Below are 55455 nucleotides of genomic sequence, written 5' to 3'. Positions count from 1 at the left end.
GACCCGCCTGCACTCACCGATCGGCCTCGACCTCGGCGCCCGCACGCCCGAGGAGACCGCCCTGTCCATCGCTGCCGAGATCGTCGCCACCCGCCACGGCGGCACAGGTCTTCCGCTGAGCGGCTCACACACACCGATCCACCGCGACACCGTAGGGCCTCGGCCGGGGCGATCGGCGCGAGTGGCCGCGTGACGCGACCGCGAGCCGGCCGTCCGTACGACCGGGACAGGCGCTGTCACGCGGGCTGAGTGGGGTGGGATGCTCTCCGGGGTGATCATGGTGGAGAGTGATCGTCCGCTTCCCCCTCAGCTTGCGCGAGGCCGCGCTTGAGCGCGGCGTGACCGTCTCCTATGAGACCAGCCGGCGCTGGCGTGCGACGTTCGGGCAGCGGTACGCCGATTCGCTGCGGCAGTATCTGCGGCGGGCCGTCGACCCGGACGGGACGGTGCTCGGCATCTCGTGCGGAAGTGATGGCCCAAGGCCGCGGTCAGGCAGTTCTTCGCCGTCTTCTCGCCCTTACGCCTTTACGCCGAGCTCGCGAGCAGGCTGTCGCGGGCCCGGCCGGCCTGCGGAAGCGGAAGGACGGGCGGGGGAAGCCGAGGAGCGGCACGGAATGGTGGCTGGCGGCATGTGAAACGGCGAAGGCAGTGCTGCCACGCCGCTCCGCCACAAAGCCCCGATGGCCGTCTCCGGTTCTGGTCCGAAACCGGCCGGGAGCTCAGTCCGTCCCGCCGCCAGACACTTGCTCACACCTCCACCCTGAAGGGGGGGAGGTGTAAGCATCCTCACCCAAGCGGCCCGGAGGGGCGCAGCGCCACTGCTAAAGTCGCCTTGCCCGCAACGTGGTTGGCGGATTTAGCGCAGGACTGGCGGGACGCCAAGCCCGTGGAGACCTCGTCAGACCATCCTTGTTGGGTGGCAGGGGCCGATGAAGCAGGAACCCAAGAGGGCACCGCGTAACGGTGCTGACTGCGAGGCCTCATGCTGCGGCCAGGCCCTGCTTGACGTGCTGTGTGATCTCGTCGGCGAGGATTTCAGGCAAGCCCTTCTCGATGCCCGCCAGGGCCTGGGCCGCGACGTCGGCGGGGTCGGCCTTCTGCTCGCCTGTGATGACGGCGGCCATGTCGGTGTCCATGTAGCCGACGTGCAGCGCCGACACGGTGATACCGCGAGGCGCCAGCTCCTCCCGGGTCGCATTGGTCAGCGCCCATGCGGCTGACTTGGCCGCCGAGTACGACCCGTGATCGGCGACGTGCAGCCAGGAGAGCACGGACAGCACGTTCAGTATCGCGCCACCGCCGTTGTCCCCGATGACCGGGGCGAATGCCCGAGTCACGGCGAGCGGGCCGAAGAAGTTCGTCTCCATCTCCAGTCGCACCGCGTCCGGTCCGCCGGCGATCAGAGGTGTCCCGGTGGAGATGCCGGCATTGTTCACCAGCAGTGTCGCGTCGGATGCGGTACGGGCTGCGGCCCGGATCGACTCCTCGTCCGTCACGTCCAGACGGAGCGGGGTCACGCCGGCCAGGTCGACCGTCTCCGGGCGGCGCGCCGCCGCGTACACCTTCGCGCCGCGCTCCAGGAGTTGGGCGGCCAGATGGCGTCCGAGCCCGCGGTTGGCGCCGGTGACCACTGCGACAGCGTCCTTGAGTTCCATGTCTGCTCCCGGTTGTGGGGGGTCGTACGATCGGACCCCGACTTTAGATTATGATCATAATCTAAAGTCGAGCATAAGCTGGATTCCAACTGACATCAAACTGCCGAGAGTTGATGGGGCGTGTGTCACAGACGCAGGCTCAGGAGAAGACGAGCAGCGAGCTGGTCCACGCGACGCCGCCCGACAGGCATTGACCGACACCTGCCTCGGCGTCGAGTACCGCGACATACATGCCGACGGGGTGAACGACTTCGCCGACTGGCTTGCCGCGGAGAACCAGGACGGGATCACCCGGCTCTGCGCGGTACTTGGCGCATCGTCCCGGCCGCCGCCACGCCGGATCGCGCGGCCACGGTCATCGGACCAAAAGCGCACTGACCACCGCCCCCGGCAGCGACGTCCTCTGTCGGCGTGGCTGATCGCACAGCACGGGATGTCGCTGCCGGCGAGACATCTATCAGGGCGTCTGGTTGAGCAGGCCGATGTACTCGCCGAGGCGGTACTCGACGTCGAGCCCCTTGTCGGCGGCGACCGCGCCGATTCCGGCCGCGCGCGAGAGGAACCCGGGCTGTGTCAGGGTGTTCCCGAACGCGACGAAGGAGGCGGCGAGATCGGCGTCCGGCGGCAGTGTCGCCCGGTTGACCTGGGACTTCGCGGTCGCCAGCGCCTGCCGGTCGAAGGAGGCGAGGCGGGCGGCCGTCGCGTCGACGAAGGCGTCGAGTTCGGCGTCGGGCAGGGTCCGGGTGACCCATCCCCAGCGCTCGGCCTGGTCGGCGTCGTAGTCGGCGCTGCCGAGAATGGCCTCGAGTGCCCGGTCGCGGCCGATCAGACGGGGGAGCCGCTCGGCTCCGCCTCCGCCGGGGACAAGGCCGATGCCTACCTCGGGCTGTGAGAAGAACGCCTTCTCGCGGCTGGCATAGCGCAGGTCGCAGGCGAGGGCCAGTTCGTTGCCGGCGCCGCGGGTGCGGCCGCGGATGGAGGCGATGCTGACGTACGGGGCCTTGCTCAACCGCAGAACCATGTCGGTCCAGACCGGGTTGTCGCCCTCGTGTTCGGGGGCGGGGATTCCGGCGGCCTGGGAGGCGTCGAAGTGGTTGAGGAAGAAGTCGGGGACCTCGCTGGTGAAGACGACGACCTGGAGGTCGGGGTCCTTCTCGAACCCCGTGACGATCTCGTGCAGCCTGACGAGGGTCTCGGGAACCACCAGGTTCACCGGCGGGTTCGCGAACGTGATCTTGGCGATCTGCGGGATCGTTCGCTCGAGGCGGACGGTGCTGGGCTGGCTCATGGGATGTTGCCGTTCTCTTGGTAGTTGTCCATGGGTGCAGGCGGGCGAGCATGCCCGTACGGCAGCCAAGGCTCGGGTGAGGAGTGCTGGGCGGGCCGCCGGGTTCAGCGGTGGATACCGAAGGCGCTTCAAGCGCACGTGTTGCGTGTCGCCCGGTTCAACGCCGGGCGGCGTCGCCGGTCAGCTCCCGCTTGAGGATCTTGCCCGTGGCGGTCATGGGCAGGGTGTCCGCGAACTCGATGATGCGCGGGTACTTGTGTGCGGCCATGGTCTGGCGGCACCAGGCGATGAGTTCGTCCTCCGTCAACTCGGCGCCGGGCTTGAGAATGACGAACGCCTTGACCTCCTCTCCGTGACGGGGGTGGGGGACGCCGACCACGGCGGAGAGACTGACCGCTGGGTGGGTGAGCAGGACCTCTTCCAGCTCTCGCGGGTAGACGTTGAAGCCGCCGCGGATGATCATGTCCTTCTTGCGGTCGACGATGTAGAGGTAGCCGTCGGCGTCCCTGGTGCCGATGTCGCCGGTGCGCAACCAGCCCTGGGCGTCCAGCACTTCGGCGGTCGCTTCCGGGCGGCCGAGGTAGCCCTTCATGACGTTGTGTCCGCGTACCCACAGCTCGCCGGGCTCGTCGACCGGGGCCTCGGCGCCGTCCTCGCGCACCACGCGCACCTGGACACCCCAGACCGGGAGACCGATCGAGCCGGGCTTGCGAGGCCGGTCCAGCTGGTTGAAGGTGGCCACCGGACTGGTCTCCGACAAGCCGAACCCCTCCAGGACCGGGACGCCGAAACGCTCCTCGAACGCGGTCAGCACCTCGACGGGCAGCGCTGACCCACCGGACACCGCCAGCCGCAGAGTGTTCGCGATCTTCACGAGGTCGTGGTGGTCCGCGTCCGGGTGGTTGAGCAGAGCCCAGTACATGGTGGGCACGCCTGCGAAGACGGTGATGTTCTCCCGTTCCATCAGGGCCAGGGCGTCCGCGGGGGCGAACCGGGGCAGCAGAACGAGCGTCGCGCCCGCGGCCATACCGGCGTTCATCAGGACGGTCTGGCCGAAGCTGTGGAACAGCGGCAGGGTCACCAGGTACACGTCGTGCGGCCCGGCGTCGAAGAGCCGGACGCTCAATAGGGCGTTGTGCACCAGGTTGCTGTGGGTCAGTTCGGCGCCCTTGGGCTGCCCGGTGGTTCCGCTGGTGTACAGCACGACCGCGGTGTCCGTCTCCGTCGCAGGCTGGGTGGCCCACTTGCCGGGGTGGCCGTGAGTGAACTGGGCCAGCGTCTCTCCGGCCGTCGATCCGCTCGTCGCCCCGGGATCCTCGGTGAGCAGGACGAAGGTTTCGCAGTCCGGTGCGGCCTCGAAGGCGGCCCGTCCGCGTTCGCCCATCGGCAGCTCGGCGCCGCCTTCGAAGCAGAAGTACGCCTTTGCCTGGGAGTCACGCAGGTGGTAGGCCACTTCCCGCTCGGTCAGGAGAGTGTTGAGCGGAACGACGCAGGCGCCCGCCTTGAGGATCCCGTAGTAGACCACCGGGAAGTACGGCAGGTTGGGACAGCTCAGGGCGACCCGGTCCCCGTCCCCGATGCCACGGGCGGCCAAGGCGGCGGCCACGCGGTTCGCCGCCGCGTCGAGCTCCCCGTACGTCCACCGTTCCTTGCCCAGTACCAGCGCGGTCTGGTCGGGGCGTGCCCGCGCGGTGTCCTCCAGCAGGACAGCCAGGTTGAGCATGTGAGTACCTCCACGAGGTCAGGTCTTCGGGACACGCCCACTGGCGGGGGCGCGTGGTGGTGCTGTGCATGGAGCGGGGCCGGCGCCGCCGCGGATGGGCGGGGCCTTGGCCGATCCGGTGGGCCTTGGCCGATCCGGTGTGCCGCTGGCGCGCAGCCCTCCATTGCTCGGGCGGCGTCGACGCCCGCTGCGGCGTCTTCAGGCGGCGAGGAAGTCGGTCACCTGGGTGGTGAAGGCTTTGGCGTGCTGGAAGAGGAACGCGTGGCCCGCGTCGCTGTAGAGGACCAGGGTGGCGTTCTGGAGATGCTGGACGGCGGCGAAGGAGGCGAAGGCCGGAAGCATGACGTCGTGGACGCCGTTGGCGTACAGAACGGGTTGCTTGACGGTCTCCAGTTCCGCTGCCACCTCCTCGAAGGGGGTCTCGAGGATCTTGCTGACCGCGGTGAACTGCCCGACTGCCGCCGCGTCGGAGATGCCGGGGCCGCCGGCGGCGAGCCGGGTCGAGACGTGGTCGAGGTGGCTGAGTCCCGAGGCGCGGGCCGCGTCGGTCTCCGGGTAGAACAGGTAGAGCATGTCTTCCACGTCGCCGCCGTCGGGCTTGGACATGATGCCCACGACCCGCTCGCTCATGGGTGGTGCACCGGGCGCCCAGGCGGTCGGGCTGCTGCCCGCCACGATGAACTTGCGCACCAGCTCGGGGCGGTGAAGAGCCACGCGCTGTGCCACGAACCCGCCCAGTGACCAGCCGAGCAGGTCGGCCTGGGGAAGTCCGAGGGCCTCGATGAACTCGATGACGCCCGCGGCGAAGCCGTCGAGGGAGTCGCGCGGATCGCCGGTGGTGTAGCCGACGCCGACGTTGTCGAAGACGATCACGTCGTGGTCGGCGGCCAGGTGGTCCAGGAACTCCGGGTCCCACCAGTCGATGGTCGCCCGGAAACGGTGCAGCAGGACCAGGGGGACTCCCCCCTGCGGGCCCATGCGCCGGTAGGTGAAGGTTGCGGAGGGCCCCTCCACGGTGAGGTTCTCGGCCTTGTCTGCCAGATATGTGCTCATGACGTTCTTCTCTTGCTGGTGCGGGTCTGTGGTCGCGCTGGCTTGCGGGTTTGGCAATGTCGCGCTGGAGCGCTGACAACCGCTGACGCGGCGGATGCCTCGTTGCTGGGCGCAGGGTCGGCCGGTGTCAGCCGGCCAACTTGTTGATCTTGCGGATCTGCTGGTCGAAGGCCCGTGCGGGCAGGAGTCGGCGTGCCGTGCTGATGCGCCGGGCGTTCGGGCCGGCGGCGTACCGCAGCTTCGCCCTGGAGTCGGTGGCCGCCGCGACGATCGCCTTGGCGACGACATCGGGCGAGTCGCCGTCGTCGTTGAACGACACCGCCACCTGGTCGGCGACGCGCCGCCGCTCCGCGTAGACATCCATCGGCATGTCGGGCGCCACGGCGTTCGCCTCGAAGGCGGTGTTGGTGCCGGCGGGCTCGACGAGCAGCACCCGTACGCCGTACTCGCGGACCTCGTGGTCCAGCGACTCGGAGTACCCCTCCACCGCGTGCTTGGAGGCCGCGTAGGCGGCCATGAAGGGCTGAGGGATGAAGCCGAGGATGGAGGAGATGTTGATGATCCGTCCGAAACCCTGGGCGCGCATGTGCGGCAGGACGGCCTTGGTCATGCGCATCACACCGAAGACGTTGATGTCGAAGACGCGCTGAGCCTGGGCGACGGAGTTCTCCTCGTCGGCGCCCGAGGAGCCGATCCCGGCGTTGTTGACCAGGACGTCGATCCGCCCGTACCGCTCGATCACCTCCGCGACCGCGGCGTCGACCGAATCGTCACTGGCCACGTCGAGTCCGAGGAAGGTCACGCCGTCGCGGCGGACGGCCCCGGACGCCTTCCGGCTCGTGCCGATCACCTCGAACCCCGCCTCGACGAGGGCTAGGGCGGCTGTTTTCCCAATGCCGGAGGACGCGCCCGTCACGAGGGCTACCGGCCGTGCTGTCGCCATGATGTGCTCCCTGAATTATTGAAGTATGTTCGTAATTCTAAGGGTGAGCGTAACAGCGTTTTCGGCAAACTGCATCAGTCAAGTTCCATTTTTTGATGATCTTGCGAGGCCGGCGGCGCAGTTAGCCGTAGAACTGTGGCTCAGGACGTGGCGCCGGATTCTGACCGGCCTGCTGGCCTCCGCGGGGTGAAGGGGGCGGGCATGACCTCCTTCGTCGGCTGGTGCATCCCCATCGCCCTCGGTGCGTGGGGTGCATGACGGTGGCCATGGCTGCCGGACAGTGGCCGATAACAGGCGTTCTTCGTTCCGGGCGTCGGTGGCTTGACGGCTGCCCGTTCCGCGTCCGTCTGCCGACGAAGTCGCGGTCGACGTCACTGAGATCGACCGGGAGCGACGCAGGCGGATTCTCTCTCGACGCCCGGTTTCATCCGACAACCAGTGGCGGAGGTGGGTATGGAGGACGCGCGCGGTGCGCGGCGCCGGGCGTTCTGCCAGGGCACCGTGGCAGCCCCGCACCCGCGTTCGCCATGCCGCCGAGCGGGGCTTCACGCTTTGCCGCCTCGCCCTCATGTCGATCACGCGACCGTCAGGTCGGCCAAGTGTGGGGCGGCCCCGGAATGCGCTTCGAGCCAGTGCTCTGGCCGCATAGGCCAGCTGACGGACCAGGAAGGGCGGCGGACCAGCAGATCGCGCGCCGGGGTAGCACGAGTCCAGTGCACCACCGGCGGGCGATGATGCTGGCCTCAACCGGCGGGAATCGGGTGCCGGTGATCGCTCAGCTGGTACCGGCCGATGAGGACATCGTCCGCGATGCGACCATCAGCCTGGCCCAGCTCCCCCGGGCGGTCGTCGGCCTCATGGGGATGGGCCGCCGGCAGACCGGCGACCGCGACATCCTCATCGCCTTCGACCACCGCTGATCATCGATGTGTGAAGGCAAACGATCATGCGGTGGCCGCAGGCCCCGATCTAGACATTGACCACGGGCAGGAAGCATTCGAGGGTCTGATGGACCGCACCGCAGGCAGGTTCGCCCGGATCGAACCTTGTCGCTGGATACGACGCACCCTGTGACCGGCCAAGTGGACGCCGCCCCTGCAGGTGTTACTCGTCGAGGAACTGGAGGGCGTGCTTGAGGAACCGCTCGGGGTACTGGAAGTGCGCTCCGTGTCCGGCGTCGGGGTAGATCAGCAGTTGGGCGTCGGGGATGTTCTGGGCGAGGTGCCAGGAGTTGATCGAGGCGATCATTATGTCGTTCTCGCCGTTGAGGACCAGCGTCGGCTGGGTGATCGCGTTCAGGTAGGCGTAGGGATTCTCGCCCGGCAGTGGTTCCGCGTAGGCCATGGATGCTTCGAACTGCGCCTGTGCGACTGCGGGCGAGCTCGGCGGGTCCTGGTCGGCCCGCTGGTGGCGTCGCTCCCAGAAGGCCCGGCCCGCTTCGATCGCGGCCTCGGAGCGGCCGAAGAACAGGAAGAGGAAGTCCTCCACGGTGGGGACCGGGTTCAGTGCGTAGTCAGGCACCCTGGGGTCACTCGTCGGGTCCCCGCCCCGGAGGCCGGTGCCGAGCAGGAGGAGCTTGCGCACCAGTTGAGGGTGGCGCAGCGTGACTTCCTGTGCCTGGTAGCCGCCGAGGGAGAAGCCGAGCAGGTCGACCTGCTCCAGCCCCAGTGCCCGGATGACCGCGGCGATGTCGTCGGCCATGTCCTCGACCCGGTTGCGCGGCGTGCCGGATGACGAGGCGACGCCGCGCCCGTTGAACAGGATGACCTCGCGGCTTTCGGCCAGGCCGTCGGTGAGCAGGGGGTCCCAGTTGTCCATTCCCCCGCGGAAGTGCTGGACGAGGAGGATCGGGACACCGGAGGGCTTGCCGAAGCGGCGGTAGGCGAACCGGTCGCCGTCGACCTCGACGTATTGGGTGGATGCGGTCACATGCGTATCGCTCATGGTCTGCGGCTTTCTGGAGGGGACGAGCTATACGATGACGTTCGTAATATAAAAAGTCAACCCCTTAGATGTCGATCGTCATCTATGTATGCTGGCGTCGGGCGTCGACCGGAGAAGGGCTGGCTGGACATGCGGGTGACCAAGGCGCAGGCGGAGCAGAACCGTGCGCACATCGTCGCGACAGCCGCCAGGCTCTTCCGCGAGCGCGGCTATGACGGTGTCGGCGTGGCGGAACTGATGGCGGCCGCCGGGTTCACCCATGGCGGGTTCTACAAGCACTTCCGCTCCAAGGCCGACCTGATGGCCGAAGCGTCTACGAACGGGCTCTCGCAGACCGCGGCACGGGCAGAAGGGCTGGGCCCCGCCGAGTTCGTCGAGAGCTATGTCTCTCGGGACCATCGCGACGGGCGCGGCGAGGGATGCACCATCGCGGCCCTCAGTGGCGACGCGGCACGTCAGCCGGCGGACCTCAAAGGAGAGTTCGCAGCGGGGATCGAGAACCTGCTGACCGCCCTTCGGACGCAAGCCGACACACCGGGGGACGCGGACCAACGCGCGGCCCGCACCATGATGATCGACATGCTCGCCCATGCGGTCGGCGCGATCATGTTGTCGCGGGCATGCCCGGACGGTTCTCCGCTGGCGGACGAGATCCTCGATGTCTGTCGCAAGGAAATTCTCACGTCACTGGCGCACGGCCTCAGCGACCGGCCGGCGGCACGGAGCCCAGAAGTCTGACCGCAGCCGACCGGCGCAAGCCCACCTCCCCCCACGGGCAGATAGTGAAGCAAACCGCTGCGGGCCCCCGAGCCGGTGGCGCGACGTGAGTTTGCGGACACGTAAGAGGTGCTCAGGCACCGGGTGATCGGTCGGGCGGTATCTGTGGGCGCTGGACGAGGCGGACGCGCTCACCGTGGCGGTCGGCGGGGTGTCGCAAGTTAAGCGCGCGGGCCGCGTCCGACGGTGCCTCATCGGCAGAACGCGGCGTTGACGGCCACTTGATTCCGTTGTCGATCATCTGCCGGTAGCAGTAGCCCTCCGGCAGCCCGCCAGTCATCACGGCGCTGGCCGCAGATCCCGCAGTCGTTCCCGCTTGGCATCGTTCACGTCCGAGCCGCACCGAGGCCCCGCCCTGGCTGGTCGGTCGCGTCCCCGAAACCTGTGCGTGGCAGTCACAGGCGGGAGCGACCGGTGCCCTTCGCTCATGCCTCCGCACTGGCCAACTCGCCCCGGTCGGCGCCCCATCACATCGAGTTGACCACGCGAACGAACAGAAGCAGCCAGCGAACTTTTGCCGACCTCGGTCAGCTGACGCCTCGCCCGCCTGGCGCCATCCTGCACCGGATGGGCCCGTGCCCCGCTGGTCGGCAAACGCCAACTCGATGGCCGTGAGGCCCCATTCCTGCGGAGCCGCTCAAGTTCAGTCAGGACTCGAGGAATGCAAGCGCCCGGGGCACGAAGTCCTCGTGGTGCTGGAAGACACCCCCGTGCCCGGCGTCCGGGTAGAGCGGGATGAGTTCGCCGTGGGGGAGGCGGGCGGCCAGGTCGAGTGTGTTGTGGCTGGGCACCATCCGGTCGTTCTCGCCGTTCGCCACCAGGACCGGTTGGCGAACGGCGGACAGGTCCGACGGCGCTTGGCGGCCCCAGCGCTTGACGGCCTTCAACTGGGCGCGGAGCGACGGCAGCGCGATGTCCTTGTCGCGGTCGTGCGTGCGCTCCTTCAACCGTTCCAGGAAGTCACGTCCGGCCTGCCGGCCGCCTGCGGTGTCGGTGAAGAAGAGGGAGAGCTTGGGGTCCTGCCGGGTCAGGGCGCCCTTGAGTGTGGCCTGGATGGTGAGGGCCGGGACCTTGTCGATGCCGGGGCCCCCGGCGGGGCCGGTGCCGGCGAGGATGACCTTGCGGACGAGGTGCGGCTCTTCGGCCGCGATGACCTGCGCGACGAAGCCGCCCATCGACAGGCCGAACAGGTCGACCTGGTCGAACCCGAGAGCCCGGATGAACAGTACGGCGTCGCGGGCCATCGCCTCGATCGTGTCGGGTGTGGAGCCGCTCGATGCGCCCACACCGCGGTTGTCGAAGGTGATGACCCGACGTCGTGCGGCGAGTCCGTCGACGACGCGCGGGTCCCAGTTGTCCAGCACGCCGGCCAGGTGAACCAGGCAGATGAGCGGTACGCCGTCCTCGGGGCCGAGTTCCCGGTAGGCGAAGTCCTCGCCGCGAACGGATACGGAGCGGGTCACCGCGCTCTTGTACGAGGCCGTCGAGGGGGAGGGGGAGTTCTGCGGTGTGCTCATGTCCGGGTCCTTCTGTAACGGGTTTCAGGGTGCTTGTCTCGCCGCGGACGGTGGCGGTGTGGTCGATCCGGTGTGCGGGAGGGCCCTGACGCTCTGGCGGGCTTGTGCCCTCACGTCATCTTGACGACGACCTTGCCCGCCTTCGCGTGGCCCGCTTCGAGGTACTCCAGTGCTTCTCGGGCCGACTCGAACGGGAAGACGGTGTCGACGACGGGGTGGATCTTGCCGGCCTCGACGAGAGAAGTGAGTTCGCGCAGCTGGTCGCCGCTGGCCTTCATGAACAGGAACGAGTACGTCACGTTGCGGCGCCGGGCGGCGCGTCGGATGCGGAAGCTCAGTGCGGACATCGCCAGCCGGATGACGGGATTGGCTCCCAGTTCCCTGCCGAGTGCGGCGTCGGGCGGACCCGCGACACTGATGACCTGTCCACCGGGCTTGAGCACCTCCAGGGACTTCTGAAGCGTCTGGCCGCCGAGCGAGTCCAGCACGACGTCGTAGTCGTGCAGCACTGTCTCGAACGCCTGCTTCTTGTAGTCGACGACGACGTCCGCGCCCAGGTGCTTCACGAGGTCGATGTTGGCGGTGCTCGCGGTGGTCGCCACATGCGCGCCCAGCTGCTTCGCCAGCTGGATGGCGATGGTGCCCAGTCCGCCGGAACCGGCGTGGATGAGAACCCTCTGACCCGGCTGGATGTGTGCTCGCTCGACCAGCGCCTGCCACGAGGTCAGGCCGACCAGGGGAAGGGACGCGGCCTCCTCCATGGTCAGCGAGGCCGGCTTGAGCGCCACGTCGTCCTGGTGCACCGCGATGAGTTCGGCGAACGTCCCGATCCGGTCCTTGTCGGGCCGCGCGAAGACCTCGTCGCCCACCGCGAACCGCGTGACGGCCGACCCCACCTCGATCACCACTCCGGCCAGGTCGTTGCCCAGGACGAACGGGACCTTGTACGGCAGGATCGTCTTCATCTCCCCGTCCCGGATCATGCGGTCGAGCGGGTTGATGCTCGCGGCGTGCACGCGTACCAGGACGTCGTCCGCACCCACCTGTGGGTCCGGCACTTCGCCGATCCGCACGCCGGCCTTGTCCCCGTAGCGTTCCACGGTGAGGGCCCTCATCGTCGTCTCCGTATCTCGTCCGCGAGCGGACGGGGGTGCTGTGCATCCTGGCAACGAATAGAATTACGTTCATAATCCTAACGTGGTGAGTCGGAGGGCGGCAAGCGGGACCTTCGCCATCGGGGCTGGGTCGGCCGGCGTGCGAGCTCACATGCGAATGCCGCGCTCTGTGAGCGCGAATCAGGTCACAGTCGTGGCGTGCTCGTGCTCGATGCCCAGCAGGGTGAAGGCGTTGCGGATGCCCTGTTCGAGCAGTTCGTCGGCGAGCCGCCTGTCGGCGAGGGCTCGGGAGAGCTGGAGGGTCCCGGCCATCATGGCGTAGGCGCTGAGTGCTGTGGTGCGGGCCGAGCGGGGATCGTCGGGTGCCAGGCGGGCGGCGATGCCGTCGATGACCAGCAGTACGCCGTCCGTGTAGGCCTGCTTGGCCGGATCGGCGCAGCGCCGGATCTCGTCGAGCAGGGCGGCAGAGGGGCAACCGTCGTCGGTGCTGTCGCGATGCCGGGCGGACAGGTACCACCGGACGATCTGCTCAAGCCCGGGGCGGCCGGGTGCCGCCTGTGTGACGATGGTCGCGTTCTGCGCCTGCAACTGGTCGGCGACCGCGAGGGCTACGAGGTCGTCCTTCGACGTGAAGTGTGTGTAGAAGGCGCCGTTGGTCAGCCCCGCGTCCTTCATGAGGGCCGAGATGCCCGAGCCGTCGATGCCGTCCCGTTTGAATCGGCGTCCGGCCGCCTCGATGATCCGCTGCTTGGTCGCCTGCTTGTGCTCTTTCCTGTAGCGCACCGTGCGCTCCTTCGTTCGTCGTGGTCGCCTGCTTTGGGGGGCTCCCTTCATTGTATTGCGAACGTAATTCAATGGCGGTGAGATGTCGGCAACTGCTCGGTCGGCGGTGAGCTGTCGCGCCGGTTGGCCGTCACGCCGGGCCGCGGCACTGTCGGCAGAGTGTGTTCGCGGTGCGCCGCAGCGGGGTCGGCCGAAGGGCCGCTCAGGTCACCGTCTCCCGGGCGCAGCATGCCGAGCAGTGAGTTGGTGGTCTATCCCGCCGCCGGCAACGGCGGCATCTTCCGGTTCCACGATCAATTCGTGCAGACGGCGCTCGAGTTCCTCGCACGATGGGCGGGCGCGGAGTGCGGTCGACGCCCTGGCCGAGCAAGCTGCCTCAGAGTCGCGATGCCTTTTGGACAAGCGCCTGGGGCGGCCCGTCGGAGTTGCCGACCTGCTTGCTGCCCGCAGGTTGGGTGCTGGCCAGGCCGGTGTCCGGGGCCGCCATGCGCGAGATGTGTTTCTGGCTCGCGATGCCCTGGCCGCGGATCTCAGCGCATGAGGGCGAGGCCGTTCTCGATGCCCTGCTCGAGGACCTCGTCGGCGAACTTCCGGTCGGAGAGGGCGCGGGACAGCTGCAGCGTTCCCACCATCATGGTGTAGAGCCCGATGGCCTTACCTCGCGCGGACTGCGGGTTCTCGGGCGACAGTCGGGCGGCGATCTCGTCGAGGATGTTCCGCGCGCCGTCGGTGTAGGCCTGCTTGGTTTCGTCACCGCAGCGGCCGATCTCGTCGAGCAGGGCGGCGGAAGGGCATCCGGTACCCGGGTGGTCCCGGTGCTCAGGCGAAAGGTATGAGCGGACGAGGTCCTCCAGTCCAGTGCGGCCGGGCCGCAGAGTGTCGTAGCTCGCGACCTGTGTGCGCAGTTGGTCGGCCATGACGTGGGCGACGAGGTCGTCCTTGGATGCGAAGTGCGCGTAGAAGGCCCCATTGGTGAGCCCGGCGTCCGACATCAGTGTGGAGATGCCCGAGCCGTCTATGCCGTCCTGCTTGAACCGCTGGCCGGACTTCTCGATGATCCGTTGCCGGGTCACCTGCTTGTGCTCCTTGGTGTAGCGCACCACGAGCTTCCTCCATTCGCTCCGCGAGGACATTGCCCCATCCCAAGCCTAAGGCATGACCTGACGCACGTAATATCATGACCGTAGGCCATTTCACCGGTCGGCGAGTCCTGGCTGATGGTTCAGGACCGGCGGCGGGCACTGGGTCCCAGCCGGGCGGTACCTCCCCGGGGGGGGCGAGGGTGGAGTGGTCCGCGGAGCACTCGAACGACGACGCGGAGCGGAGCGCCGCAGTCGGTGTGGTGCACGTCCTGTACCGGGCCCCCGAGGCCGAGGGCGTACCTCTCGCCCCCCTGGCTCAGCGCCGTCAGCAAGCCGCAGGTCCCAGCCCTTGCGGGTGAGCCGGTACTCGTTGCGGGAGCGGCTGCCTCGATGCCACCCCCTTACTGTTTGACTTGCGCAGGGTGATCTCTGTGCGGCGATGCCGGACTCCCTCGACCCCGGGCAGAACGCCGGAGTGCGAGGTGAAACGGCTGTGGCGCGCGTCGGAGGCGGACCATAGCTCCTTGGGTCGCCGGGACCCGTGCGCCCAGCCGGCATCGGATAGTTCGGCCAGGTCCATCCTTCGTCGGTGGCTTCCTGGAGCCGAGGGGTGAGCTCGACGGTGATGCCTTTGGCCCTCAGGCGCTGCGCCGCGTCGTCGGCCCAGTGGGGCTCTTCGTGGTCGATGCGGGCCAGGACGAGGACGTTGGTCGCGGCGACGCTCCAGTCGGCAGCCTCCAGAGCGACGAGGGCGATGTGGGCTTGGGTGCCGGTCAGGGCGGCCTGCACGGCACTGGGGTGAGTCGGGTGGGTGTCGAGGCGGACATGGGCGTCGACGGTGGGGGTCTCGTCTGTCCTGCTGGTGGCTTGCCCCTACGGGTCCGGCCACCGGCGTGTGCGGGGCTATCGGGTTGCTCGTGTGGACCGGGCGGTGTGTGCGGCCGTGGTGGTCGGCGGGCCGACGCGGGTGGTGATGGCCGACCGCTGCTGTTGTGGCGGGGTGGTTGTGGCGTGCTGCCAGCGGGTGCGCACGGCGTACAGGTCGGCGAGGGCGCGACGGCTGCCGAGGATGAGTTGGTACGGCGTGGTCGCCGGGTTGTCGGTGAATGCCTGGATGCGCAGGCCCACCTGATGCGCGGTTGCCAGGAGCGAGCGCTGGAGGATCCGTTCGCCCCAGTACTCAGCGGAACCGGCTGCCGCTTTGAGGAGCCCGAGAAGCTCGGTCGGTTCGGCACCGGATGCCAGAAGGCCGCGCTGCTGGGCCTCCCACACTACGGTGACCGGGTCGACGGGGGCACGGCGCCTGGCCAGAGCAGTCAGGCACTGCCACAGACCAGCGTGCAGGGGGTGCGTGAAATCGTCCGAGCTCAGCCACCGCAGCTGCTCTACGTCATCGGGGTGCGCCGTCGCGGCCGCGAGCAGCAGCCGCTCCTCATCGGCTGCCTCCTCGGCGTTGCCTAGGACAGCCGTCGGGGCGGGGGCGCGGGGCAGGGAACCGGAATGCGACGGGAACCTGGCGGCGATGTCGTCCACGGCTCGGGCCAGGGCGTCGGCTTTGGAAAGGGCGTCGGGGACCGGGTGTGGGAGCGTGACGTCCGACGCGGTCAGCGCGAGGCGCTCGGCGTGGGCGCGCAGAGTCCGGCGGGCATGTTCGGCATCGACCATCCGTGCGTACGCCTGCGCGTGCCGGGGCTGCGGGCAGACCTGGATCAGGGTGTGCAGGTAGGAGGCGGTCAGAGCGCGGGCGTCCTCGCGGGCGGCGGCGAGGACCGCGTTGAGCCAGTTGGTGTCCTGCGTGTGCTGGTCCGGGTCGGGGGCGGGCAGGGCGCGGATGGCGCCGAACAGGGCGCCGTGCGCGTAGTTGGAGAACGAGTCCGGCGTGATCCCGTCGACGGTGTGGAGGCGGTGGGGTTCGAGGAGGAGAGCGCCCAGGAGGGCCTGCTCGGCGTAGTACACGGGGTGCGGCGGATACATGTCGAGCAGATCGTCGAGGTCGCCCGCGGCGTGGTCACGGGTGGGGGGCATCAGGCTGCCAGGGTGAAGTCGTCGGGGTTGAGAAGGACGCGCAGGTGGTCGGCGAGGAGGTGGCCGGCGAGCAGCGGGGGGACGGCGTTGCCGATCTGCGAGAACTGCTGGCCCTTGTTGCCGGCCCAGGGGTAGTCGGCGGGGAAGGTTTGCAGGAGGCCGGCCTCGCGTGCGGTGATCCGGATCGGCTCTGGGGGTACGGGTGTTGCGGCCCCCGTTTCGTCCACTCGCGTAGTACCGACGGGTTCGGCGATCCATGCGCATTCGTTGGCGCGCCGTCCGAAGAACAGGGTTCCGGCCGGTTCCTCGATCGGGCGGACGGTGGCGTTGGCCTGGTTGTTGTTGCGAAGGGACCAGGACCAACGGTGCGCTTCGACCAGCCGGTTGTCCCCGGCTCCGTACGGTGAGGGCCAGCCTGCTTGTTCCCGGTGGGACGTCAGGGCGCCCTTGTCGGTGCGGGGTGTCCAGGTGCCGCGGTCGCGGGCATTGACGAGGGTCTTGCGGGAGCCGGAGGGGAAGGGTTCGGGGCCGCCTCCGGGTCCGCCGCCGGCGCATACGGTGGGGACGGGGCGGTCGGTGGCGCCCCAGCCGAGGGCCTCGGCCATGGACACCCATCTCGCGCGGCCCGGCCCGAACAGCGACTCCGGCTCGGCGACCTGGGCGTGGGTAGGCACGGGTGGTTGGGCGGTGCGGGTCCGGGAGGCGATCAGGATCGCCCGCCGCCTCGTTTGGGGGACGCCGTAGTCGGCGGCGTTGAGAATCCCGGTCCACACCGAGAACCCCCAGGTGCGCAGGATCGCCGCATACTGTCGCCATAGCGGCAGCACGTCGGGAACCTCCTCCATGACCACCCACTCGGGCTCCCCCGCGTTGTTGAGGGCGTGCAGGTAGCGCATCGGCTCGGCGGCGAGGAGGGAGCGTTCGTCCGCGCACGCGCCGAGGAGGTGTTCGCGGGTGTCGCGTCCGGCCGCGAGATCGGCGACGGCCTGATGGACCAGTGGCTGGTCGACCAGCCCGAGGCGCTTGCCCGCCATGCTCCATGCCTGGCACGGAGGAGAGGCGATCAGTCCGAGGACACGGCCGGAGAAGATCCACGCCGGATAGGCGGCGACATCCGTCCGGACCGTCGACTGCCCAGCAGCAGCCCGGGTCCTGCACGCCCACTCGTCCCACTCCAGGCCCACATCGCGGGCGCCGAGTACGGCAAGGGCATGGCTCCAGCCGCCGGGCCCGGCGAACAGGTCGAGGATGATCCGTCTCAAGTAGCCAGCCCGAAGTCGTCCTGCGCGACCTCGGCTTCACCACGGCACGCCCAGGGGGAACACCCGTCGACGACGCCCTGCTCCAACACCGCAAGGTCCGCTGCGGTGTCGATAAGTTCGGGCTGCAGCGCCGCCCGTTCGGCGGCAGTGACGTGGTCGATCGGGGCCTGGCCGAGCGGGACACGGGAGCGGTGGAGAAACGCCTCACCAAGCAGCGGGTTGCCGGTGGCGTTCGCGCGGGCGTTGCCCTGACGGATGGCCGCGTCGAATGCGACCACGTCCGCCCATTCCTCGGGGGAGCCGTCACGGATAGTCCGCCATTGCGCATTTCCGTGAAACGGGCAGCCCAGGCAACTCGATTTCGGCGTATTCTCCAGCCCGATGGACGCGAGGTAGCTGACGCATTCCGTGCGCGACCAGCCTAGTTCGATGAGCGGATGCCGGTTGCGCATGTACTTCACATCGGCGTCCTTGGCCCGGTGGAACTCGTCCGTAGAGATACCCACCCATTGCTCGACGAATGTGCTCTTCGGGATGCGCTGCGGGTAGGGGTGGCCGAGGAGTTCCCGGACCTTCTTCTTGATCGGCTTGATCTTGTATTCCCCGGTGCACTGGCGCCTGGTCATGCCAGCTTTGCCGTCCTTGTTGAGGACGTGGAGCGGCATGGAAGCGAAACGGTGGTCCGGGTTGAGGGCGTCCTCGCGGATGTTGCCTGAGGAGACGCGTAGAACGGGAATTCCCGCGGGTTCGGCTATCTCGTGTTCCAGGCGGTCCAGGTGAGCGTAGACGGCCGCCGGTTCCCAGCCGGTGTCGGCGAAGATCGCGTATTCGACCTTCGGGAGAGTGCCTTCGGCTGACAGGGCGAGCATGGCGCTGGACTGCACTCCAGCGCCTAGTGAAATGGCTCGGAAAGCGGGACGTTCGGAAATGACGGGTCCTTCGGGAAGCGGACATCGGGGTGCGGCCCGGTAGCGAGGCGGGCGATGCGGGCGCTGATGAGTGCGTGGTGGCGGACGGGCAGGGTGTGGGTGGTGCGGGGCAGGATCTCCAGGCGGGCGCCGGGCAGACGGTCGGCCAGCTGCGCGGTTCGGGCGGCGGGGATGTGCCGGTCTTCCGCGCCTGCCATCAGCAGCAGCCGCCTATCGAGCTGCTCCAGGACGGGCAGGCGGCGGGCCCGGTAGCGGCGCAGGGCCTGCCAGAGTGCGGCGAGATCGGCGGTGAGTGTGTGGCGTACGCCGTCGCGGCACGGCGGCGGACCGCCACCCGCCCCTGTCTCGGGGCGTGGGGTGAGGGCGTACGGGTGGGTGTCAGGCAACAGGCGCCGCACGCGATCCACTGCCCAGGGCGCGTGTGCGCAGGTCAGGGAGGTCAGGCTGCGTCCGGTGGCGAGCAGCATGGCGCGCGGGCTCCGGCCGGGCAGCACGCTCGCCCCGTGCGCGGTGGACGACAGCAGCACCATGCCCCGGATCCGGGATAGGAGCGACGGGTGCCGGGCGGCGAGTTCCTGCAGGACGAGGGCGCCCAGGGAATGGCCGGCGAGCACCAGCGGGCCCGTGGGAGCGAGAGCGCCAAGGATGTGGTGGAGGTCGTCGGCGAGCTGCTCGACGGTCAGCGGGGCACGGCCGCGCGCGGTGCGTCCGTGTGCGCGTTGGTCGTAGCGCAGCACGGTGAAGCCCAGCCCGGTCAGGTGCCGGGTGTGCAGGCGCCACAGGTCCGCGGTGACCGACGCGCCGTGCACCAACACGAGCGTCGCGCCATCGGACTGCGGGTGGGCAGCGCCGTCGCGGTAGACGGCCAATGGGGTGCCGTCATCGGCGGAGACCGACAACACCTGTGTGGCAGAAGGCGGATCGAGCACGGGGACTCCGGGACGGGGGGATTGGGGCCAGCCGTGTGTCGTCGGCTCGGCGTCGGCGGGGGACGACGTGTGGCCCGAAGGCTGGCTGGCCTGGTGAAATGGGCAGGCTTGAGGAGCGAGCCGCGCGAGCAGGCTGGTCAGCGGCGGCGGGCGCGGGGCGGGCTCGGGGTCTGATCGGTCGGGTGCGCGGTGATGTGCCGCGGTGGCGCGGGTGGCCAGAGGCGGGTCGCGGAGGGCGGGAAGGTGCGACCGGTGACGTGGTTGAGGACGCTCAGCCCGAGCGGGGTGAGTGCAAGCCGCTGACCGAGGGCCGAGGCGGGGTGGGCGGCATGGTCGCGGTGGGCCAGGCCCTTGCGTTCCAGGGCACGCCGCGTGGTGATGGCGATGTGGGTGGAGGTCTGGGTGTCTGCGTGGAGCGAGCCGCTGCCGCGTTGTCTGATCCAGCTGGGCGTACGGGCGAGAACGCGCAGAGCGGCACGCTGATGCCAGGTCAGGGAACGGGCGAGGGCGGACAGTCCGGAGGCGGGCAACGACCGTTCGTCAGGAGCGGAGGGCCGAGGATCGCTGTAGCCCGGGGAACGAGACGGCGGGTCGGGCGGGCTTGGGGTGGTCATCGCGTGCGTCCGGTGGTTCGCTCTGTCGCGGGAGGCGTCACGGCCGTCATTCGGCCGGGGGCCGTTGTGGGCGGCTTGTACGTGGCGAGGGCACGGGTGCCTTGGGCGGTGACAAGGAGGCGCTGGCCCGCATACAGGGACGTCGTGGTGTCCACCGCGACGAGCCTGCGCTTGATCAGGGAGCTGAGGGTGGCCATGTTCACGGTGGCCCGGTCCCTGTCGACGGCCTTGGTCACGCCCGATCGGCTGGTCTCGTGGAGTGTGCCGCTCCCGGCGGCCAGCCGGATGAGGACGGCGTACTGGCTGTCAGAGATCTTCGTGGGCGGGCCGGGTTGGTCGTGGGGCTGCTCGGTGTGCCGCTTCAGACCCCGGGCGATGCCGGCGGCGGCGTAGAGGCAACTGGTGTGGCCCAGTTCGAGCTGCTTTGCGGCGTCCACCAGGTGCTTGGCCATCCGTGGGGCCGCCTCTTTGTGTCGTGCAGCCTGCTGGGTGGCTTCGTCGGCAGGCGGGCCCGGGAACGGGGCGGTCTGCAGAGGGCTGGCCACCAGTGCGCAGGCCAGGTCGGAGGCGGCGGTGGTGGCGGCGCAGACGACGGCGGCGAGCAGTTCCAGGGCCGGAGGGCTGCCGGGGACCTTCGCGTACGGGCTGCCGTCGAGAGCGGCGAGACGGTCGAGGGCGCGGTGTGCCAGCTACTTGGCGGAGACGAGGTGCGCCGTGATCCGCTCACGCGTGGCGGTGCCGGGAGCAAGAGCGGGGGAGCGGACCTGATACCGCAGATCCTTGAACTCGTGCCCGAGCCTGCGTAGTTCGGCGATCTCAGCTTTCAGGTCGATCTGATCCATCGTGCTCCTGGAAATGAAGAGGAAGAAAGATGGGCCCGGTCAGCGGTGGCGGCGGTGGCGGGCCTGGTCCGGTGGAAGCGGCGCAGGCGTCGCCGCAGGGCGCGAGGGCGCGGGAGGGATGTCCTGCAGGGTCGGGATCCCGAGGCCGACGCGCACGGGGATGCCGTAGGAGTAGAGGTGAGTCTCGGCACGGACGACCGCGTTCACGGCATCCCGCTCGCTCAGTCCGGCAGGCAGTGCGTACTCCCGCGACGCCTTCGTGGGGGCGAAGCAGTTCTGGGCGAGGACCTCGCTGGCGCGGTCCGTGAGGGCGGTGGCGGTGACCGTCCCGTCGTGGAATCGGAAAGTCGCGTCGGGCTCGGCACCGCCGGTGCTGGGATAGCGCGTTGTCCAGGCGAGGTCGACGAGGTCCATGGTGTGGGCCATGAGTCCGTAGGCGGCGATGCCGGCGCGTTCGTGGGCGTCCTCGACGGTCTCGGGCGGCAGGAGGTAGAGCGTGCGGCCCTGATGGGTACGGGCGGTGAAACCCGCGCTGGTCAGGATGCGGGCGGCGTTGCGGATCGGCCGGTTGATGATGACGAAGGTCCAGCCGTCGTCGGTCGAGCCGATGAAGATGTCGTGGTGGTCGGTGAGAGCCATGGAGTTCCGTGTGGTCGGTGCGGTTCCGCGGGTTGTCACGCGTGCTGCGGTTGCGGCCGGGCCGGGGGGAGGGCGTGGTCGGCCGACGGTTGCGGCCAGGTGGCGGGATCCGTTGGGGGTGAGATAGGCCCGTTCGTCTCTGAGCCCCAGGAGGCATGAAGTTGTCGGTTTGTCTGCCGAGGGACGGGGCCGCCTCGCTCCAGCCGGAGACTCGACTCGCTGCGGAGGGGACGCTTCGTCCCGGGCCGGGTGCTGATGTCGGCCAGGACGGCTCGGGGGCGCTGTTAGGTGCGGCGCCGCGCTGCGGTGGGCGGCCGCTTCGTGCTGGCCTGGGGTTAGCTGTGGTGCAGGACCTCAGGGCGTGTCGTGTAGGAAGCCAGGCGGCGGGACAACTGCTGGGCTGCGGCACGGTAGGTGGTGGCGGCGGGTTGCACCTCGTCACCAGTGCGGCGAAGTTGATCGTCGCTGGTCGCTGGTCGCTGGTCGCTGGTCGCGGGTGCGGGGTCGGCGTCCTCGTACAGGTAGATCTCGGTGCGGTGGTGGATGGCGAGGTTGCACAGTGTGGCGGCGAGTGAGATCTGGGCGCAGGCGCCGGCGAGGCACGCCAGGGATTCGGCGCCGCCTTCCATCGCGGGATACTGGCTGACCGACAGGTCGTGGACCTGGCGCGTGCACTGCACGGCCAGCTCGTGCACCCGCAGACTGAGGGGCGCGATCTCGCGTACGGGCTTGGCGATCTCTCCCTCTCGGATACGACCGGCCTCGGCTGACAACTCCTTCAGGGCGGGGGAATCCTCGCCGAGCAGGCGGGTGTGTTCGGTCAAGTCGATTATGTGCAGGGCTACTCCGGTCAAGTCGGTCGTGCCGGGCGAACGGTGCGGGGTCTGTCAGTTGCTGTGCAGGTTGTCTGCAGACGTCTGATTGGGCGCCTGTCAACAGGAAGCGGGCGACGTGGTCGTTGGGTGCGGGCCCGCGCCGCGCAGGGAGGTACGGCTCTCGCCCTGCTGGGTGAAAGTGATCAGGCGCCGGTTTCCGAGGGCCTACGCCGCCCGCCACGATGTGCCGTAGAGCAGGGGTTGACGTTGCACGTAACGCGCCGGCGATCCGGGTGACTTCGAGGGTGGCACCATCGTCGAGAAGTGGGGCAACGGGCCGGTCGACGATTGTGAACCGCGCGCAGAATGCCGGTCCCGTCGGCGGCGCCGACCGCGAAGATCTGCCCTGCGGGCGGCGGGCGGTGGGCGGCGGGCGGCGGGCGGTGGCGGCGGGCGGTGGCGGTGCCGGGCCCGCACGAACACTTTCGCCTGGCGGGAGCGGCCGGGCACCAGGTGCAGCGGGGTGTCTCTCACCCGGCCGTCCCGAGGTCGGACCGCCTCGGCGTGTGCTTCGCGACGGCGCGGGCGGTGATCGCCTGCGAGGCGCGGGCGGACGCTGCGGACAGTTCCTGCGCGCCGGGCTCCGTGTACCAGGGGCGCAGGTCGAGCATGGCGGCGCGCAGGCCGGTGGCGAAGACGAGGGCGGTGCCCTTGGGCAGGGCGCGGATCGCGTCGGCCGGCAGGATCCGTTCCTGCCGCATCGACACCGACGTCGACTTGCCCGACTCGGAGGTGGAGGTGGAGCTGGTCTCCACGTCGTGGTCGCCGATGAGGCGGGAGAGTTTGTCGGCGAAGTCGGGGTCGTCGATGCCGGAGCCGATCACCTTGACCGTACTCGCGGACCACATCGCGTCCATGCCCGCGTCTCCCCACACTTTCTGGCCCTGGCGGTAGGACTGCAGGATCGTGATCGGGATGATCCCGCGCGAGCCCAAGTGGGAGTACAGGTCTGGGAGATCGGAGATCTTGCACACGTTGGCGGCCTCGTCGAGGATCGCCAGCATCGGGGGGTCCAGCCGACCGCCGCCGCGTTCGGCGCGGGCGGTCGCGGCCCGCATCACCGAGTCCGCGCACGCCGCGATCAGCGCGCTGGCTCCGCCTCCGCCGTCCTTCGACAACAGGTACAAGGTGTCGGTGGAGGAGACGAACGCAGACGGTACGAACTCCCGCACGCCCGGCTGGGGGGTGACCCAGGCGGCGATCTCGCTGTTCAGCAGCGCGGCGGCGTACTGGCGGGCGGTCTCGTAGATGCCGTCCCGGGTCTCGGGCGGGCCTTCAACGGTGCCCTTGAGCTGGGATGCGACCGCGCTGAAGCCGTGGTCGCGGAGGATGTCGAGCGGGGTGCGGTCGGCGGGGAACGCCAGCCACTGCATGACGTCGGTGATAGGCCGGTCGTCCAGGGCGGCGGCGAGGAACAGCTGGCTCAGGATGTTGGACCCGGCCTTGGACCAGAAGTCCCCCTGCTGGGAGGCGTCCACCGACGCCGCGAGGAAATGGCCGGCCAGCCGCCCGGCGCCGTCGAGGGTGGTGGCGTCCGCGAGCGGGTTCCACCACATGGTCCGTTCGGCGTGGGCGATCTGCTGAGGGTCCATCGCCCACACCCGTCCGACGCGGGCGCGGGCGTCGGCGGTGGCGGTGTAGGCGTCGCCGGCGGCCTTGTTACTGGTCAAGAGGACCGCTCCGGGCGCGTTCAGCATGGAGGGGATCGCCAGCGAGGTGGTCTTGCCCGAGCGCGGGGCCATGATGGCGACGGCCACGTCCTCATACCCCATGCGCACCTCGTGCCGGGTGCCCTGCAGGTTGCCGAGCAGGATGCCGGTGTCGGAAGGGTCGATGCGCTTGGTGTCATTCAGACTCGGGCGCAGGGAGCGGGCCTTGGCCGTGATCGCCTTGGCCAACAACGGCTCGATGTCCCGGGCCTTGGCCATGCCGGTGATCTTCTTCTTCCGGCCGCTGCCGCGGTTGTTGCGCCGCGCCCACAGCATGCCCGCTGCCGTGGCGAGGGCAAGGAGGAGGAGAACGGGAACAATGCGTGCACCGATCAGCAAGGATGTTTCCCCAGTGTCGGGCCACAGTTGCTGGGGGTGGAGCAGGGCGGTGGTCGGCTGGTAGGGGGCCCAGCCGGCTCCGGTGAGGGAGGCGGTGACGTTCCCGGACAGCCAGGCGAGGTGGGACAGGGGGACGACGAAGGCGAGCACGCCGAGCAGGAGGCGCAGGACGAGGTCGTACCCGTCGGTGCTGCTGGAGGAGGGCAAGGGCTACGGGCTTCCGGGCGGGGACGGAGTGATCAGCGACTGCGGTGGCACCTGGCCGACTGCATCCGTGTGGGGACCAGACTTGGCGGTGGGATGGTGTGCCGGGTGGGGCGGTGCGATGAAGCCGACCTCGACCGTCTCTGGGGCGGGGTGCGTGGTTACTTTCGGGCCGGGGTCCGAAGGGCGGCTGCAGAAGCCGTGGCCAGGACCGGCGCGGGTGCCAGGGGTGAGGGGGCTTTGCGTGCGGCGGTGTTGATCTCGCGGAGTGTGTTGCCGTGGGAGGCCCAGTCGTCGAGGTAGCTCCACGATTCGGCGTGGTACTCGTCGAGGGCGTCGTCGAAGGCCGGGGAGCCGGGCGTGGCGGTGACAGGGAGGGCGTCTCGGGTTTCCGCCCACTGCTCGTGGAGTTGTTCGAGCCTGTCGAGGGCGGCGTGCAGGACACTCAGCTGGTAGACCCAGCGGCTCTGCACGGCGCCTGTGGGCAGGCGGCCCAGTTGTGTCTCCGCGGTGGCCAGCAGGTGCCGGGCGCCGTGGCGGAGGGGCTCGAACGCTTCGGCGGCGTCGGCGTCGCGTCGGCTGGCGCGCAGGCCGTAGGCGTGGTCGTCGTAGGGCCATCCGTCGAGGTCGGTGTGCTCGTCGGAGTAGGCGTCCCACGCGTCGAGGATCTTCTTGCTGTCGCTCACGTACCGGTCGAGGTGACGCAGGAGGGTGCGGTGTGCGCGGTGTGCGCGGTGATCGGCGGAAATGGGGGAGAGGTCCTGTCGGTTCAGCGGCGGGCGGCTGGCGGGGAGGCGGGGGTGCGGGCCGTGGCCGGGGGCGGTGTGGGTTCGTCTGCTGTTGACGGGCGGAGCGTGCCCGCGTGCGGAGCGACTCGATCCGCGCGGTGTGCGCGTCGGCCACCTGTTGCGGGCTGAGAGGGCTCGGCTTCTTGACGGCGCTGTAGTGGGCGGTGCGGTCGAACATCCCGCGTTGGAGCGGGCTGTCGTCGGTCAGTGCGGTGAGGAACGATCCGACCAGGTGGGTGGGGGTGCGCACGTCGAAGAAGGCGTGCCAGATACGCGGACCGGGGTACCGTCCGTGACCGGGCTCGAAGGTTTCGACGTGCCAGGACGACGACTCGTGGAACTCGTGCAGTGGGCGCCGTTCGATGAGGCACATGGCATCCGGTGAGTACGCCGTGCCGTTGGAGTCGCGGTGCCAGCCCGCCGCAGTCACCGGCTGCCACGGGTCCTCGTGGCGAGGTGACGGCGGGGCGATGAGGGCGTCCGTGAAGCCGGAGAGGATTTCGGCGGGCACGAGTTCGCCGAACTCGGCGTACCAGCCCGGCTCGGTGTTGGTGGGCTCGGCCCGCAGCCGCCACCACGCGGAGGTGGCGGACTGCGGATCGAACTGGAGGTGGTGGCGAAGGTCTGGGCTGCGCAGGACGACCTCGGCGCTCAATGGGTCGGAGACGGCGCTCCATCCGGCGGCGGCCAGGCCGTGGGTGACGTGCCGGGCGTCGCCGGGGCCGGCGAGGTGGCGAGGACCGGTGTCGAAGGGGACCTGCCCGCCGTGCTTGTCGGCGAACGCGGCGAGCTGTCGCTCGCTTACCGGCATCGGCTGCCCTCCGGCATGTCCGGGGAGGTGTTCGCGAGCAGGGTGCGCAGGTCGTCCAGGGTGTAGTGGAGGGTGTGCTGGTCGGACTGTTCCCACGCGGCGGTGCGCAACTCGTCGACCAGGCGGCGCAGGGCGGGGGTGCACGGCGTGTCCGGGTGCGCCTGGACGGCTCGGGCCAGAGCCCGCAGGGTGTCGCCGAGCTGGACGGGGATGCCGGTGTACTCGTCCAGCAGCGGTTCGACCAGGGTGAGGGCCACGTTCGGGTCGGGGGCATCGCGCAGGTACTCGGTGAGCCGGGACAGGGTCTCGGTGGCGGTGTGGAGGTCGTCCGGGGTCAGGTCGGGCACAAGGCTCCTTGAAGGCACGAGGGGTTGGTCAACGGCGGGCTCGCGTACCGGGGTTGGCGTAGGGGCGGGCCGTGGTGCGGGGGCGGCCGGCAGCCCCAGAGCTGCGGGCCCAGGTGGCGGCGCGGGCGGCGGCGATGCGGGCCTGCTGCCAGGCGCTGAGCTGGGAGGGGAGCACGGAGACTGAAGTGGTGCGGATCTGCGCGCTGTGCGGGATACGTCCGCGGGGCCGCATGACGGGCTCGGGGCTGGCGAGAGCTTCGGAGAATGCTTGGACCAGGTGCATGGGGGTGGACGCGGTGAACGCGGCACTCCAGCCGTTTCCCTGCTTGTCCTGCGCCCCGGACCACCACAGGGCCTGACCGCCCGGGTCGTGGCGGAACTGCATCCATGCCGCCCCGTCGGGGCTCGTAGCGCTGACGTGCCCGTCGCGGCGGCTGGTGTTCCACCCCTGTTCCTGTAGTGGGGCCCAGACGTTGGGGGCGTGCGCGGTGCGTGCGCGGGTGAGGGCGTCGGTGAGTCCGGCGACGATCTCCACCGGGATCTGACTCCCGAAGGACACTGTCCATGCCTCCCGGTGCGCGGCGGCCTTGCCGTGGATCGTCCATCCGCCAGGCAGAACGTTCGGGTTGTAGCCGATCCGAGTCGCGCGGTCGGGGCTGTCGAGGACGAGCGGCCCGTTGCGCCGGGACCTGTCCCGCCAGCCGCTGGCACGCAGGAACTCCGAGACATGCCGCAGATCGCCGCCGCCGGCCAGGGTGCGGGGCTCCACCAGGTAGTGCTGCTCGGCCTGCTCACCGAGCCCCCACTCATGCCCCTTGTGTCGCCTCACCGGTGGCGCCGTACGACGAGCGGGGAAGCGGTCGGGGGTCCCGCCGTCGTGGCGGCGGGGCGGGTGTGGCGGCGCTGGAGGGTGTCGGTGTGCTCGTCGAGATCCAGGCCGATGCCATGGAGTTCGTTGGCGGCCCGGCCCAGAGCGAGCCACACCTCCGCGGGCAGGGAACCCTCTTCGGCCTGGGTCTTGGCGAAGTAGCTGCCAGTGGCCACGAGGTGGGTGAAGCGGCCGAGGACTCCGCCTTCGGGGTCCAGGACGCGTGCGATGACCTTCGTGGCCTCACCGGCAGGCAGCAGCACGAGGTGGTCGGAGAGCTGGCCGAGCTGATGAGCGATCTCGTCGGCCAGCCGCTCCGGGTTCGGGGCGGGGTGAGGCATGGCCCTCCCGGGCGGGATTGAGGATCAGTGGTGGTGGCGGTGGCCGATCCGCCGGGATGCGTCGAGACCGGCCTCGGGAGGTTCGCCGGTCGACGGAACGATCCGGTGGGGGCCGGTGGGGATGCAGGCGTGCAGATAGCGGCGGAACAGGGCGGTGGCGAGGCGGGGGGTGAGGTGTCGGGACATCGGCGGGGGCTTGTGCGGTACTACGGGTTCTCCGGTTCGGTGAGGGAGTTCGGGGGTGGTCCCGGCAGATGCCGAGGATGGTGTGAGGGGGCGCAGCATGTCGATTGCGGGGCCCTAATCTGGGCATCCGGCGGGTAGGAACGTGCCCCCGGGTCGGCTGCCGGCGGTAGCCAGACGGCTCGGTGAGGGTGCCGGGCGTCGGGCCCCGTCCCCGACTGTGGGGCGAGGCCGGGGACGGGGCGGGTTGGCTAGCCGGCGAGTTGGAGCAGCATGTCTTCGCGGATCCAGCCGTAGGTGCCGGCCTCCAGGCCGCTCTTGGAGCGGCTGGTCAGCTTCGTGTAGTACCAGGAGCCGTTGCCGCAGTAGACCCGGAGGTCATCGCCGTCGTACAGCAGGCCCTTGCTCGTGTACGAGGTGCTCGGCCCGGTGCGGTAGTTGATCCCGTTGCCGTCGACGGTGGCGTTGTGGTCGGCGATGTTGTAGGTGCAGGAGGCGGTGGCGGCTGACGCGGTCGGCGCCAGTGCGGCGGCCGTGCCGCCGAGGAGGGTGACCGACAGGGCGACGGTTGCGAGATGTCGTAGGGCAGTCATCGGGATGTGTGTCTTCTCCGGGGTGTCGGGGGCGCTTCGACGGCGAGGGCGCCCGATGTGGTGTCTGTGTCCGAGGTCAGCGGCGGCGGGATGCCGGAGGCTGGACACTGTTCGGTGGGGCGGTGGTGCCTGTCGGGCGCGGGGCGCAGGCTGCCTGATTGCGGGCGTGGAGGATGACGTCGGCGGCCCGGCCCATGGAGCCGACGCACGTCCCGAGCTGCGCGAGGGGTTCAGCTGTCTCTCCGGGAGCCGTGCCCTGGAGTCCAATGCCGACGATCCACGCCCGGACGACAACTTCCCTGGTCAGGGGCAGGAGTCCGTGCACGGGCGCGGCGATCTCGGTGAGGATCTCGGCGATCTCACCGCTGGTCTCGGCGTCGGCGGCCCGATATGCGAGGTGGGCGAGGTAGCGCACCGCCGCGTCGTGGTCGTCGTCCGGGGTGGCCAGTGCGTTAAGGGCGGAGTCGAGGTGGACGCTGGGACCTGCGGCGAGCAGGGCGTGTGAGGCGGCGGTCGCCTTGAGGCGCTGCTGCTCGCCGGGGAGGCCCTGGGGAAGCCGGTGGTAGTCACCGCGCGGTCCGGGAGCCGGGAGGAAGCCGCCGTTTCGCTGGAGGATGTCCGCCGCCTCGTCGGTACCGCCGAAGGCGACGACCAGGCCCGTGCGGCGGTCCTTGGTGATGGTGATGTACTCCAGCACCCAGAAGTCGGGCTCCTTCACCGTCATCGCGTCCGGCCGGCCGATGTACGGGTACCGGCCGTGGCCGACGGCACGGAAGCGTGGGCGGCGGTGGGGGCGGTCCGACCGGCGGGGTGCTGGAGGGCAGTGCCGATGCCGAGGGTGTCCAGCTGAGGACCGATCTCGCGCAGGGCGCGCGCCTGCTTCCGGGTGTCGTCCCCGCTGAGGCGGTAGATGCCGCTGTGCGGATCCTGGAGGAAGCCGTGGGTGAGGAGGATCGCACCGGCGCGGTCGTCGGCGGGTGCGGTGGCGACGCTGCCGTCCGGCTGCCAGGTCAGGACCACCCGGTCCGGCTGGGAGGGCCGGATGCCGCCCAGGGCGTTGTGGCGGACCTGGGCGAGCGCCCGGTCGTGCCGGACGAGCAGGTCGTCGGCGATCTGCTCGGCGCTCAGGAACGGATCGTCAGCCAGGGCGATACCGTTCGGTTCAGGGACCGTGCGGTATGCCTCGTCGGGCAGGGCGCGGGGTGCGACGGCGGCGATGAGGAAGCCGTTGCGTGTTCCCGGCCGGTCCAGAAGGACGAGCTGGGCGCCGTCCGGGCGGTTCAGAACGATTGCTTGCTTCAGCCGGTGCTGGGCAAGATGCGCGGCGACCAGGTCCAGGTCCCAGATCTGGTCGGCTAGTTCGGCGAGATCGTCCTTGGCTTCCGGCGGCAGGTGCAAGGTGGTCCAGGTGCCGGGGAGTTCGCCGGCGAGGACGTCGGCGTACGAGGTGAGGCGCTCGGAGATGTCGTGATCGTGCATGGTGTCCTAGGGCGATGGGGGGAAACTTCAGCGACGCGGTCCAGCGGCCATCGACAGCGGTGGGGCCGGGAGCGTGCGCGGCATGGGAGGGCAGGCGCACATGGCGGAGCGCTCGCGCTCGATGGCGGGCATCTGCCCGGCGTAGGTGCTGCGGCCGGGGTGCGAGTCGTGCCGGTCGGCCAGCTGGTTGAGGATGAGCGCGAGGTCGGAGCGGATCACGCCCAGGTACTCGTCGGCGAGGTGGCGCAGCCGCCGGGCAGTGTAGGCGTCTGCCGGCGAGTTGAGTGGAGAGGCTGCCCGTCGTCCTTTGTGTCGACGGGGAACGGATCCCTTGAGCACGGGTCTTCGAGGCGCTCGGACCACTGCACGGACATCCGGGGTGAAGCAGCCCAGCCCCGGCCAGTGGGCAACGGCCGTGTTCTCCATGAGGGCCTCGTTCGTCGAGACCAACGGCTCTGCCAGCGCCTGGGACTGCAGGACTGCAGGACTGCTCGTGAGGGTGGGGTGTCACCGGCTGCTTCGGATGTCGGAGGTGTGGACGAGCTGGCCCAGGGCGGTGGTGGTGTACCAGCCGCAGTCGATCAGCCCGCCGCGGTCGGCGAACCGCGCACGGAGGGTGTTCTCCAAGGCCCGCAGGTGGATCAGGCAGTCCGGGCAGCGGCGCGATAGGTGCACGAGGTAGCGGGGGTGGGCGGTGATGTAGGACTGCTTGCCTCCGGTCGCATCGCGCAGCCGCCAGCCGTCCTCGTCGGTGGGGGTGTGCCACGACGGGGCGACGACGCGCATCGCGTCTCCCCACATTTCTCCGCCGACGATCCCCTTCAGGACGATGACGGTGTCACCTGGCTGGAAGTGCTGGTGCGTGATGTCCCGGGCGGGTGTGAGCGGGTCTGGTGTCGGTGCGAAGGCCGGCGTGGGCGGGGGCTGGGACATGTGGTTCCTTCCACGCATTCGGTGGCGGGGCGGGAGGAACAATGGTCCGTGGGAACGCCGGTTTGGCTAACCGGCGTTTCCCGGCTATGTTCCCCCGTTCGTCAACGGAACGGGTTCTCCGTCCCGCGGTCCGCCTCGGCGGCTGCGTGGAGGAGTTCGAGCAGGTCAGTGGCTTCGGCGTCGCGCTGATCGATCCACCATCCGGCGCGGGTGACGGCACGGGCCTTCTCCTCCAGCTCTGCCCAGTCCGTGTCGTTCCAACTGCCTTCCACGACCAGTGCGGTGTGTGCGGCCGTCATCTGCTGATGACGCGAGCGCTCGCCCCAGCCCAGGGCCTTCTCTGGGCCTTCCAGCTGAGGCATGTCGAACTGCGTGGCCCACGCGAAGGCTGCTTCTTGCTCGGCGGCGCGCTTGGCCGCCAGCCATTCCTCCTTGGATTCGGTGTCCGTGTCGCGCGCTGCCTTCCAGCAGTCGGTGCAGTCCCTGGTTGCGAGCCAGCGAGCGAAGCCTGCCCGCTTGTCGGCAGGACGGGCGGATAGGTCATGAACCGTCTGGTGGGAGCAGGCGTGCTCCACAGTCCACTGCGTACGGACTGCCACGTGGTTGTTCCTGCTTTCTGTCTTCTGTGTTGTCTCAGCGTGTCCTGCGGATGGCGTCTGTGGCCGCCGTGGCGATGGCGACGGGAGCGCTGGAGGGCTGGGTCAGGTGCAGCAAGGTGGTCCCCGGCAAGTGGTGGGACTTCGCGGTGAGGGTGAGCTGGAGTACGGCGCAGCCGGCGGTCGTGAGCTGCTCGACGCGGGTGATGGCTTGAGCGGTTTCGTCGCTGCGGTACCGGGCGTCGGTGACGATCACGAGGAGGCGGCCGGCGCCGGGGCGGCTGAGTTCGAGGCCGTGGTCGAGTGCGTCGATGGCGTCGGCGAGGTTGTGGTGGCCGCCGCTGGCATCGAACGTCGTCACGCGCTCTGGTGCGCGGTGGGTGGGTCGGGTCAATGCGGTCAGGTGCCTGTCGTAGGCGATGGTGGCGGTACGGGAGTCGGGGTCGGTCAGGGCTGCTGCGCGTGCCACGATCCAGGCAGCGGATGCGACGGGCGCGCAGGCGGCACGCATGGAGCCGGAGACGTCGACGGCGATACCCACGCGCAGCGGTGGGGTAGGGGAGTTCCGGCGGCGGGTGTGGGTGAACGGTTCCGCGGTGGGGACCGATCCGGCCGCGCGCTGAGCGTCGCGGGCGAGGGCCGCGCGCATGTTGAGGCGGCCGGGCGGGGTGGGGCTGGTGGTCCGCTCCTCGGTCCGCTCGCGGTAGGCGGTGGCGCGCAGGGCGCGGCTCAGGCGCGCGGCGGCGCTCTGCTCGGCGGCGGTGGGCCTGCGGGTGCCGGTGACCGGGTTGCCGTAGGGCGCCGGTGTGCCGTCGGGGGCGACGGTGGTGCCACGGGCGTTGAAGACCGACTTGGCGGTTGCGGCGGCTTTGCGTCGCTGGCCGGCGCGCTGGGCGCGGTCCTGAGCCTGCGCATTGGACTGCGCGGCCATGGCGTTGGTCGCTGCGGCCTGTGCCGCGAGGTCGGCGGCGTCGGTGGCTGCCGTGCTGTCCATGACGACCCCCACGGCGCCGGACAGCAGATCGGTGAGGTTCTCCGGCACGGGCAGGGAGGGGGCCGCGGTGTCCAGAGCGGCGCACCATTTTTGAGCGTGCGCGAGCATGGTCGTGGCGTCGTGGTCGGCGCACTGGTGGGCTGCGGTCCAGATGCGGGTGAGTGTGGCCAGCAGGTTTGCGCCCAGCACCTTTTCGCACAGATCGGCGACGGCCCGGGTCTCGCCAGCGTCCATGATGCCGACGTCACGGCGCCCGAGGACCAGGGCCGCCACGGCGGCGGCGTGCTCGATGCCCTGGAGGGTGGGGTGGGCGATGTCGGGCATGACCAGGGTTCGGGCACTGGTGCGCAGAAACGTGCGGTCCGTGGGCCGCGTGATCAGGTGTGCGCCTTCGACACGGCTCTCCTCCAGCAGGAGCGCGGCCTCGACGACACGGGGGTTCGCTCCGGCAGGCGCCGTCCAGATGGAGTGGGCCGCGTGCGCGGCCTCGTGGACGAACACTCCCCAGGCGGCGGGATACCGCTCCTCGTCGCCCACGATCCGCGGATGGATCTCGTGGGGCTGGAGCGGGGCGAACAGGTCAGCGTCGAACTCGACCTCGCCCAGAGTGGGGAAGAACGCGGCCGGCGCGCCGCTGCGCGTGCCGGGGCGGCAGGTGACGAGGAGGTCCTGGCGGCCGGAGAGGGCGACCAGCCGATCGCCGAGTTCGGCTCCCACGCGCAGCCACGCGTCCGGGGAGGAACGGGGTTGCGCGGGCGGGGCGCCGTCGTCGTCCCATCGCGCGAGGTCGGCGTCGTCGTCGTCCGTGGTGGCGGGGGACTGGACGTGGTGGTGGGCGCTCATCGCGAGCGGCCCCGGTGCGCGGAGCCGGTGCTGCCCGGGGGCTGCCGGACGGCCGAGGCGGAAAGCTGCTTGCCGAGGGTGAGGGGAGCGACCTCCTTGACGCCGACAGCCTTGATGACGGCAGCGGCGACGGCGTCGCGATCCTCCACAGGAGCGATGCCGACCAGGTTCGCGAGCGCGGCTTTGGTGCCGAGGACGGCCTCGGTCTTCTGGTAGCTGAGCAGTTCCCGCAGTTGGGGGGCCCAGCCCAGCTCGCCGAGTTCGACTTGGCGGGAGAGGTGTCGGGCGACCCGGACCACCCGGGCATCGATCCTCAGCGCCAGGGCGAGGTCATAGTCCGTGCCGATCTGGATTTGCACGCTGAACCGGCTCGCGAGCGCCTCCGTCAAAACCGCCCCGTGGACGCCGGGATTGTGGCCCGCCACCACGTAGAAGCCCGGCTCGGCCTTGATGGTCTCGCCCTTGTGGGCCTTGACCTGGATCTGCCTGCGCCCGTCCATCGCGGGATACAGCGCCGCCAGGACCTTCGGTGAGATCAGGGTGGCATCGTCGATCAGCAGGGCGCGGCCCTCGGTCATCGCGGTGACCAGCGGACCGTACTGGAAGACGTAGGCTCCCGCGTCGTCCTGTGTGTACTCGCCGACCAAGTCGCCGACCGTGGTGTCGCCGTCGCCGGCGACGCTGAGCAGGTCCTCGAACGCCGCCTCGACCAGACTCGTCTTGCCGGTGCCCGGAGGGCCGTAGAGCAGCACCGGCACGTCGGCGTCGCGCAAGCGATTCAACGCCTCGACGTCGGGCAGATCGGCCAGCTCCCGGGGGTGGTAGACCTGGCCCCCCGCGCGGCGGATCGGGCCGGTCTGCCTGGACGTGGCTGCTGCGGGAATGGTCGTGCGGGCCGTGGCCGCCTGGGCGCGGGGAGAGTGGGTGCCCGGTGGGCTGATCACAGCGGTCTGCGCGGCTGCGGCGGTTTTCGCGTTCGCGCGGAACTCCGGTTGTCCGGTTCCGCCTTGGTCGGCCTCGCCGCGTCGCACCAGGGTAAGGGCGGCGTTGCGGACAGCGCCGTGGGAGTGGCCCAGCTGCCTGGCCATGTCCCCGATGGTGAGCGTGTCCGCCGACCGGTCGGCCAGCAGTCGGGCCACCTTGGCCCGTAGTTCGCCGCCCTTGGTGCGCGCTGGACTGGTAGGCGTTGCGGGTGTGGTCAAACGAGGCCCTTTCAACAGGTACGGGTGCGGGCGGGGTTGGCGATGTGCTGGAGAGGCTGGCCGCTCTCGGAGAGGATCACGGACTGTGCCGACATCGGCGACCGGGCCAACCGGCGCGTACCGTCGGCGCTCACCGGCCGACCGAGGGCTCGGTCCAGGTGCACGGGATGGCCGGCGACGAGCAGCTCGCTGGCTGCCGAGCAGGCCCGTGCGTCCGCTCCGTACCGCCTTCCGTCGCTCGGCAGGCGCAGCCTGGCGTCTCTTCGAAGCCGGCCTGGAGCAGGATCCGCCGGGCGGCGGCGTTGTAGCCGGTGGTGGTGATCTCGCCGGTGATGGTGTGCCGGATCGTCCTGAACGGCTCTGCTGGTGCTTCGGGCAAGGCGGATCTCCTATCGGTGGTGGCGGGAAAGCGGTGGGGTGTTGGGCGAAGGCGAGGCGGGCCCGGAGCTTCCAACTCGCCTTTCCGCACGTTCCGATAACCGGGTGTACCGTCAACTGCCATGTCGTGCAGGTCTCCTCAGAAAGATGGACGGAGGGGTAGCAGAGGGGGGAAGCGGCTCTAGCGGTGCCGGTACTCGGCCGCAGGCGGGAGGCGCGGTAGGACGGCGACGCTCGTGCCGAGGCCCTCGGACGTCTCGCACTCTTCCTAGGTAAGGAAGTCGAGGTGTCGGCCCGAAGCGGTGAGCTGAGCGGCGGCTTGCTGATCAGGGCACGGTGGGCGAGGACTACCTCGGCATGGTGACCGATCACCTGCCGTCCCGGCGCGTGAGGATCCCCGCACCGAGCGACCACGACCGAGGCGTTGTCCTCGGCCAGGTGGGCGAGGGTGATGGACCGGCCGTCGACCGTGTACCACGACTCGAACAGCTCCAGCTCTCGCCGCCGGTGCGCCGCGTGGGCCATGTCGGTCCACAACTGCACTTTCTCGTCGGTCAGCGGTATCTCACGATGCTGGAGGAGGTCGGCGAGTTCGGTGGTGAGGTCACTGTGATCCCGCCCAGAAAACGAGGAGCGGCCACGCTGCCTGCTGCTGTGCGCGCAGCGGTGGAGCGGCCCGGCGGGCTGGCTGAGAGCCTTCGCGATCTCGGTGTGGGAGTCTGCGAGGCTGTCGAGCAGGGCCTGCCACGCGCTGGTGTGCCGGGCGGGCGGCGGCGAGCAGATCGTCGGCTCACGGCAGCAGATAGGTGGCGTACGCCTGGAGGGCTGCCTGGTCCCGGTGGGCGAGGGTGATGGCTGCGAGGTCGTGGTGGACGGTGCGCCCGTGGCGGTCTCGGGTGACGTCGAGCGCGCTCTCGCTCTCACGACGATGCGCTGCATGCGCAGCGAAAGTCGCGCGCCGGTAAGCGAGTTCACTCAAGGTGGACGGGGGTGTGCGGGGAGACCGGTGCTCCTCGGCGGTTGCGGTCAGCGGCGCGTCCGAGCTCCCGTCGCCACGTCCGGCGTCGGCTGGGTGGCCGGAGGCGATGGTGTGGGCTGGCCGGGGTGCGGGGTCCGGAGGTCGGGGTCGAGATGTACGGGGTAGTGGGCTGCAGTCAGCATCTCGGCGGCCCAAGACGCGTGACCGTTCTCCCAGTCACGTCCGAGGTCGAAGGGCAGCCGGACCCACTGCCCCCGCAGGGCGGGGAAGGTCATGAACCCGGCCCGGGCCAGGATGCGCGCGGCAAACTCGTCGTAGGCGCCTTCGACTTCGACCTCACCGCCGGGGCCGCGCAGAATACGGATCTGCTCGGCGGTGTTCACCGGCTCCGTCCCCGGCGAGTGGCCGTCGTGGTGGCCGAGAGCGGTGGGGACACGGAGGTGCCTCGGGCCAGGGCGGTGATACGCGAGGGAAAGCGTGCTGCGGCTCGTGCGATGCGCGAGCGGTGCTGGGCCAGGTCGTCGTTGGCCGTCGGCGGGGCGGGAGCCGGTGCGGGGCCGGCGTCGAGTGTGCTGTCGGCTTGTACGGCGTAGCCGAGGGTGCGCAGGTCACGGACGGCCTGGCGGGTGCGGCGCAGCCCGTCGCGTTCGGGTTCGGTGAGCCGGTACATGCCCGGGGAGAAGGGGACGGGCTCGAACTGCTCGCGGGTCAGGAACCATTCGGCAAGGTGGGGGGTGAAGGTCGGGTCGGCGGTGGCGATGTAGCCGTGCTCGGGATGGGGACGGAAGTGGAAGTGGTGAAACAGAGACAGATCCTTATGTAACGGTCACCGGCGTAGAGCCGGAGGCTCGGGTGGGCGTTGCACGGCGGGGAGCGCCGGGGGAGCAGGGCGGGTTCGTGGCCTGGATGCTCGCGGCGCGGATGTCCTCGGCGTTGCGGACGACAGGGGCGGTGAGGACGCCTTGGGCAGGGCGGGGGCGGTGCCAGCGTCCGCAGTCCCCGGGGGGTCGTTGTACAGATGGGAGGCGGCGGGGTTCTCCACCCCCTACGCGCTGGAAACCCGTCGAGGCTAGGCCAGCGCTTCGCCGAGCCCGTTAAGGCGCCGCGCCAGACGGTCGAGCGTGCTCTGGGTGAGGGAAGAGGGCATCAGATCACCTCGGTTGCTGCCGTTCTCGCCACGACGGGCGGGTCTGGGTGGCGGTGATGTGGGTGCTCTCGGGGTTGAGGCGGCAGAGGGTCTCCGCGGCAGAGGGTCGGTGACGTGGTCAGCGGCGGGGTGCGGTCCGCTGTGTGGCGGTGGTGGCGGGCTGTGGGGCGACGATGGCCCGGGACGGGCGGATGACGGGGATCGGGTGGCCGGGGCGCCAGCGGTAGGGGCGTTGCTGAACCGGGGCCGGTGGTCGGTGTCCCATGCGACGACGGGGCCGCGGTCTTCCGCGTGGAGGGAGGTGACCTCGATGCCGTGCGGGTGCAGGACGTAGCCCCAGTCCAGGTCTCCGCTGGACTGTTCGGTGAACGTGTGCGGTTCGGGGGCAACGACGTCGCCGACCGTGACGAGGAAGAGGTTGTCCTGTTTGCTGCTGGGCTGGTCGTCGTTGCCGACGAGTTTGGTCCGCAAGGGTGCGGGGCGTCGTCGAGGAGGTCGGTGCCCAGCTCCCACCAACCCTCGGGCGTCTCGTCGATCAGGTGCTGGCACAGGGCGTCGAGGTCGCCGTTGAATGGGGGAGACGGTCGCTGGGGTAGCCGTCCCACTGGACGCAGACTCCGGCGTATCCGGTGTCGGTGGGGCGGGCGATGACGGAACGGGTGGCCAGGAGTTTCTCCAAGAATGAATAGGTGGTGGGTGGTTGGGCGCGGTGGGTCAGGAGCGGCGGCGTACGGGGTGAACGCTGCTGATGTCAGCGGCCCGCTGGTGCTGCTCGCTGGCCGTCGGCGAGGGGGGAGGCTCCGACGGTTGTTGAGCGTCACCGGGCGGGCGGGTGAGGGCGTGGTGGGCCCGGCGGAGGCTGCGCAGCGCAGCGGCGTGGCCGAGGGCGATATTCAGACGGCTCTCGGCCCGGTCGGCGGCGCTGGGCTGGGAGGCGACCCGGTGGAGATCAGCGAGCCCAGTCACCACCGTGCTCAGGTGGGTGGCCGCTTGGTTGCTGTGGGCGAGGGCAGCATCCAGATGCACCAGATACGCGCGTCCGGGACCGGTGGTCGCGAGAGGGCTGTCGGCGGACTGCCGCAGGTCCGCGACCAGGCCGGTGGACAGGTTGTACACGGCGACCAGTTGCTCCAGCACCGGCATGAGCGCCGTCGGCGCGTTCCCGGCCCGCGGCGCAGCCAGCGCGGTGACGGTTTCGTTGATACGGCGCTGCCAAGTGGCCAGCCGGGCGTGGACGAAGGCGTCGTGGTTCTGGCTCACCGGCGGTGCCCCATGCGCGGGTCGGCCCGGGGAAGAGGCGGATGGGAGCGGGGGCCGTCAGGAAAGTGCACCGTGACGTGGAAGTCTCGATAACGCAGACGTTGCAGGCCCTGGACCAGCTGGCGGCGGGTCTCCTCGGGGGTGAGAGTGTCGGCGAGATGACATTCGCCGGTGGCCGGGTCGAGGAGGAACCCACCGTGCGCGAGCAGCTCGTTGAAGACCCCGATGTAGCCGGCGCGGATTCGCGGACGCCGCTGCGCGTCGAAGGCGACGTGGACCTGGAGTTTGCCGGGGCTGCTGCGCCGGATCGCGATGGCGGAGGCGAAGCGGTAGGCAAGGAGGAGCCGGCGGCGCACCTGGGCGGCGGCCCGGGCGGGGTCGGCGGGAACGGTGATGCCGCGGGGTGCGCGCAGGCCCTGTGCGTGCTGGTGGCTGGTGTTACCGGGCAGCATCGGCAGCACCAGGTACTCGTTCGGCCGGTGGGGGCGGGGCATGACGTACAGCTGAAGGCCCCAGTGGTGGGTGAGCACACAGCGGTGGACGTCGTCGGTGGAGAACGCGGCGTAGGGCAGGGGGCCGCTGTCCCAGATCCGGTTGCTGGCGGGATCGTCGGCCAGGGGCACCGAGGTGGGGGAGGGCTGCCAGCCGGGCAGCCGGTCGGCGAGCGCGTAGGCGAACTCGGTTATGTGCAACGGTGGTTCCTCACGGAACAGGCGCAGACGTCGATGAGGGCAGGGGTGCTTCGGGACGTCTGAGGTCAGCGGGTACGGGATGTGGAGGCCGAGGCGGCGGGCGCCGCGCGGACCGGGAACGTGTGCGGGGTAGTGCGGGTGTCGGCGGCGGTCCGCAGTTCCTTCGAGGCGCGGGTCAGATGGGCACGGACTTCGCCCACGCGGTCCGCGAGTGCCTGGTGCACGGCGATGCACGCCTGGTCGCGGGCTGGACCTCGGGGTTGGTGGGTGAGGTCGGCGAGGTGGCCGAGGTGGTGGACGGCGGCGCCGAGGGCGGCGAGTGCGGCACCGGTGGCCTCGGCGGCCGAGGCGAGCGCCAGCGCGGTGAGGCGGTTGGCGGTCGTGCCCCGGCTCGGGTAGCGGGACGTGGCCCGGTGACGGAAGGCGTGTTCCCCGGCTAGATAGCTGAACAGGCGGGCGAGGTGGAGGATTTCGTCGTCGAGGATCTCGCTCAGTGCCGGATCCGGGCCGATCTGGTCTGGTAGCGGGAGGTGGTCGGCGACGGTGTCGAGCCGGTCGGCGACGGAGTGCAGCAGCAGGCGCTGGTCAAGGTCGGACTCGGACAGCGGACAACTCCGAGGGCAGTCGGTCGACGCGAGCGGCAGCCAAGTCGGAAAGGTCGGGGCGTCGGAGCATGCTCTCCTGACAGGTTCAGCGGGTACGACCGGTGGACGGTCCGCTCTGCGGGTCCGGGAGGCCGGGTGAGCCATGGACGGCAGCGGTGTCGGCCACGGCTTTCCGTCGGCCGTGACGCTGGGGCGGGGCGAGGGCCTTGAGACGGTCGACCGCCACGTGCAGGTCTTCGCCGAGGGCGCGCAGTGTGGCGGTAGCGTCCTGGAAGTCGTAGGACAGGTCGGGCCCATCGTGGTGTTCGGACTCCTTGGCCTTTTCGGCTGCTGCCTCGAAGAACTCGGCGAGGCGTTCGAGGAGTCCGTCGGTGGGTTCCAGGACCTGGTCGACGAGCTGGGCGGCCTTCTCGAACGATGCGGTGGCGTTGAGCCGGTCGGTCAGGTCCAGGACGAGGCGGCCATATACGTAGTGGCCCGCCGGGTCGGAGGGGGTGCGGGGCTGGGTCATCTCAGAGCTCTCGGTGTCGTGGCGGGTGGTGGGGGTGGCAGGGGCCTGGCGGTGAGGGTGCCGACAAGGGAGGGCCGGCCGGTGAGCTCGTCGGGCCATCGCAGGAGCCGGGGCAGGTTCTTGTCGGGCCCGTACGCCAGAAACGTTCCGTCGGCGGTGTCGCAGCCGAACCACTCGGCGATCCCCAGGCGGATGCGGGAGTTGACGCGGCCCATGTGCACGGCCTTGCCACGCGCCTTCGCCTCACGGGCGAGCCTCTCCGCGACCGGGCCGAGCTTCCATTCGGTCGATCCGGCGAGGAACAGGACGTCGAAGGCGTCCCACGGCAGCAGTCCGGGTTCCTCGCAGCCGTCCTGCGCCGCGTACGCTGCGGGGATGCCCAGCTCACGGATGCGGGCCAGCCACGGCAGCGACTCCGTGAGGGTGCCGGCGGCGTCGAACGGCCGGTCCGGAGCGAGCGCCCACAAGCAGCGGTCGGGTCCGTACCGGTTGACGGTCCGGCTCAGCCAGTCGAACCATGCGTCGGCGCCGGGCCAGTAGCGGCCCTTGCCGTCGCTGCCGAACTTGGAGTTGTCACAGGCGTAGAGGGTGCCGTCGGGGATGCGGCTGCCTTGTGCCGGGGTGGTCATGCAGCCGAGGCGTCCGGCGCTCATGGCCGCCCGTATCTCAGGGCCCGAGGGAGTGCCGAGATACAGCACCGGGCACCTCCCGAGCGGACGGAATGTGAGTAGCGGCGCACTGGAGGCCCCCTCGGTGAGAGGCGGAGGACAGGCTCGATGGGTTCGTAATGGCTCGGGTCACCGGAGCTGCGGACGGGACGGACGGGTCGGCGTGACAGCGGGACCGGCGAGCCGTCCGGAGCCGGGTGGCTCGCTGCGCGAAGGGACGGGCAGATCATCAGGCTCGTAGCCGGGTAGGGCCCGTCCGTCCTGGGTGAAGTGCATTTCCACGTACTGCTCGTACAGGCCGTCGTCGGGGCAACTTCGGCGCCGGAAGACGCAGAGGGTCTCCCTCCAGGAACCGTCGGGGCCGTGACAGGTGGAGTGGAGGCGCAGCTCCCAGGGGTCTTGAGGGCCGGGGCAGTCCTCGTCACGAGGATGGTCCGGCAGCTTGGTGTGGGCGACCAGGACCTCGAAGCAGGCCAGGTCGGCGGGGGTGAGCGTGTGGTGCGCGAGGTAGGACAAGGACATGAGCGGCTGAGTCGATTCCGTCGGCGATCGGGGTCTCGGGATCGGGGAACTCCACCTGTTGTCAGTGCATGCGAGCGTCGGTGTCGAACAACGCCAGCTCATGGGGGTGGAGTTGATGTTGGACGATGAAAGATCGTCCGGCGACGCGCCAGAGTCCTCGTCCGCGGTTGAGCTGGGCGATGGCCTGGGTCTCGACCGAGGTCAGGCCCAGCAGAGCTGCTGCGGCGTGGAGTTGGTCTGTCTCCTGCCGGTAGATGATGCGGGTGGAGCAGTCCGCGAGGAGGCCCTCGGCGAGGGCGCGGCCCTGTGATCCGGCGTCTCCGGCGGTGAGCAGGTCGGACAGCCGGTGGATGACCATGAGGTTGGCGATCCCGAGTCCGCGGCTGAGTTTCCACTGGGACTGCATGCGTTGGAGAAGTCCGGGGTGGCGCATGAGCCGCCAGGCTTCGTCGTAGACGATCCAGCGGCGTCCGCCGTCGGGGTCGGTGAGGGCGGATTCCATCCAGGCTGAGGCGCAGGTCATGGCGAGGACGAGGGCGGTGTCGTCGCCGGAGCCGCCGAGCCGGGACAGGTCGATGGTGAGCATCGGGCTGCTGGGGTCGAATCCGACGGTGGAGGGCGCGTCGAACATGCCGGCCAAGTCGCCGTGGACGAGGCGGCGCATGGCGTGGGCCAAGTCGCGGGCGGCGTCGCCGAGTTGGCCCGAGACCATGCGGGCGGCTTCATCGAGCGCACCGGGGTCGTTGAGGATAGCGGCGACGTCGCCCAGCAGCGGGGTGCGACCGGTGGCGGCGGCGTGGGCGACGACGGTGTCCAGGGCGACGTCCAGGGCGGTGTGCTCCATGGGCATCAGGTCCCGGCCCAGAACGGTTCGGGCCAGGGAACCGAGCAGCATCAGGCGTCGTTTGCGGATCTCGCCGGCCCAGTCGGCCTCCGCCACGCTGTCCGGACGCGGGGCCGCGTCCAAGGGGTTCAGCCGTCCAGGCAGGCCGGGGCCGAGAGCGACGGACCGCCCGCCGAGGGCTTCCGCCACCGGCGTCCACTCGCCCTTCGGGTCGCACGGGACGTAGACCCGGTACCCGAAGGCCACCGAGCGCAGCGCGAAGGACTTGGCGAGGGCGCTCTTGCCCTGGCCGATCACTCCCGCGAGCAGCAGATTCGGGTTGGTGAACCCCTCGACCTTGCCGTACAGAGCGAAGGGGTCGAAGACGAACGATGCCTCGGCGTGGACATCGCGGCCGATGTAGATGCCCTCGGCGCCCAGTCCGCCCTCGGCGAGGAAGGGATAGGCGCCGGCCGCGACCGCGGTGGTCATGCGGTGGGCGGGCAGCCGCAGCCGGTTCCCGCGTGCGGAGGAGGGCCCGGGGCGTCCGTTCGGCGGGTAGAGGGCGGTCGGCTTCTCGTGCTCGGCAGCCGTGCCCACGATCTGCTGTGCGCCGGCTTCCTCGCGGGCCTTGGCGGTGGCCTCGGCGAGTCGGCGACGGGCGGCCCTGCGGCTGGCTCGGTCGGTGCCGTGGGGGGTGAAGAGCGTGGTGCTGGAGGCGCGGCGGGTATGGCGGGCGGGCCGGTGGCTCATCTGACGCCCTCGATTCTGCGGATGGTGCTCATCGCGCGCAGGTCGTGGTGTGCGGGCGGAGGTCGGCGGGGGTGGTCTTGCGGCGTACGGCATGCCCGGCGGCCAAGTGGCGCTGGCAGATCGTCAACACGGGCGGTCCCTCGGGCAGCCGCTCAGGATGGCAGGCGCTCGCCTCAGGTTCTGCTGTGTGGTTGGGCAGCAGGTGGAAGGCGGAGTGGACCTCGCTGGTGGCCTGCCAGAGGCGGGTGTGCGCGGTGGCGAGGTGCCGTCCGGCGGTGGGGTGCGGCGGACGGGTGTGCTCGCCGAGCCGGTCCAGGAGTTGGTGCAGGGCGGTGAGGTGATGGTGGAGCACGTCGAGGTGCGGGCGGTCCGCAGGCTGGGGTGGTGTCGCGTCCGGTGATGCCCAGGCACGCATGTGGTGGCGGACTCCGGCACTCGCGGCCCGGAGATAGGGGTGCGCGTCGTCTGGAGGTGTGCGAGAGGTCAAGGGTGGTGGTCCTTCCTGCCCGGGGAGGAGGAGTGGAAAGCGATGGACGGCGGGGGAGCGTCGGTCTACAGGGCGGTGCGGGCGAGGGGGAGCGCGGTGAGGGCGAAGGCGTCCGGCTGCTGGTAGTTGAGCCGCCGCAGGTCGACGCCGGAGGTGACGGCGTGGGTCTCGATCTGTGCGCAGGCGGCGTCCAGGAGGGCGTCGGTGTCGGCGGTGACGGTGATCAGGCCGGTCAGGGCGACGTCCGCGTGTCCGGCGATGAGCTGCCGTTCGCGCAGTTTGACGTCGGCGTACTCGACGGAGTCCTCTTCGGAATCGACCTGTCCGCGGCGGGCGCGCTCGTTGGCATCGGCGATGATCGCCGCCTTCGTCCGCCGGACGTCGCGCAGCGCGGATTCGAGGGCCTGCGGCACGTAGATGAGGGAGAGGCTGCGGCGGACGCCGGCCGTGAACATGATTCCGTGGAGGAACCCGGCCCCCATCTCGGTCCTGGGCCAGTTCTCCACCCAGTACGTGGTGTGCCGTGCGGAGTCGGTGGCGAGGCGGTCGTATTCCTCGACCTGGACGACGGGCCCGGCCGCGTGCGGGTCGGCTTCGGCGCGGCCGGTCTCGGACCACTGCTGGAGTGCGGGGAGCGCCTTCGGGTCGTAGGCGGTGCGGATGACGGCGGCGATCTCCTTCGCGGTCAGCCATCCGGTGACCATCAGTCCGGCGTTGCGGGCGGCCTGGGCGACGGACGCGGTGGTCTGCTGCATGACGGTGAAAGCGCCCGGCAGACCGCCACCAGCCTGGTTGATCAGCCGTCGGGCCGCCTTGAGATCGAGCGAGATGGCGAGGTAGGTCTCGTGCGGGGCGGCGGCGGGGCCGGCCGAGGCGACCAGTTCCGAGTAGATCTGCCCGGCGACCGGAGTCTGCGGCTGCCCGTTCTGCGACCAGTGGCGGGTGAGGGTGTCGCCGCCGTCGGGGACGGTACGTTCCAGTACCTGGACGGCCGCGATGTGCCCGGTGCGGGCGATACCCGCAAGAGCCCGTCCCCAGCCGGACACATTGTGGTTCTGGGCCGCGGGGTCGAGGAGGGCGAAGGCACGCGAGGTGACGCGGGCGACGGCGGTCAGCGTCTGCCGGTGCGGGTCGTGCACGGCCGCAGCGCCGTTGGCGGATTCGCCGGGGGTGACCACCTTGAGGGAAGCGGCGGTGCCGGGCAGGTGAAGGATGCCGTCCTGCCGGGGCCGGGTGACGGGCCGGGCGAGCCAGAGGGCCTGCCCGGTACGGCGGCGATGTGCGAAGCGGGTGACGATCGGCGCCCATTCGATGAGGGAGCGCCCGTGCCGTCGCAGTACGACGAGCGCACCGGATGCCGCCCACAGCGGGGCCAGGGCGACGGCGCCGAACAGTCTGGTGGAGATAACCGTCATCAGCAGCAGCGCCAACGTGCAGGACACGAGCACGAGTTGAGGCAGGGTGAGGCCGAGGAGGATGCCTCGGCGGGACCGGTGCGGAAACTTCACCGTGACCGGGGCGACAGAGAGATCAGTCAAAAGGAGCGGGTCCTGGAGGCGCGGGTGGAACCCGGGGGCGGGAGGCGGAGGGCACGTCCCGCCCCCGGGAGTCGGTCAGAGGAGGTCAGAGCCCAGTCGGAGACGGCGGTGAGCCGGCCGAGCTGGACGCGATGGTCTGCGAGCCGGGGGACGGCGGTGCGCCCTGCGGCGGCGGGGTCGTCGTCGGCGCATTGAGGTGCCATCCACCGCCCTGGCCAGCAGCGTCCGCACCGGATCCGCCGGGTGCCGGGCCGCCGCCCACTTGTCCGCTGGTGTCGTCGGACACGCTGATCGGCGCGGGCTGGACGGCTCTCTCCAGACCGGACTTGAGGTCATCGCCACCGGACGAGACTCCCGTGCCCCCGCTCTGCGAACCCTCCGTGCCCTCTCCGCCTCCGCCACTGGGGGTATTGGCGATGTCGCCGGGGAAACCGCCCCCGCCGGCCGGGTCGGGGCCCTGAGGTGCGGCGTCCGTTCCGGCGGCAGCGCCACCGGTTCCGGCGGTGGCCGCAGCGGCGGCGGCGTGGCGGGCGGCCTTGTCGGCGTGGGCCTTGGCGATCTGGGCTCCAGCGCCACCGGCACGGTGGATGGACTCGCTGTCGGTGCCGTCGGCCGCCCAGTGCACGAACTTGAAGACGGCATAGGGGCACATCAACACGAGCGCCATGATGACGATGCCGGCCATGACGTCGGCGAGGGCGGCGACCCCGTCCTTGGCCTCGGGGTCGCCCATCGCCGAGATACCGAGGACGAAGACCACGGTCATCAGGAGCTTGGAGACGACGAGGGTGGCGGTGGCCTCGATCCAACCCTTGCGCCAGCGCCGGGTGGCTTCCCAGCCTCCACCGGCCCCGGCGAACACGGCCAGGGTGACCATGACGAGGATGCCGACCTTGCGGACCATCATCACGCACCAGTACAGGACCGCGCCGAGTGCGGCGCCGATCCCGGCGAACACGGCGACCAGCCAGCCCATCGCTGACAGGCCCGGGATCGCGGCGACCTTGATCAGACGGCGTACGGCGGAGTCGAGGGACAAGTTCGCCGCCTTGAACAGTCCGGCGGACAGCGCGTCGACCACTTCGATGGCGATGGTAGTGAAGGAGATCGCACCGAACGCGAACAGCACGCCGGTGGCGGTGCCCGTGAAGGCCTGGGTGAGGGCCTGACCGTCGCGGCGGATCGCGGCGCGAACGAGCTGGGCGCAGAACGTGGCGACGAGGACGGTCAGCCCGATGGGCAGGAGCATCTCGTAGTTGTCGCGGAACCATGCGGCGTTCAGGTCGACCTTGGTGGTGGTGTCCACCGCCTCGGCGGCCAGATCGGCTGCGGCGGCGGCGAGTTCACCCGCGCTCTTGGCCATCCAATTACCGATCGCGGTACCCGGGTCGGAAACGAAGTCGACTGCTTCGCCGACAGAACAGAGCTTGCTCGCGACGGGGAGGTCACAGAAGCCCACAGCGTGTCACCCCTTTCCTTTCTTCTGAACTGGCTGGCGGGTCAGGGCACGACGCGGGGAGCGAGGGAGACCAGAGCACAGTCATGGTGCGGGCGGCACTGCACGGCAAGGGTGACCGACCGGTCCTCGGAACCGGCACCGCCGCCGCGCCAAACGATCCGCTGGCTGCCGGTGACCGTGACGGCGTAGATGTACGCCTCGGTGATCGCCGCCGGGTCGTCGGCCAGGGCCTGCTTGAACGCTGTTGGGTAGTGCGCCTCGTCCACGGTGGCGGTGGCGTATTGGTCCTGGTCGACCATCCGCGACCAGAGCACCGGATCCGGCACCTGCGCGGCGAGCGATGCCCAGTCCGCGTAGGCGCCCTCGGGCGTCAGCCACGCCCGCATCCCGGCGAGCTGCTGGCCACGGGTGGTGGAGCGCGTGTCGTACGACCACAGCATCACGGCGGCGGCCTGGGCGAAGGCGACCGGATCGGCCATGGAGGGCGGCTTCGCCACCGCACCGGCCCCAGCTGACGATTGCGGACCGACGGTCGGGGAGCCGTTGCCGCTCACGGCGGAGGGGGCGTGCGCCCGGCTGGTGCTGGTGCTGGTGCTGGTGCTGGTTCGTCCGGTGATCAGGGCGACGGTGGCGGCCACGGCGAGGAGGACGGCGAGGCCGAGGCCGATGGCGGCGACGCGTTGCCGGGTCGACCAGCCCAGGCCGTGGCCGGACAGGAAGGGGAGTCGTTTCGGCATCAGTGGACCTGGGATCCCAGGGCGGAGAAGAATTCGACGATGCCGTTGGCGGCGCCGAGACCGATGGCGGCACCGGCCGAAACGACGGCGCCCTTCTTGCCATTGGCCTCGGCCTGGTGACCGCCGGTGTGGTGGCCCCAGGCCCACACGCCGAGCGATACGGCCAGCGCGCCGACCACGGCGACGATCGCGAACAGGTTGATCGAGCTGACGACGTTCTTCAGCACGGACAGACCGGGCAGACCACCACCGGACGGAGTGATCCCGGGGTCGTAGGCCAGGTGCTGCACGGAGGAGAGCAGGTGCAAAGGGAAAGCTCCTTGCGCACGCCGGAACCGACGCGCGGGAAACAGAAGAACACGGGGAGGAAGCCGGCGGGGCCGCGGTGAGGAAGTGGCCGGTGCGGCAGCCCGCCCGGAGCAGTGCCGGGCGGGGAGTCACAGGACGCGTCGGACGGCGAGGATTGTCCAGTCCTTGACCGGAGTGATACGGATGGGCTTGGTGGTGCGGGGCGCTTCGATCACGAGACCCTCGCCCATGTACATGCCCACGTGCTCGGGCCGGGCGGCGCTTCCGCGGCTGAAGATCAGGTCACCGGGCTCAAGTTGGGCGGGCGAGACTGCCTTGCCCTCGTTGACCTGCGTGTACGTGGTGCGCGTAAGGGTGACACCGGCATGCGCGTACGCCTGCTGCATCAGACTGGAGCAGTCGCAACGGCCCATCGGGTCCGGGCCGTGCGGCGCTGTGCAGGTGCCGCCCCACTGGTAGAGAGTGCCGAGCTGGTGCATGGCCCACTCGATGGCCTTGCGCGCTTTCGGATCAGCGCCCTTGGGGATCGTGTAGCCCTTCGGGATGCTCCCCTCGGGGATGCGGCCGAAGCCGGAACCGTCCTGCCCCGGAGCACAGTCGCCAGTGCCGGCGGACGGCTGCCCGTCCTGGTCCGCGTCGTTGCCACTGCTGGGAAAGGTCTTGGCGATGGCCGTCTGCAGCGCGGTGGCAAGCTTCTCCCACTGCGCGTACGCGTCGGGAAAGGCAGACTTCTGCACTGCTTGGGCGGCCTGGGCGACGGTCATCTGCTGCCAGCCGTCCACTTTGAGCAAGTGCTTGTAGAACTGCTCGCTCGCGTAGACCGGATCGCGGATCTGCTCTGGTGTGCCCCAGCCCTGGGAGGGGCGCTGCTGGAACAGGCCGAGCGAGTCGCGGTCGCCGTGGTTGAGGTTGCGCAGTCGGCTCTCCTGCATCGCCGTGGCGAGCGCGACGATCTGTCCCTTCCTGGGGACGTCGAGGGAGAGGCCGGCGGCCACGATGGTCTGCGCGTGGGGGACTTGTTCGGCGGGCAGGTCCAGGCCCTCGATGCGGACGTTCTCGCCGGACGCACCGTCCAGGATCTTGGTGACCTGCTCTTCAACCTTGTCGGTGTCGAGGCCCGTCGGGCAACCGCTGGGGGAGCCGTTGCTCTGCACGGCCTCGGCGGAGGAGACCAGCATCATGCCGGTGCCGGCGATCAGGACGGGGGAGAGGAAGACGACGCCGATGCCGGCGGCAAGCCACTTCAACCGGAGCGGACCGTACGCCGTTCAGCGTTTTCGGGCAGGGGCGGGTAGCGAGATGTCACGAGCGTGTCCTTCGGGGTGCGGTGTCCGTCCTGCCGCGTGCGCGAAGTGGGGTGGAAGGGCGCGGCAGCCAGGTGGGTGATCGGGATGGGCCGGTACGGGGCGAGTTGCCGCTCGCTCCGCGTGGCGCGGTTCATGAACTCAGGTGTGCCGGGGCCAGGGGGTACCTCCGGGAGGCGCAGCGGGAGAGCAGCCAGCGGCGGTGTGCGCCGGGCGGTTCAAAAACAGTAGACGCGTATCGGCGGTTGACCAAAAAATCGGCGTGAGGTACCGGAATCCGGCACCTCACCCCAGCTTTTTGGTCATCGGCGGATTCACCTCTACAGTTTTTCGACTCCCCTCGCCTTCCTCGATCTGCGGACCCAGGGCTTCTGCATGCCCAATTCCGGCCCGCGAGGAATCCTGTGCGAGGCGGTTGGTTACCTTCGCACTCCCGTACCCGAATTGGGGTTCCTCTTTGCCGTTTTCCCTCCACCGGGGCGATGCCCTCAGCGTTCTCGCCGACCTTCCAAACGACTGCGTCGACTCCGTCATCACCGACCCGCCATACAACTCCGGCGGGCGGACCGCGAAGGAGCGCACTACCCGCTCCGCGAAGCAGAAGTACACCTCCACCGACGCCCAGCACGCCCTGCCCGACTTCACCGGCGAAAACATGGACCAGAGGTCGTACGGGTTCTGGCTGACGCAGATCATGACCGAAGCCCACCGCCTCACCCGCACCGGCGGCACCGCGCTGCTGTTCACCGACTGGCGTCAGCTTCCCGTCACCACCGACGCGATCCAGGCGGCCGGATGGTTGTGGCGTGGGGTGCTGGCCTGGCACAAGCCGCAGGCCAGGCCGCAGAAGGGCCGGTTCACCCAGAACTGTGAATTCATCGTCTGGGCGTCGAAGGGAGCGATCGACGGCTCCCGTAACCCGGTCTATCTGCCCGGCTTGTACTCGGCGTCGCAGCCCTCGGGGAAGAACCGGCAGCACATCACACAGAAGCCGGTCGACGTGATGCGCGAGTTGGTCAAGATCAGCCCCGAGGGCGGCACGGTCCTCGACTTCTGCGCCGGCTCCGGCTCCACGGGCGTCGCCGCTCTGCTGGAGGGCCGGGACTTCATCGGCGTGGAGAAGACCGAGCACTACGCGTCGATAGCCACTGACCGGCTCACCGAGACGATCCGCGCAAACCTCACGCAAGACGACGTGATTCTCGCCGGCTGAGCCGAGAGCGTACTACCCGTCAACGTGACGGGCACCCCCGGGCGCCAATCCGACGAAGCGGATCGGAGCGTGCTCGCCGGTCCGCGGGGCGGCCGCGCCGCTTCCGTTGTCCCTTTATTCCGCATCTCGTAGGAGGCCGGACTTTCCCATGCCCGAATCCGTATACCCATCTGACGATGGAGAGCTGGAGCCCGTTCGCGTCCCGGATCCGCACTTGGAGGGTATCGAGGCGAGCGTGCGACGGCTCATGGAGCAGTCGGCGCAACAGGCGCAGCAACTCGACCATCTCGCGTCCGATACAGCACCGAGCGGATCGCCCTTCGCCGCGTTCGGCATGCCGGGGCTCGGCGGGCCCCCTGCCGCCGCGCGGCCGGAATCCCGCCCGATCCTGGAACTCGACGGCGAAGAACGCGAAGACGAACTCGACGCCCTGTCGGACTGGGTCGACGACTTCTTCCTCCCTGTCTACGGGGCGGAGGTCACCACCGCCGCACCCTGGTGTCTGCAGTGGCAGGAACACGACGATGTCGTGGCCTGGCTCCACGCCCTGTGGCTCGCGTACCAGCAACACAAGGACCCCGAAGCCGGATTGAGCGGCATGTTCGTGTGGCATCGCGACTTCCTCACACATGCCATTGGGGCGATCCGCGCACCGGGAGGGTCGCTGTCCGCCTGCATGACCTCTCCGGATCGGCCGGCGCACCGTATGCTGCCCGGCCCGCCGCCGTCGGTACGCACGAAGGCGGCCTCTACGGCGGAGGCTGTCGGGACTGACGAGCCGGACGAGCCGACGTCATGACTGCGGCGCAAGGGCAGCCCGTCTTCGGGCTGAGCTTCGATCCCCGCGCGCTGACCGATCTCCTCCAAGCCCCCAGTGACATCCGCGACCTTGCCCTCGCCTACCTGCAGGAGATCGTGAACGCGCAGCGCTTCGGGCTACGCCTCGATGGTGACCTGCAGGGTTATCGCAAGTTGTTCGTGGACTCCCGCAAGGACTGGCGCGTCGTCTACGGCGTCCGGCCGGCGCCCGCGGAATCCCCGTACGACAAGGAGATTCACGTCGTCGCGGTTCGGCCGCGTGCGGGCAATGACGTCTACGACGAGGTCGGCCGCCGCCTGGGGATGCCTGGCCGGCCGCTGAGCGCCCGTACTCACGCGGCCCGCTCCCGGCCGCCGCAGCTGACCCGCGCTCCCGCGCCCCGGCCCGGTCCGCCGCCCGCCGCACTGCCGGGTCTGCCCAGCCCCGTCCGAAGCCCCGCGCCCCATCACACCCGCTGAACGCACGGAGCATCTCCCATGCCCCCTGAACCCACGCCGGCGCCAGCCCGGCGGGCGGTCTCCCCGCTCGACCACCGCCTCGAAGCCGCCACCGGCCACGGCATCGACACCCTGTGGAACTACCGCGACAGGGGCGTCCTCGACGAGCCGCACGCCCACCTCGTCGACCTGCACCGCAAGTTGGCCAAGGCCCAGACCGGCGTCACCTTCTACCTCCGCCTCCTCAACCGCCTTTCCAGCGGAGAGTTCGACGTCGACGACGCCCTGTTCACACGCATCGACCGCACCGTGGACCAGCTGGAGGAGGCCGTCGCCGCGCGGGACACTGCCACCCGGCACGTGCTCGCTGCCCTGGAACCCATCGAGGCCGCCGCAGCGGCCTCGAAGCCCGGCGCGAACCCCCTCTCGACGGACGACCATGCGGCATTGCTCGCCATCGCAGGCGGTGCCAAGCTCCACGAACACCTGCTGACCGGCCGACTGTCCGTCACCACTGCCTCCGGGACCCGAATCCCTCACGCCAAGCTCCAGCAGCTGGAGGACGCCTGGCTGATCATCCGGGACACCACCCACCCTGTGCACGCCGGCCAGCCGGTCGCTCTCACCGAAGCCGGACGCACCGTGCTTTTCGCTGCCCGCCGGACGCCCACGACCCCGGAGCCGAAGGTCCCGGAACGCCTCGGCACATGGCAGGCCACCCCGACACATCGCCGCTGAACCCCACCGAGAGGCCCTTGTTGTCGCCCACCGAACCGGAGCAGGTTCGCACGTTCCTCCCTCAGGTCGACTTCCAGCTGGATGACCTCGACGCCGATGAGGAGAGGTACCTCGACTTCTACCGCCAGGTCGCCGTCCGCGAGGACATGCTCGTCCCCCTCGCCGAACACCACACTCCCGACGGCGCGCACAGCTACTACGTCCTGTTCGACCGCACCGTCACCTGGGGCCACCCCGGCATGCCGCAGGTGCTCGCCGTCCATCTGCAACGAGACCGTGAGAAGCGGACGTTCACCTTTGACCAGGCTCCTCTGCCGCTGCCAGCGATGGCGCAGTCCTGGCTCATCCACCGTGGCTGCCCGCACGACGCCATCGCTCTCAAGCCCGAGCTGGGCCCACCCCCGGCAGATGAGGCGACGCGCGCACTGGAACGACGCCTCACGCGCGACGGCGACCACTACGCCATCGGCTACTCCTACACACAGGACGCCCCGGACGACATGGTCACCGTCGTCGCCCTGCGCGCCCTGGACGAGCGAGCCCCCAGTCCGTTCCGCGTGATCGTCGAGGAGGTCGACACCGACACGTGGACGCACACCCTCCGCGAGGGCGGCTTCGACACGGTGGGCGGGGCCCTGCAGTGGTGCGACGACCGGCTCACCGGCGAGGCCGAGCCTCTCCCGCCGGTCCGCCCAGCAGCCACAGCCGTCCGTTCGGTCGGCGTGGCACAAACGCCTGCCCCGCGCCCGCCCGGCCGCTCGCGCTGAGCGCTCCGGACGACGAGAGCGGCGAAACATAGCCGACGACCGCCGGTTAGCCAAACCGGCGGTTCTCCGGACTCTTGTCCAGGCGTTGGGCGACAACAACGCGGCGCCGTTCCACGCAATCCCCGCACCTACACGGAGGTCTCTTCCGTATGCAGTCCACCCGAGTTGAGAAGAGCAGGAGGCCGTGACCGCTTCGGCGCTCCGTTCGACCGCCCCTCACATGCTTTGGCCTTTCTAGAGAAAGGAGAATTCCCTTTGCCCGACGGCATATCCGATGACGCCGAGGACGTCGTGGGCGTGCTCACCGAACGGATCGAAGCGCGCTTCGCCATGGACATGGACCAGTTGAAGGCCGCAGTTGCCGCCGCACCGACCGCGAACCCCGACGCCACAGATGTCGTGAGGTGGCACAGCCTTCTCGTCGATGCCCAGTCCGTCCTTGACCGCGCGGAGGACGACCTCCTTGCCGCACTGGACACACAGTCCAGCGCGATCGACGACCCAACGATGGACCTCGCACACCGCGTGAACGCGGCTGTCACCGCCCGCGACGGCCGGGCCCTGGTGGTGCGATGGCTCCTCGACCCGGACGCTCCGGGCAAGAAGGACCTCGCCTCCCAACGCCTTGCCGGCCTTCGCCCCCGAACCGGGCCAGCGGTACAGACCAGCGCGCCCCACCGGCCTGCGGGCACACCCGCGTCGACATCGACCTCGCGGGCCGGAAGGCCCGTCCAATGAGCCGATTGAAGACCAGCGCCATGGACGCCGATCTGCGGAAGGTCTTCGGCAACCCAGTCCCCGAACTGCACGAGGCGGCTGCCGGACCAGGAGCCTCTCCCGCGCTCGCCCGTGCCCTGGAGCTCCGCTCCTTCCTGGCCTTGGCCGAGGAGCAGGTCGCTCGCGTCCGTGACCGCGTGCACGCGGACATGAATCCGGACCGCGACATGGGCGAGCTGTCGGCGGACAAGCTCCGCTTCGACGCACAGTGGCTGGAGGCGGCGCTGGACGCCCGCGACGGCTACCGCGCCGTCCTCGGCGAGCTGCTGCGCACGATGTCCCCGCCCGGCAAAGAGACCCGTCCCGTCCGCACGTCGCAGCTCAGGGCCGCCGCAACCCTGACCCCGCCGGCAGCCCCGGCACCACCGCGTCCAGGGGAAGCCCGCCGACCGTGAAAGCCCCCGCTTGTCCCACCCTCACGTCCACCGAGATAGCCGGCCGGATCGAGGATCTGTACGGCGCGCCGCTCGCCGGCCTCACGGCGCACGCCCAGGACCAGCCGCCCGGCATGCTCTCGGCTCTCCTCGGCATGCACGACGATCTCGCTCTCGCCGAGCGCAGTATCGACTTCCATCGCGACCAGATCGCCCGGCTCATCCACAGCGAGCGGCAGTTCGGCCGACAGGAGGTCTCCCATCTTCTCGACGGCTCACGCCGACTCGCCGAAGCCGTCGCCGCCCGCGACGTCCAGGCCAAGTCGGTTGTGGCGGTCCTGCAGAGCCTTGATCGCGTCCCGGCCCCGGTGCCGTCTCCACCGACTCCTTCGCTGCCGTGCCCGGCCCCGCCCCTTCCGGCTCAGAGCGCGGTCCCCAGTCGCTGACCCGTGGGCGATTGCCCTCAACTCACCCAGGAGTTCCTCCCCTTTGGCCATCACCGCTCTGCCCCCAGACACCGATGCCGACATCGCCCGGGTCACCGAGGCGCTCGCCATGATCACCCCGCGCTGGAACGTGAGGATTCTGCTGGCCCTGTCCGGCCAGCCTCAGCGCTACACCGAGCTGGCGGCCAAGATGCCCTGGCTGCAGAACAGCCAGCTCCACCCCAAGGTCAAGTCCCTTTGCGACGCCGGTCTTGTCGAACGCACCGAACACACCACCCGGCATGTGACCTACCGCCACACCGACCGCGCCGTGGCCCTGCTCTCCGTCCTGCCGGTGCTCGTCACCTGGGCGGAGAAACACCTGGAGAAGCCAGACCGTCCGCTGCCCGCGATCGAACAGATCGAAGACAGCCTCACCCTGCTCACCCGACGGCACGCCGCCGCCATCCTGTGGGTACTGAAGTCCCGCGAGGAGGCCAGCGGGCGGGCCCTGGCCCGGATCGTGATGCCCAGGAGTGACTGGACCAACATCTACCCGCCGTTGCGGCAGATGGTCGCCGATGGCCTTGTCGACACCGACGGCATCGGCATGCCCTACCGACTGTCCGCAGCAGGCGACGGGCTGGGCCCCGTCCTCGGCGCCTTGTCGGCGTGGTCCGCCGGGCAGCCCCTCGACCAGGCGGCCCGGCACCCGGTCTGGGGGCACCCGCAGGCGAAGCCCGTGCCGAGGCCATGGGTCAGCAGCCAGCCCAGGCCGCTCCCCACGGCGCAGCAGCAGGCACGGACGGGCGAGCCCTCTTTGACGTGGCACCACCGCGCTCTCTTCTCCCACGCCACGACCGCCCGCCCGAAGTCGGCCATCCAGACGGGAGGCCCGCGACGATGACCACCTCCTTCACCGCTGCCGGAGTTCGCAACGCGGTCGAGTTGCTGGCATCGCGTTCCTTGATCCGCTTGGTCACCGAGATCGACGAAAACGGGGCGATACCCCCGCGACGGCTGGCCGGCACCCTCCCCGACCTCTCCTCGCGCCAACTGCGTCACGCCCTTGAGACGGCGCACGCTCACGGTCTTGTCCGGACCGCACCAGGCGCCGGTCTGGAACTCACCGAGTCGGGTTCGGAGTTGGCCGACCTGTACGACGCGGTGGCGCGCTGGGGCCGACGCCACGCCTACCCGGAACGGGACTGCGAGTTCAGCGCCCGTATCTGCTCTGTCCTCGGGCTCTTGGGCCCCTCGCTCGCAGCCGAGCACGCCGAGGGCTTCTCCCGGCGGTCCGCCGCGCGCCCGCCCAGCAATGAGTGCGAGGCGGATCCGGCCCGGCCCCGAGCTCTGCTGCTTCAGTGGCTTGCCGGCAATCCGCAGTTCACACGGGTGGCCGAGCCCGAACTGGTCGTGTGAGCACAGCAGATACAGCCCGGCACGCAAGCTGCACGGCCGGGTTGCTGCGCAGCATCTACCTGCCGCGTACGGCCGACGCCCTCGC

At 70.0% G+C, this 55455-nt stretch carries 64 protein-coding genes and 2 pseudogenes (2 of these 66 running past the window's edge); 15 read left to right on the top strand and 51 right to left on the bottom strand.

Annotated elements, in window-relative coordinates:
- Together L3078_RS04035 and L3078_RS04030 are read left to right on the top strand one after the other, a co-directional pair.
- A protein-coding gene (locus L3078_RS04035) for an XdhC family protein (protein WP_239750739.1) crosses the window boundary here: on the top strand, positions 1-193 show its end. Its footprint begins 962 nt before the window's first position; the window shows 193 of its 1155 coding nt (coding positions 963-1155); the start codon falls outside the window, past its left edge; it ends in the stop codon at positions 191-193.
- Positions 194-296: 103 nt separating this feature from the next.
- Positions 297-458 (top strand): annotated as a pseudogene (locus L3078_RS04030) (IS6 family transposase); the annotation flags it as partial.
- 522 nt (positions 459-980) lie between these two features.
- On the opposite strand, the gene L3078_RS04025 reads toward L3078_RS04030, so the two are convergent.
- From L3078_RS04025 to L3078_RS04005, 5 genes are all read right to left on the bottom strand, one after another.
- Complete coding sequence (locus L3078_RS04025; protein ID WP_239750737.1) at positions 981-1655, bottom strand: SDR family oxidoreductase; 675 nt, start codon at positions 1653-1655, stop codon at positions 981-983.
- A gap of 457 nt (positions 1656-2112) precedes the next feature.
- Positions 2113-2943: an enoyl-CoA hydratase/isomerase family protein gene (locus tag L3078_RS04020; protein ID WP_239750734.1), complete on the bottom strand. Its 831-nt coding sequence runs from the start codon at positions 2941-2943 to the stop codon at positions 2113-2115.
- A gap of 157 nt (positions 2944-3100) precedes the next feature.
- Positions 3101-4666: a long-chain-fatty-acid--CoA ligase gene (locus L3078_RS04015; protein ID WP_239750733.1), complete on the bottom strand. Its 1566-nt coding sequence runs from the start codon at positions 4664-4666 to the stop codon at positions 3101-3103.
- A gap of 198 nt (positions 4667-4864) precedes the next feature.
- Positions 4865-5719 carry an alpha/beta fold hydrolase gene (locus L3078_RS04010; protein ID WP_239750731.1) on the bottom strand — a complete coding sequence of 285 codons (855 nt, stop codon included), beginning with the start codon at positions 5717-5719 and terminating at the stop codon, positions 4865-4867.
- A 127-nt stretch (positions 5720-5846) separates the two neighbouring features.
- Complete coding sequence (locus tag L3078_RS04005; protein WP_239750728.1) at positions 5847-6662, bottom strand: oxidoreductase; 816 nt, start codon at positions 6660-6662, stop codon at positions 5847-5849.
- 767 nt (positions 6663-7429) lie between these two features.
- On the opposite strand from L3078_RS04005, the gene L3078_RS44890 reads away from it, so the two are divergent.
- The gene (locus L3078_RS44890) at positions 7430-7582 is read left to right on the top strand and encodes a hypothetical protein (protein WP_239760752.1); all 153 of its coding nucleotides are present in this window, start codon (positions 7430-7432) and stop codon (positions 7580-7582) included.
- Positions 7583-7766: 184 nt separating this feature from the next.
- On the opposite strand, the gene L3078_RS03995 is transcribed toward L3078_RS44890, so the two are convergent.
- Positions 7767-8606 (bottom strand): alpha/beta fold hydrolase, encoded by an 840-nt coding sequence (locus L3078_RS03995; protein ID WP_239750725.1) that lies wholly within the window; start codon positions 8604-8606, stop codon positions 7767-7769.
- Positions 8607-8735: 129 nt separating this feature from the next.
- On the opposite strand from L3078_RS03995, the gene L3078_RS03990 reads away from it, so the two are divergent.
- Positions 8736-9344, top strand: coding sequence for a TetR/AcrR family transcriptional regulator (locus L3078_RS03990; protein WP_239750724.1), 609 nt, complete (start codon positions 8736-8738; stop codon positions 9342-9344).
- A gap of 686 nt (positions 9345-10030) precedes the next feature.
- Here L3078_RS03990 and L3078_RS03985 read toward each other — a convergent pair.
- The 45 genes and pseudogenes from L3078_RS03985 to L3078_RS03765 form a co-directional block, all read right to left on the bottom strand.
- Complete coding sequence (locus L3078_RS03985) at positions 10031-10900, bottom strand: alpha/beta fold hydrolase (RefSeq protein ID WP_239750722.1); 870 nt, start codon at positions 10898-10900, stop codon at positions 10031-10033.
- A gap of 110 nt (positions 10901-11010) precedes the next feature.
- Complete coding sequence (locus L3078_RS03980) at positions 11011-12015, bottom strand: NADP-dependent oxidoreductase (protein ID WP_239750720.1); 1005 nt, start codon at positions 12013-12015, stop codon at positions 11011-11013.
- Positions 12016-12195: 180 nt separating this feature from the next.
- A complete protein-coding gene (locus L3078_RS03975; RefSeq protein ID WP_239750718.1) occupies positions 12196-12798 on the bottom strand; it encodes a TetR/AcrR family transcriptional regulator in 603 nt (200 codons plus the stop codon).
- 530 nt (positions 12799-13328) lie between these two features.
- Positions 13329-13901 (bottom strand): TetR/AcrR family transcriptional regulator, encoded by a 573-nt coding sequence (locus L3078_RS03970; protein ID WP_239750716.1) that lies wholly within the window; start codon positions 13899-13901, stop codon positions 13329-13331.
- A gap of 882 nt (positions 13902-14783) precedes the next feature.
- Positions 14784-15905, bottom strand: coding sequence for a DnaB-like helicase N-terminal domain-containing protein (locus tag L3078_RS03965; RefSeq protein ID WP_239750714.1), 1122 nt, complete (start codon positions 15903-15905; stop codon positions 14784-14786).
- Positions 15905-17158: a DNA cytosine methyltransferase gene (locus tag L3078_RS03960; RefSeq protein ID WP_239760199.1), complete on the bottom strand. Its 1254-nt coding sequence runs from the start codon at positions 17156-17158 to the stop codon at positions 15905-15907. The genes L3078_RS03965 and L3078_RS03960 overlap by 1 nt, the downstream gene beginning before the upstream one ends.
- 5 nt (positions 17159-17163) lie before the next feature.
- A complete protein-coding gene (locus L3078_RS03955; RefSeq protein WP_239760198.1) occupies positions 17164-18036 on the bottom strand; it encodes an adenine nucleotide alpha hydrolase family protein in 873 nt (290 codons plus the stop codon).
- Positions 18037-18059: 23 nt separating this feature from the next.
- Complete coding sequence (locus L3078_RS03950; RefSeq protein ID WP_239750711.1) at positions 18060-19025, bottom strand: alpha/beta fold hydrolase; 966 nt, start codon at positions 19023-19025, stop codon at positions 18060-18062.
- Between the two features lie 137 nt (positions 19026-19162).
- Entirely contained in the window at positions 19163-19555 is a 393-nt protein-coding gene (locus tag L3078_RS03945; protein WP_239750709.1) for a hypothetical protein, read from the bottom strand.
- Between the two features lie 80 nt (positions 19556-19635).
- Entirely contained in the window at positions 19636-20091 is a 456-nt protein-coding gene (locus L3078_RS03940) for a hypothetical protein (protein WP_239750707.1), read from the bottom strand.
- Between the two features lie 237 nt (positions 20092-20328).
- On the bottom strand, positions 20329-20481 hold the full coding sequence (locus tag L3078_RS03935; RefSeq protein WP_239750702.1) for a hypothetical protein: 153 nt from the start codon (positions 20479-20481) through the stop codon (positions 20329-20331).
- 39 nt (positions 20482-20520) lie between these two features.
- Positions 20521-21120, bottom strand: coding sequence for a hypothetical protein (locus tag L3078_RS03930; protein WP_239750701.1), 600 nt, complete (start codon positions 21118-21120; stop codon positions 20521-20523).
- A gap of 335 nt (positions 21121-21455) precedes the next feature.
- Complete coding sequence (locus L3078_RS03925) at positions 21456-21944, bottom strand: hypothetical protein (RefSeq protein ID WP_239750699.1); 489 nt, start codon at positions 21942-21944, stop codon at positions 21456-21458.
- Positions 21945-22465: 521 nt separating this feature from the next.
- The gene (locus L3078_RS03920; protein WP_239750697.1) at positions 22466-24250 is read right to left on the bottom strand and encodes a type IV secretory system conjugative DNA transfer family protein; all 1785 of its coding nucleotides are present in this window, start codon (positions 24248-24250) and stop codon (positions 22466-22468) included.
- A gap of 158 nt (positions 24251-24408) precedes the next feature.
- Positions 24409-24933, bottom strand: coding sequence for a hypothetical protein (locus L3078_RS03915; protein ID WP_239750695.1), 525 nt, complete (start codon positions 24931-24933; stop codon positions 24409-24411).
- A 352-nt stretch (positions 24934-25285) separates the two neighbouring features.
- Positions 25286-25846: pseudogene (locus L3078_RS03910) on the bottom strand (SPDY domain-containing protein); the annotation flags it as partial.
- Entirely contained in the window at positions 25837-26193 is a 357-nt protein-coding gene (locus tag L3078_RS03905) for a hypothetical protein (protein WP_239750693.1), read from the bottom strand. The gene L3078_RS03905 and the pseudogene L3078_RS03910, both read right to left, overlap by 10 nt.
- A gap of 28 nt (positions 26194-26221) precedes the next feature.
- Positions 26222-27022: an SPDY domain-containing protein gene (locus L3078_RS03900; protein ID WP_239750692.1), complete on the bottom strand. Its 801-nt coding sequence runs from the start codon at positions 27020-27022 to the stop codon at positions 26222-26224.
- A complete protein-coding gene (locus L3078_RS03895; RefSeq protein ID WP_239750689.1) occupies positions 27019-27402 on the bottom strand; it encodes a hypothetical protein in 384 nt (127 codons plus the stop codon). Before L3078_RS03895 ends, L3078_RS03900 begins: the two co-directional genes overlap by 4 nt.
- A 24-nt stretch (positions 27403-27426) precedes the next feature.
- Positions 27427-27588, bottom strand: a complete 162-nt coding sequence (locus L3078_RS03890; protein ID WP_239750686.1) for a hypothetical protein — start codon at positions 27586-27588, stop codon at positions 27427-27429.
- 248 nt (positions 27589-27836) lie between these two features.
- Entirely contained in the window at positions 27837-28178 is a 342-nt protein-coding gene (locus L3078_RS03885) for an SH3 domain-containing protein (protein ID WP_239750683.1), read from the bottom strand.
- Between the two features lie 76 nt (positions 28179-28254).
- Positions 28255-28902 carry a hypothetical protein gene (locus L3078_RS03880; protein ID WP_239750681.1) on the bottom strand — a complete coding sequence of 216 codons (648 nt, stop codon included), beginning with the start codon at positions 28900-28902 and terminating at the stop codon, positions 28255-28257.
- On the bottom strand, positions 28899-29657 hold the full coding sequence (locus L3078_RS03875) for a hypothetical protein (RefSeq protein ID WP_239750680.1): 759 nt from the start codon (positions 29655-29657) through the stop codon (positions 28899-28901). The genes L3078_RS03880 and L3078_RS03875 overlap by 4 nt, the downstream gene beginning before the upstream one ends.
- Positions 29658-29684: 27 nt before the next feature.
- The gene (locus L3078_RS03870) at positions 29685-29876 is read right to left on the bottom strand and encodes a hypothetical protein (RefSeq protein WP_239750679.1); all 192 of its coding nucleotides are present in this window, start codon (positions 29874-29876) and stop codon (positions 29685-29687) included.
- A 288-nt stretch (positions 29877-30164) separates the two neighbouring features.
- The gene (locus tag L3078_RS03865; protein WP_239750678.1) at positions 30165-30590 is read right to left on the bottom strand and encodes a hypothetical protein; all 426 of its coding nucleotides are present in this window, start codon (positions 30588-30590) and stop codon (positions 30165-30167) included.
- 101 nt (positions 30591-30691) lie between these two features.
- Positions 30692-31189: a hypothetical protein gene (locus L3078_RS03860; protein WP_239750677.1), complete on the bottom strand. Its 498-nt coding sequence runs from the start codon at positions 31187-31189 to the stop codon at positions 30692-30694.
- A gap of 34 nt (positions 31190-31223) precedes the next feature.
- Positions 31224-33023 carry a VWA domain-containing protein gene (locus L3078_RS03855; protein WP_239750676.1) on the bottom strand — a complete coding sequence of 600 codons (1800 nt, stop codon included), beginning with the start codon at positions 33021-33023 and terminating at the stop codon, positions 31224-31226.
- A complete protein-coding gene (locus L3078_RS03850) occupies positions 33020-34162 on the bottom strand; it encodes an AAA family ATPase (RefSeq protein WP_239760197.1) in 1143 nt (380 codons plus the stop codon). Before L3078_RS03850 ends, L3078_RS03855 begins: the two co-directional genes overlap by 4 nt.
- A 193-nt stretch (positions 34163-34355) precedes the next feature.
- On the bottom strand, positions 34356-34604 hold the full coding sequence (locus L3078_RS03845) for a hypothetical protein (RefSeq protein WP_239750675.1): 249 nt from the start codon (positions 34602-34604) through the stop codon (positions 34356-34358).
- Positions 34605-35393: 789 nt separating this feature from the next.
- Positions 35394-35582, bottom strand: coding sequence for a hypothetical protein (locus L3078_RS03840; RefSeq protein WP_239750674.1), 189 nt, complete (start codon positions 35580-35582; stop codon positions 35394-35396).
- Positions 35583-35629: 47 nt separating this feature from the next.
- Positions 35630-35965 carry a hypothetical protein gene (locus tag L3078_RS03835; protein ID WP_239750673.1) on the bottom strand — a complete coding sequence of 112 codons (336 nt, stop codon included), beginning with the start codon at positions 35963-35965 and terminating at the stop codon, positions 35630-35632.
- Positions 35962-36252: a hypothetical protein gene (locus tag L3078_RS03830; RefSeq protein ID WP_239750672.1), complete on the bottom strand. Its 291-nt coding sequence runs from the start codon at positions 36250-36252 to the stop codon at positions 35962-35964. Before L3078_RS03830 ends, L3078_RS03835 begins: the two co-directional genes overlap by 4 nt.
- A 1191-nt stretch (positions 36253-37443) precedes the next feature.
- Complete coding sequence (locus tag L3078_RS03825; protein WP_239750671.1) at positions 37444-37989, bottom strand: hypothetical protein; 546 nt, start codon at positions 37987-37989, stop codon at positions 37444-37446.
- Positions 37986-38681 (bottom strand): hypothetical protein, encoded by a 696-nt coding sequence (locus L3078_RS03820; RefSeq protein WP_239750670.1) that lies wholly within the window; start codon positions 38679-38681, stop codon positions 37986-37988. The genes L3078_RS03825 and L3078_RS03820 overlap by 4 nt, the downstream gene beginning before the upstream one ends.
- A gap of 65 nt (positions 38682-38746) precedes the next feature.
- Entirely contained in the window at positions 38747-39430 is a 684-nt protein-coding gene (locus L3078_RS03815; protein ID WP_239750669.1) for a hypothetical protein, read from the bottom strand.
- The gene (locus L3078_RS03810) at positions 39372-39797 is read right to left on the bottom strand and encodes a hypothetical protein (protein WP_239750668.1); all 426 of its coding nucleotides are present in this window, start codon (positions 39795-39797) and stop codon (positions 39372-39374) included. The genes L3078_RS03815 and L3078_RS03810 overlap by 59 nt, the downstream gene beginning before the upstream one ends.
- A complete protein-coding gene (locus L3078_RS03805) occupies positions 39794-40450 on the bottom strand; it encodes a hypothetical protein (protein ID WP_239750667.1) in 657 nt (218 codons plus the stop codon). The genes L3078_RS03810 and L3078_RS03805 overlap by 4 nt, the downstream gene beginning before the upstream one ends.
- Positions 40451-40594: 144 nt before the next feature.
- Positions 40595-40987, bottom strand: coding sequence for a hypothetical protein (locus L3078_RS03800; protein ID WP_239750666.1), 393 nt, complete (start codon positions 40985-40987; stop codon positions 40595-40597).
- Between the two features lie 61 nt (positions 40988-41048).
- Positions 41049-42563, bottom strand: a complete 1515-nt coding sequence (locus L3078_RS03795; protein WP_239750664.1) for a VirB4 family type IV secretion system protein — start codon at positions 42561-42563, stop codon at positions 41049-41051.
- 28 nt (positions 42564-42591) lie between these two features.
- Positions 42592-43050, bottom strand: coding sequence for a DUF6238 family protein (locus tag L3078_RS03790; RefSeq protein ID WP_239750663.1), 459 nt, complete (start codon positions 43048-43050; stop codon positions 42592-42594).
- 65 nt (positions 43051-43115) lie between these two features.
- A complete protein-coding gene (locus L3078_RS03785; RefSeq protein WP_239750662.1) occupies positions 43116-44588 on the bottom strand; it encodes an SCO6880 family protein in 1473 nt (490 codons plus the stop codon).
- Between the two features lie 85 nt (positions 44589-44673).
- Positions 44674-46047: an SCO6881 family protein gene (locus tag L3078_RS03780; protein WP_239750661.1), complete on the bottom strand. Its 1374-nt coding sequence runs from the start codon at positions 46045-46047 to the stop codon at positions 44674-44676.
- A 41-nt stretch (positions 46048-46088) separates the two neighbouring features.
- Positions 46089-46784 carry a hypothetical protein gene (locus tag L3078_RS03775; protein ID WP_239750660.1) on the bottom strand — a complete coding sequence of 232 codons (696 nt, stop codon included), beginning with the start codon at positions 46782-46784 and terminating at the stop codon, positions 46089-46091.
- Entirely contained in the window at positions 46784-47092 is a 309-nt protein-coding gene (locus tag L3078_RS03770; protein ID WP_239750659.1) for a DUF6112 family protein, read from the bottom strand. Before L3078_RS03770 ends, L3078_RS03775 begins: the two co-directional genes overlap by 1 nt.
- Positions 47093-47221: 129 nt before the next feature.
- Positions 47222-48340 carry a C40 family peptidase gene (locus L3078_RS03765; RefSeq protein WP_239750658.1) on the bottom strand — a complete coding sequence of 373 codons (1119 nt, stop codon included), beginning with the start codon at positions 48338-48340 and terminating at the stop codon, positions 47222-47224.
- Between the two features lie 514 nt (positions 48341-48854).
- On the opposite strand from L3078_RS03765, the gene L3078_RS03760 reads away from it, so the two are divergent.
- The 11 genes from L3078_RS03760 to L3078_RS03710 form a co-directional block, all read left to right on the top strand.
- A complete protein-coding gene (locus L3078_RS03760) occupies positions 48855-49610 on the top strand; it encodes a DNA-methyltransferase (protein WP_239750656.1) in 756 nt (251 codons plus the stop codon).
- A gap of 247 nt (positions 49611-49857) precedes the next feature.
- The gene (locus tag L3078_RS03755; protein WP_239760196.1) at positions 49858-50409 is read left to right on the top strand and encodes a DUF4913 domain-containing protein; all 552 of its coding nucleotides are present in this window, start codon (positions 49858-49860) and stop codon (positions 50407-50409) included.
- Entirely contained in the window at positions 50406-50888 is a 483-nt protein-coding gene (locus L3078_RS03750; RefSeq protein ID WP_239750654.1) for a hypothetical protein, read from the top strand. The genes L3078_RS03755 and L3078_RS03750 overlap by 4 nt, the downstream gene beginning before the upstream one ends.
- 18 nt (positions 50889-50906) lie before the next feature.
- Positions 50907-51605, top strand: coding sequence for a hypothetical protein (locus L3078_RS03745; RefSeq protein ID WP_239750652.1), 699 nt, complete (start codon positions 50907-50909; stop codon positions 51603-51605).
- Positions 51575-52372, top strand: a complete 798-nt coding sequence (locus tag L3078_RS03740; RefSeq protein WP_420864037.1) for a hypothetical protein — start codon at positions 51575-51577, stop codon at positions 52370-52372. The genes L3078_RS03745 and L3078_RS03740 overlap by 31 nt, the downstream gene beginning before the upstream one ends.
- 255 nt (positions 52373-52627) lie before the next feature.
- The gene (locus tag L3078_RS03735) at positions 52628-53110 is read left to right on the top strand and encodes a hypothetical protein (RefSeq protein ID WP_239750650.1); all 483 of its coding nucleotides are present in this window, start codon (positions 52628-52630) and stop codon (positions 53108-53110) included.
- Positions 53107-53544: a hypothetical protein gene (locus L3078_RS03730; protein ID WP_239750648.1), complete on the top strand. Its 438-nt coding sequence runs from the start codon at positions 53107-53109 to the stop codon at positions 53542-53544. The genes L3078_RS03735 and L3078_RS03730 overlap by 4 nt, the downstream gene beginning before the upstream one ends.
- Positions 53541-53969 (top strand): hypothetical protein, encoded by a 429-nt coding sequence (locus L3078_RS03725; RefSeq protein WP_239750646.1) that lies wholly within the window; start codon positions 53541-53543, stop codon positions 53967-53969. Before L3078_RS03730 ends, L3078_RS03725 begins: the two co-directional genes overlap by 4 nt.
- Before the next feature lie 43 nt (positions 53970-54012).
- The gene (locus L3078_RS03720) at positions 54013-54855 is read left to right on the top strand and encodes a winged helix-turn-helix transcriptional regulator (protein WP_239750645.1); all 843 of its coding nucleotides are present in this window, start codon (positions 54013-54015) and stop codon (positions 54853-54855) included.
- Positions 54852-55370 (top strand): regulator, encoded by a 519-nt coding sequence (locus tag L3078_RS03715; protein ID WP_239750643.1) that lies wholly within the window; start codon positions 54852-54854, stop codon positions 55368-55370. The genes L3078_RS03720 and L3078_RS03715 overlap by 4 nt, the downstream gene beginning before the upstream one ends.
- Positions 55367-55455, top strand: the 5' end (the start) of a protein-coding gene (locus L3078_RS03710) for an MFS transporter (RefSeq protein WP_239750642.1). 1147 nt of this gene lie beyond the right edge of the window; the window shows 89 of its 1236 coding nt (coding positions 1-89); the start codon lies at positions 55367-55369; its stop codon lies off the right edge, out of view. The genes L3078_RS03715 and L3078_RS03710 overlap by 4 nt, the downstream gene beginning before the upstream one ends.

The organism is Streptomyces deccanensis, from assembly GCF_022385335.1.
GTDB lineage: Bacteria > Actinomycetota > Actinomycetes > Streptomycetales > Streptomycetaceae > Streptomyces > Streptomyces deccanensis.
The sequence above is the reverse complement of the archived record's forward strand: the minus strand, read 5'-3'. Positions and strand labels throughout refer to the sequence as shown.

What these genes read in the sequence shown, in the direction of transcription:
- L3078_RS03795 (WP_239750664.1), bottom strand. Translation starts at nt 42,563, where the DNA reads ATGAGCCACCGGCCCGCCCGCCATACCCGCCGCGCCTCCAGCACCACG.
- L3078_RS03865 (WP_239750678.1), bottom strand. Translation starts at nt 30,590, where the DNA reads ATGTCCCAGCCCCCGCCCACGCCGGCCTTCGCACCGACACCAGACCCG.
- L3078_RS04015 (WP_239750733.1), bottom strand. Translation starts at nt 4,666, where the DNA reads ATGCTCAACCTGGCTGTCCTGCTGGAGGACACCGCGCGGGCACGCCCC.
- L3078_RS04005 (WP_239750728.1), bottom strand. Translation starts at nt 6,662, where the DNA reads ATGGCGACAGCACGGCCGGTAGCCCTCGTGACGGGCGCGTCCTCCGGC.
- L3078_RS03885 (WP_239750683.1), bottom strand. Translation starts at nt 28,178, where the DNA reads ATGACTGCCCTACGACATCTCGCAACCGTCGCCCTGTCGGTCACCCTC.
- L3078_RS03875 (WP_239750680.1), bottom strand. Translation starts at nt 29,657, where the DNA reads ATGCACGATCACGACATCTCCGAGCGCCTCACCTCGTACGCCGACGTC.
- L3078_RS03755 (WP_239760196.1), top strand. Translation starts at nt 49,858, where the DNA reads ATGGAGCAGTCGGCGCAACAGGCGCAGCAACTCGACCATCTCGCGTCC.
- L3078_RS03980 (WP_239750720.1), bottom strand. Translation starts at nt 12,015, where the DNA reads ATGAGGGCCCTCACCGTGGAACGCTACGGGGACAAGGCCGGCGTGCGG.
- L3078_RS03955 (WP_239760198.1), bottom strand. Translation starts at nt 18,036, where the DNA reads ATGCTCGCCCTGTCAGCCGAAGGCACTCTCCCGAAGGTCGAATACGCG.
- L3078_RS04025 (WP_239750737.1), bottom strand. Translation starts at nt 1,655, where the DNA reads ATGGAACTCAAGGACGCTGTCGCAGTGGTCACCGGCGCCAACCGCGGG.
- L3078_RS03855 (WP_239750676.1), bottom strand. Translation starts at nt 33,023, where the DNA reads ATGAGCGCCCACCACCACGTCCAGTCCCCCGCCACCACGGACGACGAC.
- L3078_RS03995 (WP_239750725.1), bottom strand. Translation starts at nt 8,606, where the DNA reads ATGAGCGATACGCATGTGACCGCATCCACCCAATACGTCGAGGTCGAC.
- L3078_RS03805 (WP_239750667.1), bottom strand. Translation starts at nt 40,450, where the DNA reads ATGAGCGCCGGACGCCTCGGCTGCATGACCACCCCGGCACAAGGCAGC.
- L3078_RS03775 (WP_239750660.1), bottom strand. Translation starts at nt 46,784, where the DNA reads ATGCCGAAACGACTCCCCTTCCTGTCCGGCCACGGCCTGGGCTGGTCG.
- L3078_RS03940 (WP_239750707.1), bottom strand. Translation starts at nt 20,091, where the DNA reads ATGGCCAAGCACCTGGTGGACGCCGCAAAGCAGCTCGAACTGGGCCAC.
- L3078_RS03730 (WP_239750648.1), top strand. Translation starts at nt 53,107, where the DNA reads ATGAGCCGATTGAAGACCAGCGCCATGGACGCCGATCTGCGGAAGGTC.
- L3078_RS03810 (WP_239750668.1), bottom strand. Translation starts at nt 39,797, where the DNA reads ATGACCCAGCCCCGCACCCCCTCCGACCCGGCGGGCCACTACGTATAT.
- L3078_RS03815 (WP_239750669.1), bottom strand. Translation starts at nt 39,430, where the DNA reads ATGGCTCACCCGGCCTCCCGGACCCGCAGAGCGGACCGTCCACCGGTC.
- L3078_RS03985 (WP_239750722.1), bottom strand. Translation starts at nt 10,900, where the DNA reads ATGAGCACACCGCAGAACTCCCCCTCCCCCTCGACGGCCTCGTACAAG.
- L3078_RS04020 (WP_239750734.1), bottom strand. Translation starts at nt 2,943, where the DNA reads ATGAGCCAGCCCAGCACCGTCCGCCTCGAGCGAACGATCCCGCAGATC.
- L3078_RS04010 (WP_239750731.1), bottom strand. Translation starts at nt 5,719, where the DNA reads ATGAGCACATATCTGGCAGACAAGGCCGAGAACCTCACCGTGGAGGGG.
- L3078_RS03880 (WP_239750681.1), bottom strand. Translation starts at nt 28,902, where the DNA reads ATGACGGTGAAGGAGCCCGACTTCTGGGTGCTGGAGTACATCACCATC.
- L3078_RS03740 (WP_420864037.1), top strand. Translation starts at nt 51,575, where the DNA reads ATGGCAGGCCACCCCGACACATCGCCGCTGAACCCCACCGAGAGGCCC.
- L3078_RS03990 (WP_239750724.1), top strand. Translation starts at nt 8,736, where the DNA reads ATGCGGGTGACCAAGGCGCAGGCGGAGCAGAACCGTGCGCACATCGTC.
- L3078_RS03715 (WP_239750643.1), top strand. Translation starts at nt 54,852, where the DNA reads ATGACCACCTCCTTCACCGCTGCCGGAGTTCGCAACGCGGTCGAGTTG.
- L3078_RS03935 (WP_239750702.1), bottom strand. Translation starts at nt 20,481, where the DNA reads ATGGATCAGATCGACCTGAAAGCTGAGATCGCCGAACTACGCAGGCTC.
- L3078_RS03745 (WP_239750652.1), top strand. Translation starts at nt 50,907, where the DNA reads ATGCCCCCTGAACCCACGCCGGCGCCAGCCCGGCGGGCGGTCTCCCCG.
- L3078_RS03830 (WP_239750672.1), bottom strand. Translation starts at nt 36,252, where the DNA reads ATGTACCGGCTCACCGAACCCGAACGCGACGGGCTGCGCCGCACCCGC.
- L3078_RS03890 (WP_239750686.1), bottom strand. Translation starts at nt 27,588, where the DNA reads ATGTCCCGACACCTCACCCCCCGCCTCGCCACCGCCCTGTTCCGCCGC.
- L3078_RS03930 (WP_239750701.1), bottom strand. Translation starts at nt 21,120, where the DNA reads ATGGCTCTCACCGACCACCACGACATCTTCATCGGCTCGACCGACGAC.
- L3078_RS03965 (WP_239750714.1), bottom strand. Translation starts at nt 15,905, where the DNA reads ATGCCCCCCACCCGTGACCACGCCGCGGGCGACCTCGACGATCTGCTC.
- L3078_RS03800 (WP_239750666.1), bottom strand. Translation starts at nt 40,987, where the DNA reads ATGTCCTTGTCCTACCTCGCGCACCACACGCTCACCCCCGCCGACCTG.
- L3078_RS03750 (WP_239750654.1), top strand. Translation starts at nt 50,406, where the DNA reads ATGACTGCGGCGCAAGGGCAGCCCGTCTTCGGGCTGAGCTTCGATCCC.
- L3078_RS03895 (WP_239750689.1), bottom strand. Translation starts at nt 27,402, where the DNA reads ATGCCTCACCCCGCCCCGAACCCGGAGCGGCTGGCCGACGAGATCGCT.